The following is a 57,671-nucleotide window of genomic DNA, read 5'->3' as shown; positions in this document are numbered from 1 at the left end:
TGTTATATAAACGATGGAGACAAGAGACAAGATCGTCCCTCCAACCATCATGACCTCAGCCAGATTAATCAGAATTCCACTGACAAGCAAAAGGCTTCCAGCGACCATGGCGAGCATACCCCAATTGACATACCGTTCACTCAGCATACCTGCCATCAGCGGAGTTCCGGGTCTGCCTGCCTGCTTGCCATATTTGTGGGTCCACCATAGAAAAGGCACGATTTTGGAGGCATAGCCAAGTATGGTGAGAGACACCCACCCCCCGAGATACACCCATCCAGACAATAGAACAACACGTGGATGGAGCAACAGTTCAGTCCCTTGCGAGGAATAGATCAATAGGGCAACAGCATATACAGCAAACGCACGACTTACATACACAGACCAGCGGATACCCGGACCTGGGTTACTTTTGTGCCGTTTCTCCTGAATTTGCTCCAAGTGATACACATAGAAGAGAAGGGCGGCGGTTAGAAGTAAGAGCGCAAGCCAGAGCAATCCTCCCTTGAACCCAGTCAGAAATGCGACAACGCCTGTGATTACAGCTGCATTCCACAGAACCAGGACCACTTTCTGTAATCGAATGGAATAATCATGGGACAGGTAGAACATCGGAAGCATTTTGTAACTGAAGCCGGTAATTAACATGCCAAACCAGCCGAGTGTTCCCATCCAGATATGTGCGCCGAATAAGCGTTCATGCAGACCATTCCAATCACCAAAGGCAAAATTCAGGCCCATCAGCATACCGTACAGCCCGGTAAGAACCAGATAAAGACAGGAACAAGCTGCACTAATCGTCACCGGATTCCACTGTGAGGCACGGAAGAGGGTAACGGCCATATTCCATCCGAACAATAGAATGCCCGAAAGGGCGAGTGTAGCAGAACCGGCAATCCAGATGACATCTGCACAAATGAAGCCGTATAACATCCCCACGATTCCGATACTGAACAAGAAATAATGACAATAACCGAGAAACAGACTGTAGATATTGGATTGCAAAATAACATGTATCAACTGATAAACGGCACCCATAGCCAGCATGGTTGCCCACCCGAGTACAAACAGATGAGCATGAAACCAGCCTTCGGGTCCTCTGAGTTCATCACCAAGCCAGCCTGTCAGCGAGAGCAGGGAGAATGCATGATACATTACAAATCCAAAGATGCCTGTGATGATAAAAAGAAACGGCAACCTGGACATGGCTTTTGCCTCCTTACCCTTTTTCAATTCTCACTTTGGCCGTACCATCGGCTTGATCCTCAATCGTGAAGGGGCAGCCGAGGTTCTTCAACTCTTCTATCAAAAAGACTGGCACACGGTCATTGTGAATCAGCACAACTTCCCCAGGTTTGCAACGCTCCAGTGCGGCAAGTGTTCGCATCATGGGTTGGGGCGGTTCCAATCCGCGATTGTCCAGTATCACGGTGGGCGCCTGTAGGGATTCAAAGTTTTCAATCGCAACAGCTTGCTCCTCTGGATGGCCTTTGCATGAAGCTGATTCTTCGTCTGAACCGGGCTCAGAATCGACTTCCGATCCAGATAAAACTATTGAAGATAATGCTTTGTCACCGGTTTTATTTTTTTTGTGCACAAACGTGGTAACCCAGTGATCTGAACCTTTTCGTTCCGATGTGCTGGAGTATCCTTTCAGCTTGAGAATACCGAGCAGGGGCGTTGGTTTGAATGGAGCGTGTAGTACAAATACATCTTCATGCTGAAGGCCTTTGACCGTGTCCATGATCAGCTGAAACGGCTCCAACTTTTTACTCAGATGAGGACGCACATCCAATTCAACAATACGGACATCAGATGGAGACATGTGCGTTCACATCCGATCCTGCACTAGCTACATCCGCCTGTTGTACCAACTGCAGAGATGATTCATACAGGGTGGCCATTCCACCGTACAGCGCATAAAAGAATGACTCCGGCGCATCGAGGGAGAAGGACAGATAGGCTTTGGGGTCCATGCCGAGCACACGCTCAAAAAGTCTTGCACTGTCATAGGCGTAAAAACAGAAATGAGTATATTCGAACACAGGCATTTTTTCGTAAATGGTGATAATCTCTTGCGCATATTCCGCTTGCTCACGCTGTGCCAATTGAATCATGGTTGTGGCGTCTTCTAGCCGTAGCGTGATGCGAAGTGTAGTATCGTCAACGATTTCAACGTGGGCCATAGCGGTTCAGCTCCAATCTATAATTTGCTGATTTTGACTTGGAAGGTTGTAGGACCCTGCTCAATATACTCCCAGTTGAAGCCATCGGGATGTGTGGACTGAAATTGGAATCGAAGTGGCTTAGGATCGTGATCGTTAATGAGCAGCATGGATTCCTGTGGTTGCAACTGATCAAACGTTTCGAAAATAACTTTATGTTTCAAATGCGGTGGATACTCGGTGGCATTAATGGTTGCTGCGTATGTGTTCATGTGTCATTCCTCCAAATAGGGATAGTGTGTGGTGTTGCAATTTGATTATAGAAAACGTGAAGAGGGGTCTGTGTGAGCCTGCTCACACCTTTTTTAATGTCATAGACTCGCCTTATTTAAGTCAGAATCCTGAGTGGAAAGAGTGCTATGGGCAAGCCAAAGCTAACAATATCCTGATACGTATAATGTTAATTGTGCATGCGAAAGAGACCTTAACAACGATTACGGGCGTTAAGGTCTTTGTGCACACACAGTTTAATGTAATAGCGTGGGAGAAAACAGTGTATCTGGGTGCAGGGTGGTCACGCATCCCTTTGTTGCTTCAAAGCATGCAAATCATGAATGATGATCCGGCTGCGATCCACTTCGAGCAAATTCTCTTTTGTAAGCTGGTTTAAAAGCCGATTCGCTGTTTCCCTTGTAGTTCCAATGGAGTTGGCAAACTCCTGGTGTGTCATGGGCAGGTTGATGATAATCTGGTCTCCATGCATTTGTCCGTGCTGCTCTGCGAGCATAAGAAGGAAGGAAAGCACACGATTGCGTACATCCTGACCAGAAAGCACCTGCAATTTATCCTGTAATTCTCTTATTTTGTCACCGAGAACACGCATAATTTTGATCGCAATGGAAGGTGTGCTCAGCATTAATCGTTCGAAAAGTCGGACAGGTATGGCTAGTAGTACGGTAGGGGTAATGGCTTCTGCGGTAGCCGGGTAAGGGTACGCATTAAAAAAGCCGGTGTGTGGAAACATATCTCCTGTTTTGAGGAAAGAGACGATCTGTTCATGCCCGTTCTCATCGGTTTTATAGGCCTTTACAATGCCCGTACGGATGAAAAAGACAGCTTCCTTTTCGCTTCCTTCGCTGAAAATAACTGATTTCTTCTGAATGCTTCTGGAAATGGCGATATCTTCGACTTGCTTTAATTCCTCGGGGCTAAGGTCCTGGAAGATGGGAAACTGTTGTAGAAACTCCGCTGTTGTATCTTTGTTTACCCTACTCATGAGAATCTCTCCTCTCTGTGTTCATATTTCTGAACGACGACATCATTGTATCATAGCGTGATTTTTGAACACATCAGGTGATATAGATCACCGTAAAGCCATATCACTGTTTTTGATTGCTCAACCAGGGTTAATGGAATGATAGAATATGATTGAACAAGAGAGGGGTCGGCCCGGATGTGGACTGCATTCATGTGGGGCGGCATCTCTGCCTCAGCGGTAGTCATTGGCGCACTCGCAGCATTGTTTCTGAAGATTCCCAAACGAGTCATTGGTTGGATTATGGCTTTTGGGACAGGAACATTAATTGGTGCAGCGACCTTTGAACTTCTCGGAGATGCGCTGAATGATGGAGGAATTATACCTACAGCCATTGGATTTACGGCGGGTGCTGTCGTGTACACCCTGTTTGACCTGCTCGTTTCTGCAAAGGGAGGGGCGGGGCGTAAACGATCGGCAAAGTCGGGAGACTCGAATCAAAGCGGGCTTGGAATCTTTGCAGGCACGGTAATGGATGCTATCCCGGAATCCATCATGCTTGGAGCCAGCTTGCTGGCCGGAAACGGTGTCAGTGTGGTTCTGGTAGTATCAATCTTTGTCAGCAACATTCCTGAAGGTCTGTCTAGTACGGTTGGACTACAAGGCAAGTACAGTCGTGGCAAAATCATATTGATGTGGCTGAGTGTACTGTTGATCTCCGCGCTTGCAGCACTGGGCGGATATCTGTTTCTGGAACAGCTTCCAGAGGAGATGGGTGCAGCGATTGGTGCATTTGCAGGTGGTGGAATCATTGCCATGATCTGCTCAACGATGATGCCGGAAGCCTTTGAAGAGGGTGGGCCTGTAGTGGGTTTGATTGCATCCATGGGATTGCTTGTGTCGCTGTTGCTCGATCTGTAGATGAGAGAATAAGCTTTCGATGCAGCTTTCTTTCAGAAAGCTTTAAGGCGCACGCTTCGCTTCCTCAGCTTATTTCTGTTTTCTCCGTTTTTGTGTAAATATGAGTTGAATTTATATAAAAAGAGTATCCGAACAGAGTGGTTTCTGATCGGATACTCTTTTTTTGCCAAAACAGCTTCCTCCGCACCTGCAAGTTTTCGTACCTAATTTATTGAATTCGGGCAGGCGGTTCCATTCTTTCCCTAAGCTGCTCCAGTTGAAGAATAAGGATGCAGTTTCCTGTAACCTGCAGCAGTCCCTGACTTTGCATCATGGCGAGTTTACGACTAAGCGTCTCTGGTGTGATACCAAGCAATAGAGCCATATCTTTTTTGAAAACAGGCAAGCGGATCTCATGTTTTGCATGATTCCGGGTATGGAAGAACAACAGCAGCTTGGCAATCTTCTGTTCCGTTGTCATCGCACTAAGCGAGCTGTTCCATTCATCAGTTTCACGGAGAAGATTGGAAATGGCAAGCAGGAAATGATAAGCAAGCTTTGGATCATGTTCAAGCAACTGGTCGAAGTCATGTTTGTTGATGGAGCAGATGGCCGAAGGCTCCAGAACGTCAGCGTTTGCAGCATGTGGTTTTTGGTGTAACAGGGAATCTTGTCCGAAGAAATCTCCGGGAAACAGAAACCGCATAATATGTTCCTTGCCACTTTCATTGTATTTGGATAACTTCACACATCCCTGATGAACCACGTAAAGCGTATCTGAGCGTTCGCCCTCATGTACGACAACTTCACCTTTGTTATATTCCCGGGTATGCAAAAGGGAGGTCAACAATTCAGCTTCGGATGGATCTAGATGCTGGAACAGAGATACTTTGGAGAAACAGGCATCATTGGCTTCGTGCTCACAAATCATCGTTTCATCACCTCGAAATTGTTCAGAATGTGTACAGCCATCATCTATTGTCATGTCTCAGTGAGACATGGCAGTTCCACCATGATCCGTACCATCTATAGTCACACGGAGAACAGCGGACGCTCCTTTGGCTACATGGTTGAACTGATGGGTTACAATCGCATAATCACCTTCTTCGGTCACGGTAAACTCTACGACAGCGCCACCACTTGCAGGAAGCATAACCGTCTGTATTCCATACTGGATGTTGCGTGGATTTCCATCGGTATACACACGGTCCATAATTGTACCTACAACGTGGAAGGATGAGACTTCATTGGGTCCAGCATTACTGACATAGATCCGCACTGTATCTCCTACTTTGGCTAACAAGGGATGTTCGGTCAATCCATAATCATTGCCGTTAAATACGACATAATCCGGTTCTCCGTTTAAAAAAGCTTCGTAATCATGTTCTTTATACCATTCACTCTGAACAAGGGTATACTCACGATCTACCAAGTGATCAGAAGGGTATCCAGCCTTTGGTTCAACAATAATCATGCCGTACATCCCGTTTGCGATATGGGCAAGCACGGGTTTGGTTCCACAGTGATACATAAATACACCGGGGGAGGAGGTTGGATAGGTGAATGTGCCTTCCTCGCCTGGCATAACATCGATAAATTTGCTGCTGGGAGCGGCATGTACAGCGTGAAAATCCATGGAGTGAGGCAGGCTGGAATCTTTATTTTTTAACGTGAACACCAACGTATCTCCTTCTGTCACTCGTAGGACGGGTCCGGGTACGGTCCCATTAAATGTCCAAGCGTTATAGATCACACCTTTGGAGATTTCGATATCGGTAACTTGAGCCGTCATTTCAATATATACCGTGGTACCTTCTCTGCGAATGATAGGGTCTACCGGAGCTTGGCTAACAGCAGAAGGCGAAACTTCATTGTGGTGAACCGGTTTAACCTGATCGGTAGAACTGCAATGAGACAGTGTGGCCGTGAAGATGGCCAATATAAGAGAGTATTTATATACATTCAGTAAGAATGGCATAGTTGCACAACCTTTACTCAAGTGATGTTTTTCACAATCCAAAAAAAGCAGGTTTTCTTTCATTTCAGTTGTGATTTAGGTATAGATTACGTTATAGAGGCAGGAACGGGTGTGACGAGGCACACACTTGGTTATTTCATATTAGAGTCAATTCCAACAATCTGCCTTCAATTCTTGTGCTGAGGAACGGAGTTTCATATAATTTTAGAGAGATGGATTGGTAAATGTTGAGTATTTTGACGCCGTGTATATCGTAGTTTCAGAAGAAAGGTGGATACGGAATGAAACGTTTCGAAGATGAGAGTGCTTATAAGTACAGCTTCTATTCGGTACTTCGTCGGGGTGATAGGGTTGATGTGAAATGTCCAAAATGCGGTGGACACGCTTCTATTGAAAAACGGAAAGATCAACTGGGATGGAAATGTTTCGATTGTTACGCTCAAGCGCTTGAAGAACCGGTGTATCAATATAAGGCCAAGGGGAATTGTGCTGTATGTGAACGTTGGTTTAACGTGGAAGTCACAGACGGGAAGAAGACTTCTCACCGATCAACGCATGTGGAATGTCCGCATTGTGGTGCTGTTAATCAGGTTGAATTACATGCCAAATCGACATACGGAAGGTGTTTTTCCGAGATTCGTGCAGGGAAAGATCCTGTATTCGGGTTGGAACTATACTTCCTAGATGAGTTCAGAGGAAAAATCATATGGGCTGTGAATCGGGAGCACCTGAATTATCTCATTGCTTATGTTTCCGCAGATCTGCGTGAGAAACCTGGAAATATGCCTTTAAGAACAGCTTCACATAGTATTCCGGCTTATATTAAGGATGCGAAGAACAGGGATATGGTTGTGCGTACACTGACGAAGCTTCAGCATAAGACTGGATGAGACTGAAAGTGAAGATGAAGCATTAAAGCTGCAAGGGAGAGAAGACATGAAACTACGAGTTAAACTTAGTATTTTTGCATTCATTCTGGGTATGTTGATGATTCCGGCTTATTTTATTTTACAGACTTATGGCATATTTCAAAAAGAGACAGTCTTATCTGACTATGCTCTGGCGATTGATGTTAATGGTGAGTCCTATGGGGCTTGGCCGCTTATTAACAGTTTTGCAGCGATGGATAAACAAGAGGATAACCGTCAGCTTTATTACCGGATCGACATGAGTCATCTCCAATACCTGTTTAATCTGGCCTATCGGGAGTATGAAGTGAAGCCCGGTGGGGACAATCCGTATCTGGCTGGTACTGTAGACTATCAAACTACAGATCACAACTATGTGCAGACTGAAAGAAAGTATGAGAACGCTAATGATTTTACAACGGTCTTAAATCTGTATGATCAGGATGGGCAGGTGATCTACACCTACGATAATACCGGCAAAGCGGATCACGAATTGGTGGAGTCGATCATTCATCAGGGAATGAGCCGTAACAGTGGCGGCAGTAGCGAACCTGCCCGCGATCCGTATATCAATATTACGGCGTTATTTCGCGACAAGCTTAACATTGATGTGAAACTGACGGTGGATGAGGAACACAAAGTGGTTACCATTCGAATGAACAAATCGGAGGCGAGATGATGAATGCGTATGGTGTACAGCACGGACCTGCTTATCTGGAAGGATTAATTAGGAAGGAAGAGGACATTAAACCCGATGAAGTAGAGTGGAAAGGCAAACTTCAATCGAGTGACGGACATGATAAATTCCATATTTTTTATTATGGTGACTTGACGGAAGATGATCTGATTACCTGGCATGATTCGACACCGATTCTTGTATATGCGGAGCATACCGTCACGGGTGAACGCTACCTGCTCATTGATGCCGCCAAGCACGGATATGATGCCATGTTATGTGAGACCTATTCGGAAGAAGCCCTACATAACAGACCACTTCGCCCTTATCTGGATGTTGAAGGAGAGGATATCTTTGAGGTAGAGTTGACGGCCTACTACAATGTGCCTTGGGATGATGAGTTTGGCGAAGATGTAGATGAGCATGGTACGTATGAACTGATTACGGGAGAGCGCATGCATTTTGATCAGGTCAAACGTGATGGATATGATGCGTTCGCCATTCGTATTCTGAACCGTAAAGGGGTATGGACTGACATTGTACAGGAAGAACTGGCTTAGATCTGTATACGAATGAACCAAACTGAGATGGGAGATGTCGACAAATGTATATCGTATCCTGTGTAATTAAGCCGGTTCCAGCAGAGGAACTGGATCACTTTGAACAACAGCACGCCATCTCGCTACCTTTGTCATACCGCGCTTGGATTGAACAATACGGTGAAGGCACATACACGGGCTGGATGAATGTTCAGAGACCGGACCCGGAAGTGCTGAAGCCTTTTGTGGAATATGATTTTTGGATACATACGGATGAATCGCCTATAAGTCAGCATCAACTTGCGCAGTGCATCACCATCGGCAGTTCTGTAGATGGAGATTTCCTTGCTGTTCATCCTAAAGTTGAGGGGCTGTTGTGGCTACCGCGTCATAATGAACATATCACCTTATGGACATGCTCGGAGACTGAATTTGGCGTAACGCTGGACCGGATCTATTGTGGGTATTACCATCAGGATAAACCGATAACGCCACTTTATTTTGAACCGTGGAATGAGCTGCGTAAGCACACATTTTATCATTTTACAGGGACGGGACAGGGAAGCTCCATGAAGGAACTGGCCGATACATGCAAAACGGAATTTAAGTGGGACGCTGTGTTGGAGAATGAGTACATGTGCAAGCTGTTTATGGCGTCGATGGGAGGATATGTACGTTTTAACTATGCAAACGGGAGAGAAGTTGCCCTGTTCTATGAAGAAAAAAACGGTGCGGAGGAGGCGAGCGATAACGATATCAGTCTGTTTTTGCAAGCACATCATTGTACGGCATATGAATAGGGCTAGAGTGGAGGAGAACCTATGAGTTGGTTAAAAGAGGACATCGCGGAACAATGGCGTAATGAAGGCAAGCGTTATGCAAGGGATGTCAATGCATTTGTACGGAAAGGCATGGAGGGAGAGCAACCAGATGAATCCGAGCTGAAGGACGATTCCAGAAGCGATATGAGTACTGAAGTATTCCATATGGTGAGACAGGCCAATCTCCACGGTGACTTGGAGGTGCTTCGACGTGAGCTGCCAGCAGCGACGTGGCCATTGAGCGAGGCGTTTCAGGCTTCCATGCAGGCGGTCAATGTTGTAGGTTATCTGAACGAAGAGACATGTGTATGTAATACGGGTATCTTCACGGAGAATGGTCAGATCTATACGATGGATCAGCACGGATGGCAGTTGATCTCTGCATATACTTTTGCAGGTTGCTCATCAGACGGATTGGACTATGCACTTGCAGGACCGGATGGGATTCGTATTATTCGTCAGCCAGATCGCAGGTTCGAAGGACAAGAGATAGCGACATATCGATGGGAAGATATTCAATCCCGGATACAGTCGTCCTTACCGCGGATTGAATCACTTGCGGATTGTGAGCATCCCGAACGGACACTTGAAGGACTTATACCTATGGATGAAGGGAGAGCACTACTCATCCATTCAAGATACGGGATATATCTCGTCACACAAGCTCAGGTGACCTTGCTTCATCCCGATCTGGCAGAGATCGAAGAATATGAGCTAGAGGATACTCAGATAGATATGGGACATGCAGCGGTATCTCAGGATGGTCGATGGATAGCATATGGTAGCCAAGGGAGCAATCATATGGTGATGGACCGCCAGCTGAACAAGACATACTCCCTCTATCCGGAATCAAGCTATCCTCATTATGCGGCATTCACCAGTGATAACCAGACCGTCTGGTTTAACGCATGTCATTTCTATAACGGGGTAACGATACAGGTTCCGCTGGGATCAATCGCAGGTAACGAAACGAAGGAAGATTGGCCGGTCATGGATGAGAATGCACGAGTGTATGCAGCGGTTGAAATAGAGGCAGGCATGGTGCTTGGTGATGCATATGGTTATCTATATTGTGTAAATGGCGAGGGTAAGGAAGTATGGCGTCATTTTGTGGGAAGTACCATCTATTCTCTCACCGTATCGCCGGAACAGTCCAAACTTGCAGTTGGCACGTATGGTGGCATGCTGCATGTGCTCGATCTTCGTTCCAAAGAAATGGACGAGTACGGGATCGGTACAGGCACTCTTCGGGAGCTGGAGCGATATGTGTTGTGGCGTGGAGAAGAACCTCTGCGCTGGTGAGTTAGCATTTTGACCTAGTTAGGGGTGAAGGAATGGAACGTGAAGAGGCAGTAACGTTATTAAAATGTCATTCCTTTTCCTATGATGATCTGAGTCATCCCAAGATGGAAAACGGTTTTATTGGCAGTCTGCGGCCCTTTCGTGGCCATTTGATTGAGGAGAATTTTAATGAGTTGATGGAGATACTGCGGGTTCTGGCACCAGAACTTGCACGGCCTTCACTGGATCGGGAAGTCATAGCATGTCTATGGGGAATTACTCATATGGCACGCGCCTGGGCCGTTGAACCTGAGGGTATGCTTCGCAGAAACAACCTTATCTCGGACGAACAGGTGGCGTTGATGGAACAATGGCTTAATTTGTTATCTTATGCAGTCATGGTTCTGATTGAAGGTGGCGGAGAGGAAGAAGCATTTTGGGAATATCATCAATATCTACAAGAAGAGAAGGGCTGAGATAGGGAGGTGTGGTGAGCGTGGAGCGGAATGTATCATTAAACGTACTTATGGACGAGTTGAATCACTTGTTAGATGAGAGAATACAGGATCACGAGATTCGGCAATTGTTCGAAGAATATCAACATCGGGAAGGTGCATCCGAGGAAAGTCTCGATCTATTCGAAAAGGAGTATGGCGTCCGGCTGCCTGGCGATTTTCGTACCTTTTACCAAGGCAAAGACGGTAGTGGTTACGGGTTGCATGTGCTATACCCAGGTGATGCCGAGAAGGGCCGATGCACCCCCTTTTATCTGATGTCATTGGAAGAGATTCGAGAGACCAAACAATACTTCTGTGAAGTAGATGAGAAGCTGGAAGAGTATTATTCTGCCGAAGAGATCAGTCAGTTGGACCCGGAGATCAAGCCATACCTGTTCCATAAACCATGGATTCCTTTTGCAACGATCGCGGGAGGTTCACTGTATCTGATGCTCGATTTCGATCCAACGGTGGAAGGCACGTATGGGCAGATTATTATGTACGTGCACGATCCAGACTTTGTTTATTATTTAACACCTACATTCACGGATCTCCTCAGCATGTCGAACCGTAATCTGAAGATGATGGATGAGATCACATATTAAATCCTGAACGATTAGATAATTCCTTAATAATAAAGAAGCTGCCGAAGCAGCTTCTTTATCTGATCTGAACCTGAACTTTGGATACGTCTCATGATTACCACTGAAAGAAACGATGTCCGTGAAATCCGCCGCCTGGAGGTCCTCCGTGTCCACTTGGACCACCCGGACCGCCAGGTCCACCTCCGTGAGGTCCACCGGGATAGCCACCTCCTGGGAAATGACCAGGGTGTCCACCGGGGTAACCACCGCCGGGATATCCACCATGCCACCAAGGACCACCGATCGGATATGGCAGTGGAACAGGAACGATGGGCGGGTATGGATAGGGATAAGGGTACGGGTACGGTGGCGGTGGTGGATAATAAGGGTAAGGATAACCCGCAGGTTGCGGGGATGATACTGAACCTGGGCCGTATGCCATGTAACAAGCCTCCAATAACTGGATTGATGATATCAGCCTATGCCACAGTGGTTTCAGATGATACAGCAGATTAAAGATTAATGAATATAGTGCCATGAGGGGTGAACATATGGTAGCCGTAGCTTTTCACACGGATCCAAAAGGAACTGCCTATGAACTGCTGATTGACGAATTGATCGAGAAGACAGACCGGTTTATTCTGGTTGATAGACAAAGGTACGAAGAGAACGAGATACCGGAAGTGTTTCGTGTATTAGAGAGATTGAAACCCTATCTTGTGGAACGTGCTACGATGGAAGAGATGATGCTGAAAAGCGGAGCCTATTATTCAGAAGGCACCTATTATACATATCGCTGTACGCCGGAATCGGGTCAAGTGCTCAAAGAAGAAGCTAATCGTTTTCATGATTGGTGTTACCCGGCATTGCCGGACGATCTTTGTTTTATAACAGAAGACGGAAATGATTATTTTTTCTCTGTTGCCCATGAACATATGTACGGCATGAGGATTACATACAAAGAAGCGAGTGAACTTATGGAGCGGATTCCGGGGTTGTTCTTTGAATTGGACCGTCATAAGGAAATTGATCATCTTCTGGACGATGCGATCAGGCATCAGACCGATAAGCTGGATATCAGCTTACACGGTTTAAGTGAGCTTCCCGAACGAATTCGGGAGTTGAAGCACTTGAAGGAGCTGACGATTTTTGAGCAGAATCTGTACTCGCTCCCTGCAAGTCTGTTCGAACTGACTTCATTGGAAAGATTGGTCATTACAACGCTGGATCTGGAGCGTCTTCCGGCAGAGATCGGGAAACTGAAGCAACTTCAAGAGTTAAGAATTTATTGTGGCAGCCCTTTTGAATCTGTACCTGGTTGGAGGCCCAGACCACAATCTGAATTGGGACTAAATTGCATCCCGCCTGAGATTGGTGAATTAAGTGAACTGAAGTATCTGGAGATAGTATATTCTGGTATACGTGAACTCCCTCCGGAGCTGGAAAAACTGAAGAATCTGCTTGCTTTACTGGTGACGAATGCACTAATTGACGGAACCCCGGATGTTGTCACAAGAATGCACTGGCTGGAGTATGTAGACTTAATGAATATTCCATTTGGAACCCATTGGGAAGAAGTCTGGGAAATGAAAAAGAACATGTAGCCAATGAGCCCTGCTCGGGATGTCCGAGTCAGGGATATTTATTATGGGATGAAAACTTGGCGGAAATGGGCTCACGTATCTGGGCGCTGGGCATAAGCTGGCATATAGGTTATGACCTAAACCGAGAGCGAAGGGCAGGCGTTTTATTTTGGCAACCTCATACATGGATTACACTTTACCAACCACCGAATTTACTTACGATTTGAGCAATAACCCGTTATTCAAGAAGGATGAGAACAACTATATTAACTCTCTTTCCATCAAGCAGTTAAACACACTGGGCAATGCTTCTTTACTGGATATTTTCCTCAACACGGGCAATGTGGTTGAACCACATACGCATCAGAATGCAACGGAGTTGGTATACTGCATCAGCGGTGCGGCAGTTGTTTCCCTCATTAATCCGTTTACCAACGAGCTTCTTCATTTCCCGATTACTCCGGGGCAGGTGGCTAACGTTCCTCAAGGCTGGTGGCACTATGAAGTGGCTACTGCAGATCATACACACTTACTGGCAGTTTTTGATGCTCCTGTTCCTGAGGCGATATTTGGCTCAGACACCTTACGTCTTACACCTGCAAAACTTTTGGCTTATACGTACTGTCTGGATGAGAAAAAAGTTCAAGAAGCGCTGGCTCCGATCCAAAAAACAGTGATTATTGGTCCGCCGGCAGATTGCCAGCCTTCAACTGCTCCCGCCTCTAACAGTGCTCCAAATGTGAATCATCAGCCTTACGTAATGCCTAATGTACAACCCAATGTACAGCCAAATATGCAACCATACACACAATCCAATGTACAACCAAACATGCAACCCAACAACCAACCAAACATGCAACCTTACGTGAACCGTCTTCCGTACTGGGGGACTTGGGTTGATCCACGTATTATTCATGAGCCGGGCTGTCCGTATTATAGAGAGCTTCCTGTGAATACGAATAATCAAGAGGAAAGATGAACTTTAGTAGACAAGGTTTATCTTAATACACATAGGTAACTCAGTTGAATTAGGTGTAGCAAAAGAAGCGTCCGCAAAGGAACGCTTCTTTTTTGGATCAAAGGTGTCTTCAAACCTGCTGAAAGCCGATAGATACCTGAACGTGTCCGAAGCATGGAGTGCTAACGAATCGTAGGCGTCTTAATCAAGGATTTGAGGCGTGCTCAGAAATCTAAAGAATCTGAGACACGTTATATCAGAATAAACAGCCGTATGAAGTGTTTTTATCGGGGATTTTGGGAAATAAAGTGTCTGAGGTTCCTTACAATTTTAAATGAGGACCTAGAGGCCAAATAAGATGTCCTGAGTTCCTAAGAAAATGGTCTACCCTTCCCCAGAGTCTGCAGGATGGTACTTCAAGAATTTTTAGGCGCTGACATCCATCATCGATAGATTGCCTGAGGTTGAAGAGTACCTATATAATTTACGATGTGTAATTTCGTCCCAAGCCAAGCTCCGTTAATAATTGACGATAAGCAATCGAAGTACGGTCAGCGGGAATATGGGCTTCGGCATGCAGATCAAGGGGCAGATCCTCCGGTTTCTGTGACTCGACCATCTCGCGGTCTTCTTCAAATACCTGCAAGTTGAACTTGATTGTGTCTTCAATCGGAGCGTCTTTGTCAAAGTTGCGTGTGATTGGACAGAATAGACGTGTATAACGGGCAGAGATCGGCGAAGCACAATTCAGAATATTCAGCTTGTCGTCTCCTGGGAAATGTACCGTAAGAGAGGCCGCAAAAGGTGGGAACACTCGAAACTCGCGCAACCATTGGAAACCTTCAGGTGCAACAAGATCTTGCCCTTTGCCATAGTTACTCACCGTACTCCAATACTCGGCCAGTAACTCATTACCTTCGCGTTTCACTTTGTATTGGGGGACTTCTGTGTTGTTTCGGTCACCAAACGTTTCGGTATGCACATAGGCAAAATGGGATACATCCAGGAAACCCTCCATTTGTCGTCCAGAGGAACCAGCAATGTCAAAGTTGGGTGGCAAAATATTGATATAATCCGGATCATCCCAACCAGGGAAGGAGGGGATCTGTTCTTCCATTCCTGCCAGTGTAGTCCATATTAAGCCATAACGTTCAACTGCCGGGTACACGATAAGTTTGAGCTTAGGCGAGATCTTGGAACTTGGGTGCGCAGGTACGGCGGTACATTTGCCTTCGCAATTATATCGAAAACCGTGATAAGGGCAGACAATCTCGCCATTTTCTACCCAGCCTTTGCTAAGTGGAGCCCCGCGGTGAAAACAAAGATCCTTGGCTACCACAACCTGATCATTACTGCGATAGAGAACCAGCTTCACATCGAGTAATTGAGCAGCAAGTGGTTTGTCTGTTACTTCGGTTGCTTGGGCTATCGGATACCAATATTGGGATAAAACATGCCAGTCTTCAGCGGTGAACGTACAGCCTCTAGGCAATTCGGACGTCACATTACGGTTTGCATTGGAAGTTATCATAGGAAACACTCCTTGCCGATATGAATAAACGATTCTCTTTTTGTGTTAGAAAAGTTAACTTGATTAGCCGTATGTTACTACTCCTTTGGTCAAAGTATCAATATATCCAACCTACTTTTGGTTGAAATCACAAACAGATCAGTAAAAAACGTACATAGATACGGAAAAACGCGGATTTTTCTTACGTTAGATGTTAATTTTATAGAATGAGGACAGACATTCAGTATGTTATTTCTTTCCATTACTGATTATCAACTCCATGGAGGTTGTCCTGCCATCAGAATCTCAGTGTGAATATTCGTTAGTTGAGCAACCATTCTTGTGGGCATAAAAAGATTTTCGTAAAGAATGTCACAGATTCCGGCCGTCGTTTGTCTTCAGTATGTAAACCAAATGACGGAGGCGAATGAGAAATGAATTTAAGAACGAACTACAGAGCAGTGAGTCCAGGCGCTTTTAAAGCGATGATGGCAATGGAGCAATATATATCCGGGCAATTTGAAAATAAAGTATTGTATGAGTTGTTAAAAATCCGAGTGTCCCAGATCAATGGCTGCGCCTTTTGTCTCGATATGCATGCCAAAGATCTGATGAAACTGGGAGATTATGCGGATCATATTTTATTGCTGAGTGTGTGGCGTGAAGTGGCTTTCTTCACGGATCAAGAACGTGTTATGCTGGAGCTGGCTGAAGCGGTGACCCGAATCTCGGAACACGGTGTACCACTTGCGTTGTACGATAAGGTTCGTGAACATTTCAGTGAATCCGAACTGGTGGATCTGATCCTGGCCATTAACACGATTAACAACTGGAACCGGATTGCGATCACAACTGGGATGTATCCGGGTTGCTTTAACTAAGATACATGCACCATGCCAGAGGGGGCCATTCTTATGAATTCCAATCTCCACGCCAATGAGCCAGATGTGTCTTCTCTGGATGTTGGTGAGTTGTATATTCTTTATAAAAAATATGCATTTTCAATAGCTTACCGCATGCTGGGCAGTGTGGTAGAGGCTGAAGATATTGTACAGGATTGCTTTGCGGGGATTCAGAGCACGTCTGCTCAGGATATTCGTAATCCCAAGTCCTACATCGCCAGATTGGTTGTGAACCGAAGCTTGAATCTGCTAAATTCCGCCCGTAATCAGCGGGAAAGTTATGTTGGTGAGTGGCTGCCAGAGCCGATGGGTGACAGTGAAGAGTCGAACATGCCAGAGGAAACGATGGAGAAAAAAGAGCTGATCTCCTACGCCTATCTGGTCATGTTGGAGCTTCTATCGCCCATGGAACGCGCTGTTTTTGTACTTCGTGAAGCGTTCCGATATGATTATTCCGAAATAGCGGATTGGCTGGGCAAAACGGAGAGTAACTGCCGTCAAATCTTTAGCCGCGCCAGACGGAACTTGCCTGAAAGACTTCCGCCGATCGAGCAGAGTGATGCAGATATGAAAGCCAAAGGTGAATTGCTGAGCCGTTTTACATCGGCTTTCCTTCGTTATGACGTCTCTGCCATGCTGGAGTTACTGGCAGATCAGCCTGTATTTACAGCAGATGGCGGTGGCGTTGTTCATACGGTTATGAGAACAATGAACGTGCACAAAGGTGTGCTTGCACTCCTGACCTCACGGCGAGTCCTTACGCGATTGCGTGAAAGAGAATGGGTACCCATGTGGATCAATGGCGAGCTTCAACTCGCATTGATGAAAGAAGGGCAGTTGTCCGAGGTACTCTGTTTGGAGTTGGACGCTTCTGGAGAGCGGATTGAGGGCGTGTATCTCGTCGTAAATCCGAACAAACTTACATCAATAGACACTTCAACTCTTTGATCCAAACGTAAGGAGTTGATATGTAAACTTAAAAGCGGCACCCTCTGTCACGAGGATTGCCGCTTTTTTTTCATTTACATTTTGTTATTCAGCATCCAATTACTCCGGAGCAAATTGTTGTTGAACATTTTCGATGATTGCTCTGACTTCAGGTGTAAGCTCATCATTGTTCTGATTGAGGAGCAGCAAAATCTTTTCCATAGTGTCCAGAATAACACTCTCTGTATTGGGCTCCCGCTTAGCCAAAGCTTTCTCGTAAGCCTTTTTCACCTCAGGGTCTATGGTGCGAATTTCTTCGTCGTCAGTGAACCAATCATATGCAGGCGTGTTGTCACTTCCGTAAAACAGGTAATCCACAGATATCCACTGCTTCACTGCAGATGTACGATTGGAATTCGGAAAATTGTTCAAAAAGGCTTCTTTCTCCAATGTACGCTGAATTAATTCATTCCAGGAGATGATAATGCCACCATCTGAAGTCGTCATTTGGTTGGACTCGGTAGCCATAATATCAATGTACGCAGCAATATCAGCCTTTACAAAAGGCTTGAACTTTTGATATATCTCATAATTGATGATGGGGTAATACAAGCCTTCACTGGTTTCCAGTTTGAACCCGAGATCAGATGCTTCCTGCAGAAGCTTCTTCACTGCCGGATCTTTAATTTCTTTGAGCAGACGACTATATGTAAGCTTCTGTTCGTAACCAAGTTGTTCATGGGCTTGAGATATGGCCTGTTGAAATTGTTCCGTATACATTTGGTGATCCACATCAGCCAGCTTTACGTTCTGCATGTTCTCCAATTGCAGCGTCATTAGTGTGGCCTGCCAAGGGCTGGCTTTATCGATATGATTCATCAGGTATTTACGTGCTTTAATCAGACTTTCTGTGGACTTCACTGCTTCTGTTCGATAGGTTTGGAATTGATGATACACCGCTTTGGAAGCGGGGACAGGTGCAGCCAGTGTTGTTGAGGTCGTCAGTGTTGAGCCAATGGCAGTACAGCCAAGAGCCATAGCCAGGAAACCAAGTTTAACAGGTTGCTTCCATCTCATTTGTATACCTCCCCATTAATGAAGAAAAGCCATTTGAATTTTCTTATAACCGCATTTCACCGTATTTTATATGTATGATCCGTATGTTGAATATGTAAGTTCTGTCTTTGATTAAACCAGTTTCTGGTAAGCGAATCAAGTGTCTTCAGTAGGAAAAAGATTACATAATTAAAGAACAGCCCCTTAAACCCGAAAGGGTTAAAGAGACTGTTGTAGGTATTCGGACTTTATTTTCTAATTAATGAAGTGGTTTATTGCTATTAGGCATCTGAGGTGCTCCGGTTGCTGGAATGTATGCCTGAAGCATCTGCTGTGTATCACTTGGAGTGAGTTGAGGTACTTGGTAATAGGCGTTTTTATTCTGGAACATGAAAATTTCATAGGCCATCTCGATAAAATGCTGGATCTGAGAAGCGATGACTCGGCGAACCGTTCCATTTGTGATCTCGCTACAGGACATGCCGAGCAGACTCGCATGTGATTTGATCAGTCCCAGCATATGACCGCTGATTCCGGCATCCTTTACATCGGCCAAGCTCTGGTTTGGTTTTTTCGGTGCTGATGGCTTAAGGCCATATACCGGTGGTACCATGTTGGGGATCATATAGGTAGCTGTCTCTTGATGAGGCTTCTGTCCGGATGCAAAACACTCTGCTGTCAGATTGTACTGGGATAATATGAAGTTGTATTGCCGGTCCAGAATGCCAATCAGTTCCTGGCTCTGTACAAATGTACGAAAGATCATGTATTGATCCAGCACGTTAATGGTGGAGGACAGAATCTCGTGCACGTCGAACATCTCATGGCCGCCATGATTCATGTTAGGGGTGACATTTGGATTAGCATTCAATGTGGGTTGTGCTACATTCTGAGGGTTCATGGAATTTGGATTCATTGTAAATTTGATTCTCCTTTGGTAAATGGTATGATTCTATATAAGTTGAACGAAAGAATATTTACACTTGCCACTCCGATGACAGAACAACCTTCCGATCGCTGTTATCCCCAGATTTTTAATTCAATTTTACAAAGGTGAAAATCCGGTGATAAATGCGAACGCTTCGCTTCTTCAGGTTCTTTCTGTCCTCTGCGTTCTCGTGCCAATGTATAGTTCAACTTCTATAGTATGCTTGGAAAGTAGTAAACTTATGTAATGTGTTAGGAGTATACGCACAAATAGGAATAGGCATGGTGGTGGTTAAAGATGGAAGAGACCGATTGGGGTGTAGCAAAGGATTTGTTCGTCAAACATTACGGGAGCGCTATACAGATGCATCGAGAAGGCGTGTATGCCGACTATAAGCGCTGGGACGTACCCCAAGAGCTAGAGGAACAATGGATAGGGGAGCGAATTCAACAATTAAGTTCCGAGCTGTCTATCATGAATTGGGATGAGGTGGATGAACTTGCGTTGATTGCCAAACATCGGACAGAACCATCAATTATTATGGCAATTACAGCATTTGCTTCAAGACAATTGAAGAGTGCGGACAGTATGGTTCGTCTCGTGTACGCTGAACGTCTGATTGAGTTGATTAAACGGTATGAATCTTCTCTGCCGATGGACAAGATACGGGAAACCTATCAATTGACGATGGACTTGCTGGTTGATGTGGCGACTAAACCGTTGGTGCTTGATCCAGGCCATGAATTACAGCAGTATGGATTAAAGGATAAACGTGGATTGAATTTACGTGTTGAAAAGAATAAGGAAGAAATCATCCAATATTTTCGAAATTAATTGAATTTTATCAAGTGAGGTCAGAATCATTGAGAAAACTGAATTATATTCGCATATTTATTTTCCTTAGTGTGGTCACTGCAGTAACACTTGGCTTGTACTATGTAGCCGCAGATTGGCTGGATCAGCGTTATTTCCGCTTCCTGATCTGGAATCTGTTCTTGGGCTGGATTCCTTTTGTGTTCTCTTATGCAGCCTATCTTTTAAGTGATGTGAAATGGAAAGGTGCCGTATGGCTTGCAGTCGCAAGTGGGCTGCTGTGGTTGTTATTTTTCCCGAACTCTTCTTATATTGTTACGGATTTGGTTCATCTGACAGCGAGAAGTTCCCGGTATTATGGTGGGAACGGAGTGGACTACACATATTGGTACGACTTGAGTGTTGTATTAATGTTTGTCTGGACTGGACTCCTGCTTGGCTTCCTGTCAATGTATCAGCTTCAGGAAGTGATCTATCACCGAATTGGACGCTGGGCATCCTGGATCTTTGTACTGGCTGGCTGTGCTTTGGGGAGTTACGGGGTCTTGCTTGGACGTGTATATCGACTGAATAGCTGGGATGCACTGACGAATCGCGAGACGTTGATTGAACTGATGCACGAAAGTGTAAGCCGTCCGTCTCTGGCGTTTTGCCTGTTTTTTGGCACGTTTATCACTACAATCTATGCCACATTGTATTATCTGATCAATACGAGGGCTCCCCGTGAAATGAAGAAGAGTGCAGGAAGTCCCGAGTCGGACCTAAAAGCGTTACGCTAACATTTGTTTTCTTAAACCCGAACTTATTAGATCTAATCTTAAGGTACATTGCTTGAAGGGCTGTTCCAAGTCATACACATGGCTATCGGAACAGCCCTTTAACATTGGATCGAGCGCAGGATGTTCTGAAGAAAAATATCTCTACTTATCAGAGATTAGCTCAAGGATTGTTTTCACAACCAGTTCAGGTTCATCGTGAATAATCATATGCCCACTGCGGGTGGCCACAATGAGCTGACTATCCTTCGATATATTCAACATGTTCCGTTGCCCCGATTGCCATATGGATTCGAGCTTCTGCCCAATGTCAACCGAAATCCCTGCACTAGCATAGTCTTGAGGACGTCCGCGTGCAATGATACGTACAGGGATTGATCCAAGACGTTGGCCACGAATGGCATCTTCTGTTGAATGGGCGTGGAGGGCTTCTTCTTCTTTGGCGTGAAAATAGGAAGGGGTAGCAATCACATTAACAAAGGTATCCCGATCTTGCTTGGCAACCAGACCATCAAGCATAAAGTCTGGAAATAATCTGAAAGCGCCAGATACCTTCAGTAAAGATAACAAGGAGGCAGGCGGGTTTCCCTGAAACTGAGCCTGTTCCAACAGAGCCTTTGTATTCCGTTCATCATCCTCGGGTCTCGCATCAATGAGGACAAGGCTCTGAACCTCACTTGTATACGTCTGTGCGAAGAGTCTGGCATACATACCCCCAAGGGAATGACCTACCATAATGTAAGGGCCGCGGATATTCTCCTTCTCCAGAGCTGCATGTAAATCTTTGACGATATTGGCACCTGTACGTTCTGTAGGTGCAGATTCACTCCAGGCATATCCTGCGCGATCATACGTGACCACCGTTGCATGTTGGGCAAGTTCCACAGGAATGTCTCTCCACGACAAACTGGTTTCACCACTTCCAGCCTCCATGAGTATGGTCGGTGAACCATTGCCTTGTTTATGAATGTGTAGTTGGTAACCGCCGACTTGAACGAGTGTACCTAGAGGTGGAAAGTCCTTTTTGGCCTGCGACGAAGCAAACCACTCATAGACGAAAGCGGCACCTATCAGTAGTAGCATTGTGCAGAATAACCTTATTATGAAGGTGAAAACTCTGAATTTCTTGCGTGTTGAGGCTGGGGTAGTTGTATGCATGATCTTATGAATTCCTCTCCTACAGCTGTTTTTATATTTTAGTACAATGTATTAAAAAGATTATAGCACAGTGTATTACAAAAAGAGAAGTTTGTTGTATAATGTTGTCATGCCAAAAATCGTAGATCATGAAGCTCAAAGGAAAATCGTTGCTGATGCAGCAATCCAGGTCATTCAAGTGCATGGACTGGAGCATGCTACAGTTCGGAATATAGCGAAGGAAGCGGGACTATCTGTAGGTTCCATGCGTCATTATTTCGCCACACAGGCTGAATTGTTCACCTTTTGTATGAACCTTTTTGCAGAACGGGTACAGAGAAGGGTGGAGGCGTTACAGATGAGTGGATCTTTACTGCAGGATATGAAGAATCTGCTCTTGCAATTTCTCCCGTTAGATGAAGACAGAATGATGGAAATGGAGGTCTGGTTTTCGTTTACAGCCAAATTATTGGTGTACCCCGAATTAAAAAAGTTAAGTGATCAGATGCATCAGGGGATGTATCGGTCGGTTCAATGGGTAATACAGGAGTTGCAGAAGCAGGGGATGACACATCCTGAACTGGATGCTGAGATGGAGATAGAGAAGTTATACGCTCTTGTGGATGGACTCGCCATTCATATGTTAATGCAGCCAGATAGACTTACAGCAAAACGAGTGGAACAAGTGATTGAACAGCATTTGAGCATGCTTTGTCAAACTTAATCTTACGTTGTCTGAAGAAGGGTTATTTCCTTTTATAAGGGAGTAATCCTTCTTTTTATGAAAATTTGGCAGGTATGCAGGATATGACGAAGAATTAAGAATGAGAATGTAATGAATACATAGACAAGTAGGTGAACAACAAAATGTTGAATGCAGTAGAGCTGACAACAAAAGTAGAAGAAGTCATGGAACGCGTGAATTTTTCGGGTGTTGTATTACTCCAGCAAGCCGGGAAAACCCTTTTGAATATGAAACGTGGTTATGCGAATCGTAGTGAAGAGCTTGCTAATCAGGTGGACACACGCTTTGGAATTGCATCAGGATGTAAGATCTTCACGGCAGTGAGTATATGCCAACTAATTGAAGCGGGTAAATTGTCTACTGATTCCAAGCTGAACGATGTGTTGGATGTGGAGTTTCCACTGTGGGACGAAGGGATTACCATCCAGCAGTTGTTAACTCACACGTCAGGCATTCCGGATTATTTCGATGAAGATGTGATGGAAGACTTTTCAGCATTGTGGAAAGACAGACCGGTTTATGCGATGCGGCGATTAAGTGACTTTCTGCCCATGTTTCAGCATATGCCAATGAAGTTTGCTCCGGGTGAACGTTTTCACTACAACAATGCGGGTTTCATTGTGCTTGGGCTTATCGTGGAACAGCATTCAGGAAGGTCGTTTACAGATTATGTGAAAGAGCACATTTTCAAACGGTGTGGCATGAAGGACTCGGGTTATTTCTTAACAGATCAGCTTCCGCGTAACACAGCCTTAGGGTATATCGATCATGAAGATGGCTCCTGGAACACCAATATGTTCTCCATTCCTGTCAAAGGTGGATCAGATGGTGGGGCCTATGTTACGGCACCGGATATGATTCAATTCTGGGATGCTTTGCTGGGTCACCAATTGTTGAATGCAGAGACAACACGGCAGTTATTAACTCCACACGCTCATCAAGAGGATGAAGAGTACTATGGGCAGGGTATCTGGATTGACCGCAAGGGGGAAGAAATTTTCAAATTTCATGTCATGGGCTTTGAACCAGGGGTGTCGTTCATGTCTTCCGTGTATCCGGACTATGATCTACAACTGGTTGTGATCTCTAATCAAGAGTCTGGTCCGTATCCAATAACGATTGCCATCGAAGAAGCTTTGGCATGACAAATAAACCCTCAACCAATGGTCAGGTTATGGCCACAAGGTTGGGGATTCATTGGTCAAACAGGATAAAAGGACTGCTTGCGCGTTTATAACATTTTCCATAGCTCAGGGGCGATTAACCGAGGGAAAACATCCAGCGGAGGTTTCTCTTTCTTTCGTTTGTCATTGGTTAACACCGTAACAAGTTCGAGCTCTGGGACAATATATACATACTGACCACCAAATCCTCGCGCGTAATAATAATGGAGATTGGGTTTGTCGTCTACAGAAGCAATATCTTCAGCGGCAGACTTTTCATTTGGATAAACATCCACCCACCAATGCCAAGCATAACTTCCGTGATTTGGTGGAGTGACCGTAATGAAAGGCTGCGTAGAACGGGATACGAGATCACTTGAAATGAGAGACTCACCCTCCCACATACCTTGCTGTAGAAACAGCTGACCGAATTTCAGCAGATCTACGGGTAACATCTTAAGACCGAATCCGCCAGTATGTACACCTTGAGGGTCGCTTTCCCATTCATAATCCTTAATTCCCAGCGGACCAAAAAGATAACGTTCTGCGAACTCGGCTACGTTCATACCTGCATTTTGCATCAGGATAGCGGATAGGATCTGTGATACTCCTGAATTGTATTCCATGTATGTACTCGGTTCATGACTTAGGCGCTGTTCCAACGCAAAATTCACCCAATGATCGGTGCGAGTCATGCGAGGGAATGAATTCTGCCCGCCGAACTCGTCCCAGTTGAATCCGGCTGTCATGGTAAGCAGTTGTTCCAGCGTGATCGAAGGTTTACGAGGATCAGGATCAGATGTCAACTGTGGGAAAAAGGTGGAGATTGGGGCTGATGCCTCTGGCAACAAGCCTTTATCCATTGCTATACAGATGAGTGCGGATAGCACACTCTTGGTACATGAATTGATTTTTGCAATATCAGTCGCAGCCTCTTGGTTGCGGTAGTGTTCGAACATGTTCTCACCGCTTACGCTGACGAGGCAGCTTCGCAGATCCAGCGGTGGAATGATATGATCTAACTTGGATGACAGTGATGAAGGATTCATAGTGTCCTTTCTGTACGGTTGATTTGTTATAGGATTTTGTAGAAATAGGTGTCCATTATCTTAGCATACTCCCGAGGTAGGGCTCAACCAGCGCTACATTATTATGTCAAAGCAAGCATGTAAAATGCGATTTTCGATGTAAGCAACTTAAAACGGTTCAGAATGGATACGAGAAAGGATCAAGCCTGAGATTCCTATGGAGTCAGGCTTTTATCTCCTCAATTTAGAATCTAAAAGTCCCTCAAACGATCAAATACGTCATATAATCCTGCGTGTGCTGCCTAGATGTGGTTCAATAATGAAACGTTTCGAATTTATATTTATAAATGATCCATAATATAATCAATATTTGTAAGCGTTCTATTTTCCTGTTTACGGAAATGGGAAATTTATGATAACATATACACGAAACGTTTCGAATCCATTTGAAGGGAGACAATTATGAAAAAAGTAAAAAATATCAGCTTTATTTTAACTTTTTGTCTGTTAGTTAATCTAGCTTTAACTCCTATGGCTTCAGCAGGTGATTCAAGCCATTTAATTGGATTTCGTGCAGAATTGAAAGCGATTGCATATAAAACCTATACGTTTTTTGAGGACTATACGGATCAGAACACTGGCTTGACTTACGATGAAGTACGGCATACTGAAAACGGGATAGAAGAAGCTAAACGTACCTCGCCCACGAACATCGCAATGTATATGATGAGCACCGTTTCAGCGCAACAATTGGGCATTATTTCAAAGAAAGAAGCTGTACAACGCCTGCAAACGACTATACATTCCCTCGAAAAGTTAGAAAAGTGGAACGGCCTATTTTATAACTGGTATAACACGGATGACGGATCAGTGAAGAAAGATTGGGGCCAATTTATTTCCCAAGTCGATAATGGCTGGTTATCCGCTGGTTTAATTGTTGTTGGGCAAGCCTATGAAGAACTTCATGGGGAAACAAGCAAGCTGGTTAAAAATATGAATTATACTCCGCTATATGATCCTGAAGTCGGCCAATTCCGCGGAGGTTATGATGTGGCTAAAGGCGCGCTGACGGACCACCATTATGGAATGTTTTATACGGAACCACGTGTAGGCAGCTATATTGCCATTGGGAAAGGTGATGTTCCCCAAGATCATTGGTGGAAGATGTATCGCACATTACCTCAAGAATGGGATTGGCAAGCTCAGATTCCTCAAGGCAAATCCGTTAAGTACGATGGAGTGGATGTGTTTGAAGGAAGTTATGTATACAAGGATAAAAAGTTTGTGCCAAGCTGGGGAGGCAGTATGTTTGAAGCTCTTATGCCCGGTATGGTCATAAAGGAAAAAGACCTGGGTACTCAAGCTTTGGGATTGAACAACCAGCGTCATGTCGAATTGCAGATCGAATATGCCAAAGAAAAAGGGTATGCCGCATGGGGCTTTTCACCTTCTGCAACTCCCACAGGATACAGTGAGTTTGCAGCAACGCCGTTGGGTACCTCAGGTTATAAAGACGGAGCAACGGTAACAGCACACGCAACATTCCTTGCCCTGGATTATGCCCCTGAAGCTGTTCGAAAAAACATTAAAGCTTTAAAGAACTTCAAAATGTTTGGCAAATATGGGTTCTATGACTCAGTCAATGTCGAAACGGGAGAACTTGCAAAAGCTTATCTGGCACTGGATCAAGGGATGATTATGGTGTCGATCGCCAACTATCTTCAAGATGGCGTTATACGCGATTATTTTCACAGTGATGTGATAGGGCAGACGCCAGAAGAATTATTGAAAAAAGAAGTGTTTTCGATCCAATAAAGGGCTTCTTTAGATTAGAGCAAGTTCACTAACGAAATGGGACGAAGATAAAAAGAGGGGCGGAACGAAGCAGGGTGTCAGCATGCTTCGTTCCGTTTTTGCGTTTACCCTTGATAATGAAGTCGCAGATGGATTAGATTATGGAATTTACGTTACAGGTGGCGAGGCCGCAGGTGCGGCTGCGGCAATTCTGACGGAGAAAGGCTCACACCAAACATGCTAGTGAGTATATGGAAATAGATCACAGAGTAGTTATGCCCACCAGCTCCATAAATTGTGAGAGAGCACTTGTCATGTACGAGTCACGTCGTCTTATAAACACCGTGGGCACTTTTCCATACGATTCTGGTAATGGATGACAGCTAATTTTCCCCTGCTGTATGCGTGATTCAACCATAGACACGGGTAAAACAGTGACTCCTAGCCCGTGCTCGACACATTTAAGGACACCCTCTAGTGTGCCGTATTCCATGACCTTCATAGAAGCATAACCATTATCCTCTAGCCATCGCTGCCAACGTCCCAAATAGATGCAATGGGCGAAAGACGAAAGCAGTGGTTCATGTAAAATCGATTCTAATTGAAAGGGCTCGGGAGAGAAACTCGTAATCAAAACTAGAGATTCTTCAAAGACAGGGTATTCAACAATCTCCGGATGAAGAATTGGTCCATCCACAAATGCACCGTCTACCTTATATTCGAGAATGGTACTTACTTGATCTACGGTAGGTGCCATATATAAGCTTAATTCTACTTGTGGAAATTTCTTGTGATATTGTGTGAAGATCAATGGCAATCGTGTAGAAGCAGTTGACTCCATAGCTCCAATTCGCAAGGTCCCCCGCGGGGCAGATGAAAGCTTAACTGCCTCAATCGCTTCCTCGAAATCATAAAGCAACTTGTTTACATGCGGCAACAGCTCACGTCCTGCAGGAGTTAAGGATACCTTCTTATGATATCGATATAACAGAGGAACGCCCAATTCTTGCTCAAGACGTTGTATTCGTGCAGTAACGTTGGATTGTACATAATTCAATTTCTCAGCAGCCTTGGTGATGCTTTGTTCAATGGCTACTGCCTTAAACACTTCCAAAGACCTAATATCCAAAACAGCCCTCTCCTTTTGCATCACATATTATGATGATCTATATACTTTTATTTAATTTTACGTGATGCATCATAGGATGTAAACTTAATGAATCAGAGGGATTAACACCATTGCCAATGGGTTGATGATCTCGTTATCGGATAATGAGGGGGGGATCTCATGATTTCAAAGATCAATATACAAGATAAATTTATGCGAATCCATGATTATTTTAATCCCAGAATAAGTGGAGAGTTGAATGATTCTTACGTAAAAATGGTGAAGATAAAGGGAGAATTCATTTGGCATCACCATGATCATGAGGACGAAATGTTCTTTGTATGGAAAGGGAGACTACTCATCCGTTTGAGAGACGGTGAAATAGCTGTTAACGAAGGAGAGTTTGTGATTATACCTAAAGGTATTGAACATCAGCCAATTGCTGAAGATGAGGTCCATTTATTATTAATCGAACCAAAAACTACACTAAATACAGGAAATATAGTGAATGAACGAACCGTTTCAATCCCTCAACACATTTGATGAATCGCCGCTTATCCATGAATTATTTATGCTTATTTTTGAATCAATAGTCTAAAGCCTTAAAGCCTCAATAAAAAGGAGTGTTTAATATGAGTTACCAACCTATTAATTTTAATGAGAAATTATCTAAGTTCAATGAACATTGGTCTCCGAAAGTTATTGGTGAAATGAATGACTATCAGTTTAAATTGGTTAAAATCGAAGGGGATTTTGTATGGCACGATCATCAAGATACCGATGAGGTGTTTATCGTGATCAAAGGGGAGATGTTTGTCTATTTCCGCGATGGCCAAGTAAAGATTTCCGAAGGAGAGATGTTCATTGTACCGAGAGGAGTCGAACACAAAACGTTTGCATACCAGGAATGTCATATCATGATGGTAGAGCCCAGGGGAGTAGTAAATACTGGGGAAACCGAGTCGGAATTAACAGCAGTCAATGATATTTGGATATAATGAAGTTGATGAAACAACACAAACATACTGGCAGGATACAATAATATTGTTCCATTGAAAGTCGCTCAGATAGCGGCTTTTTTTATTTTATCCCTACCCGTAGCTCCTTTATATTGAGGAACATGTATTATCCAAAATAGAAAAGTGCTTATTAGAATGACAAGCCAATCCACGATCAAAGAATATCCAATAAATAATCCGATCAGGACACCTCTAAAAAAGAATTCTTCAAATATACCACCTATCGCCGTTAAAGCTATACCACTTGGTCGGATCATTATTTTTTTAATCATATCTGACCCCTCAGTTTTAGGGAGTTCTGTTCTTGTTCTGGTGAATGTAATTAGAACAATCGTAGTAACAAAAAAACTAAAAATAAGACCAATGATGATTGCGGATAACATACTAATCTCGTTTGGCATGAATAAGGAAGCTATAAATGGTAATATTCCTCCCCACTTAAAAAAACCAATAAAAATAAATCCAATAAATAGAAAAGCTGATTGCGTTAGTAATGCGATCAACAGTATTTTATACTGTTCCTTTGCATGGTTCTCAGACATAATGAAAACTCCTTCTATCATATTTTTTTCATTATAGATTGTGACGTAGTGTCCCCCCGCAACAGCTTTTTTTATCAGAATATTGTTCAGTTACTAATCAGGAATTGAATGGAGAGGTCAAGAGATCCGAATCAAAGCAGAAGGTCTCGTTTCTTTTTCAGAAAGCATGCGGAGAGAGGAGGACATTCTGAATTTGTTTCGTCAGTTTGATCTGTTCGTAACAAAGTAACTTCGCCAATGGAGTCAAGGTCCTCAGGTTGTTTTGTGGAGAGCATTGACGTAGCAAATGTTTGCATTCCTGCTTGTGATCACAATATGTATCTTTTGCAGCGTGAAGAGAGGTTCGTAATTCACATATTTACAGCCTTGCTCCTTCTGCAACCATCTTCATCAGGGCTGAACGGAAAGTACCGCAGTAGCGCGGTTTTACACATCCTAAACATGACAATGCAGAAGCTACATATTTACTGTGTCATCTTAGTTTCACTATACTTCGAACTGTAAGCGTTACCAAAAAGGGATCAGCAAGAACGCAAAGCAGCAACATCATCGTATCTAATGAAAAAGACATAGAAAGGAGTGGGAGAGTGAAGGAGAGTCACACTGTAATATCCGTAAGTCCTTCATTGAAGAAGAACTCCCTTGGCAAAAGAATTTGGAAAAACTGGGAGCTGTATCTGTTCATGCTTCCCGCGTTGTTGTATTTCCTTGTTTTTCATTATGGTCCGATGTACGGCATTCAGATTGCTTTTAAGAATTTCGTACCTTCGAAAGGAATTACAGGCAGCGAATGGGTTGGGTTTGACCATTTTGAACGGTTCTTCAATTCTTATTTTTTCTGGGATCTGCTCTGGAACACATTCAGTATCAGCTTCTATGAACTTGCCATCGGATTTCCCCTGCCTATCATTCTGGCGTTGGCCTTTAATGAAGTCCGCAACGGCCCGTTCAAGAAATCGGTCCAGACGGTGACCTATGCACCCCATTTCATTTCTGTAGTTGTCATGGCAGGTATGATCATTACCTTTTTATCACCTTCCAGCGGAATGATTGTCCGGTTCATCGAACTCATTGGTCTTGAACCAGCACAATTTCTGACTGATCCCGCATGGTTTAAGACGGTGTATGTATTCTCCGGCGTCTGGCAGAGCACCGGGTGGGGAACCATTATTTATCTCGCGGCTCTGTCTGGGGTAGATCCCCAGCTCCATGAAGCGGCCATTATGGATGGAGCAAGCCGAATGAAACGGGTGCTGCATATCAATCTGCCGACGATATTACCCACAATTACGATCATGCTGATCTTAAATATGGGTAATATACTGGGCCTTGGCTTCGAGAAGATTCTGCTGTTGCAGAATTCACTCAATATGGAAGCTTCCGATGTAATATCCACCTATGTATACCGCGCCGGTCTGGTGAACGCCCAATATAGCTTCTCAACGGCTGTGGGATTATTCAACTCGGTAGTCAACGTTATTTTGCTTGTTACGGTTAACCAGATCGCCAAACGCACCAGTGAGAACAGCCTCTGGTAGAAAGGAGTTGAAGTCTTTGGTTACTGCGATGAAAGAATCCAGGGGGGACAAGCTTTTTCTGATCAGCACTTATATTTATTTAGGTCTTTCACTGCTGGTTGTGCTCTATCCGCTCATCTATATTCTCAGCGCTTCAATTAGTTCACCGCAGGACGTCAATTCGGGAGCAATGTGGTTGTTTCCGAAGAATGTAACACTGGACGGCTACAAGCTTGTATTTGAGAACCCGAAGATTTGGAGTGGTTACTGGAACACAATTATTTACACGGTGGTGGGGACTCTGCTTAATCTCGCCGTCACTCTGCCGGCCTCGTATGCGCTCAGCAGATCTGATTTTGTCGGGCGCCAGTTGTTCATGGGCCTCATACTGTTCACGATGTTCTTCAGCGGCGGAATTGTACCGACGTATCTGCTGGTCAAGAACCTTGGACTCATGAACAGCATGTGGGCATTGATTCTGCCGGTGGCAGCTTCGGTCTGGAATATCGTCGTGGCCCGCACCTTTTTTCAGACGACCATCCCAAAAGAACTTCAGGAAGCAGCGCACATTGACGGCTGTACAAATCTAAAGCTGTTCATTCGCATTGTTCTACCGCTGTCGGCACCAATTGTAGCCGTTATGGCCCTGTTCTATGGGGTGAGCCACTGGAACAGCTACTTTCCGTCCCTGATCTATTTAAATGATGAAGCGAAGTATCCGCTGCAGATGGTTCTGCGTCAGATCCTTGTCCTTCAGGAAATGACGGCCGAAACCACGGGCTCATCAATCAACGGCGAGGTGGCGACCGCCATGAATAATAAGGCAGAAACGGCATCGCTGATTAAATATGGAGTCATTGTGGTCTCCACACTGCCCATCGTGGCAATCTATCCGTTCCTGCAACGTTACTTTGTCCAAGGGGTCATGATAGGCTCTGTTAAAGGCTAAACAGTTAAAATGTGATGATAACAAGGGAGGAATTATGAATGCCGACCACACGCAAACCATGGAAGCTTCTGTTATCTTCGGCTTTGGTTCTTACATTACTGGCAGGCTGCAGTAATTCAAACGAAGGTGAAGCAAACAACAATCTCGGAAAAGTCGCTGTGAACAATGAAGGTTTCCCGATTGTTAATGAACCCGTTACTCTGTCGCTTATGGCACCAGATGTAGGGATTCAGAACTGGGAGAACATGGCGGTGCTTCAGCAGATGCAGGAGAAGACCGGTATTACGCTGGAATACAAGAATGCACCGAAGGACAGCTTCGAAACCAAGAAAAATCTGGTGCTCGCCAGTGGGGATTACCCGGATATCCTCTATGCTGCCGGTTTGACAACTGCAGAGCAGATGAATTATGGAGAGCAGGGTATCCTCATTCCACTGGAGGATCTGATCGAAGAGTATGCTCCGAATTTCAAGGCGCTACTAGAGGAGAATCCGGATGTCCGCAAATCAATCACTGCACCGGACGGGCATATCTATTCCTTGCCGGTAGTAGAACTTAGCCAGCACTGGTACCGTAATCCGATGTGGTATAACGGGGACTTCCTGAAGGCACTAAATATCGACAAACTGCCCGAAACGACAGAGGAATTGTATACCTATCTGAAACGTGTGAAAGAGGAAGATCCCAACGGCAATGGCATAGCCGATGAAATTCCACTTTCTTCGGTGACAACACCTGCTGCGAACCTCCGCGATATCCGTACATGGCTGCTTGGTGCCTTCGGTATTTATGAAGAAGAAATTTATGTGGACGATGCGGACAAGGTGCATTATACACCGCTTGAAGAAGGCTACAAGGAATATTTAACCTATATGAACCGCCTGTGGTCTGAAGACCTGCTGGATCATGAGAGCTTTTCACAAACAGCGGAGCAAAAGAAGGCCAAAGCACAGAATAATCAAATTGCCCTCTTTTCGGACTGGCATGCCTACATGAGCAAAGGTGGAGAGCCTTCGACGGCAGATCCGATGTTTGCACCTGTCCACAGTGAATCCGTTGCTGCTCCAGCGATTGCAAAGAACAGGGGGATTACAAGCGGCGCTTTTGCTATCACGCAGAGTAATCCTGCGCCGGAAGCCTCTATACGCTGGGTGGATTATCTTTATTCCTATGAAGGTGCCATGTTCTTTAATAAAGGTCCAGAGGGCATTCTCTGGGAATACACCGATAAAGAGAACCGGGTCAAACAGTACTTACCGGTACCAGACGGCAAGGAAATGGAAGATTATCGGGCAACGCTGACACCTAACTACGGCATTCCCGCTCCAACCCTGTCCATGGATGATATTAATAAGGGGCTGAAGACAGACTTTGACCTCTGGGTAGAGCAGGAGACCAAGCAGAAGCTTCTCGATAAAGGCGCACGGATTCCGTTTCCAACGCTGTTTCTTACCGTGGAAGAGCAGACCGAAATCAGTAGCCTGAATTCTGATTTGAAGACATATGTGAATCAGATGGAGGCGAAATTCATCACTGGAGCCGAGCCACTTACGGGCTGGGACAATTATGTGGCGACCGTCAAAAAAATGGGCGGAGAGCGTATGGTTGAGATCAACCAGGCTGCCTATGATCGCTGGAAATCCAACTAACCAGGTCCATGCGCAGAAATTTGCTGTAAAAAATGAGATATAAGCATAAAACGTGTTCCTGAACATTAAATGCAGGAGGATTAGACATGCAAATCACGAGACATCCGAATAATCCCATTGTCGTCCCGGGCAACTATGAATGGCGCAAGGTTACGGTTTTTAACCCTGCAGTTATCATCGATAACGGCAAATTTTATATGATTGAGCGCACCGCTGGTTCCCTAACTCCATGCAAAAATTACTTGGGTCTGCTAGAGAGTGAAGACGGCGTGAACTTTACTCACGTGAAGGATGAGCCAATTGTGACGCCAGACATGCTGGGATTCCCTTATGGTAGTGTACAGGACCCACGGATTGTCAAAATTGACGGGACCTTCTATCTGAACTACGCCCTTCGCCCCTGTGCCATGAGTTATTACCCTACCGGGGCAGGCGTCCCCCTTCGCTCTATTCCGGAATATCCGGACGGGTGGGGGGACGAGGAGGGACATTGGCTAACCCGGTCCTCCATTTTGAAATCAGATAATCTGCTGGATTGGGAGTATGTGGCGGACACGACACCTCTTGATATTAATGACCGGGACAACATTCTGTTCCCCGAGAAAATAGGCGGCAAATTCGTACTGCTGCGCCGCCCCGAGGAATATGTGGGAGAAGCCTACGGTACGGATAAGGCGGCCATGTGGATTACCTACTCCGAGGATCTCGTGAACTGGGAAGAGCCCAAGCTGCTCGCTACCGCCCAGAACCTCTCCTGGGAATCGCGGAAGATTGGTGGCTCTACGCCCCCGATACGTACGGACAAGGGCTGGCTGGTGCTTTATCATGGCGTCGATGAGGACATTGTCTACCGTGTGGGGGCCATGCTGCTGGATTTGGAGCATCCGGAGAAAATCATTGCCCGGACGCATCATTTTATTATGGAGCCAGAGACGTATTATGAGAAATTTGGGTTCCAGATCCCCAATGTCATCTTCCCGACCGGAAATGTGGTCAAAGATGGGCTGCTCTATATCTATTACGGGGTAACAGATACGGCGATTGCCCTAGCAACAGTTCCTCTGGATGAGCTGGTAGAGCATATCCTCCAGGAAGGGCAACAGCAAAATAAATTATAAATGAAGCTGTATCTTCAAATATAAGAATTCAAATATAAGAATGTAGTACAGGAAGGGCGGAAGCTCCGCTTCGCCAACTTAAACAGGTCTTTTAGTATTCATCCCTCTCAAGGCATGTTCCTTTCTATACTGCCCTGGTGTCAGACCGATTTCTTTTTTGAACTTGCGGATGAAATTTGGCGCATCCATATAACCGACCTGTTCGATAATTTCTTTGAGCGGTGCGCTAGTATTCTCCAGCAGTCGCATGACTTCATCTACACGACGTTGCCAGATATATTGTGAGAAATTGCTTCCGGTCTTCTCTTTGAAGCTCCGGCTTAAATATGAAGTTGAAATGGCAAACTTAAGCGCCACATTTTCTAGACTGAGTGTGTAGTCTGCAAACTGCTGATCCACGTAAGCCAGAATGTCATCCATTAATGTAGACTCGCTTGTCTTCGTATTCAGCTCCACTTGCGCGCAAATGTCAGCGGCCAGACAGATCAAACGGCTCTCGAGTTCTTCAAGTGTTTCGAAGGAGGTCAATTCCGGCATATTGGCGAACACTTCTTTCATCCCAAGTTCGGAGGCGGTGCGTAGAAAAGCGTTCAGCAGATCGAAACAGATGCAGCGTAGTAGATGAACTTGCAACGGCTCATTTTTGATCGTATGAATGGTATCGGAAATCATTTGGACGGCTACTGATTCGTTGCCCTGCTTTAGACTCTGCTCCAGTTTCAGCATGGATTTGCGTGGAATCCAGAAGCTCTCGGCAGCAGAAGGGTTCAGCTCTGCAAGCTGCTCGAAATAAGTGACCTGACCGCTGCGCCGGATGATCCGGTGCTCCAGAGCTGCAGCGGCTTCAATGAAGGATTGGTTAAGACGGGCTAAGTCTCTGTAGGCCATGCCGACACCGATACTTAGAGATAGCTGAGAGTGCTCGCGGATTAACGTTTGAATGGCTTCAATGACCTGCTCCAATTGGCTTTGAATCGGCTTGTCCGCATGACCGGGAAGTGAAATAATCAGGGCAAACTGGTCCTTGACCGAGAATTCTACACCAAAGATCTGAGCTCCGGTACAGGGAAGACATACATTGCTGAGTATTTCCTGCAACAGATGGCGTTCCTGCCAGGACTTGCCGCCGGGTACAGTATCATCCCAGGACAAAATAGCCGAGAAATAGAGCCCTTGTCCTTGAGGATGCCTGAATCCTGCGCTAAGGATCATTTGTTCGATCTCCGGATCATCCGGCTTGCCGTGCTTGAGTAACAGCAGCATGCACTGATTGCGGACAAAGGGCTCCTGAAAATCAATTTTCAGACTGTAATTGTGGAGGGTCTGGCGTATCCATTCCCATTCATTGCGGAGCTTGGGAGCATCATCGCCGCTGCCTTTCATCTTGTCCATCAAATCCCTGATCGGATGGTACTGCCGTTTGGCTAACAGCAGCGCAGCAGCTATGCCGGTAATGACGGTAATACAGAAGACGATTAGGACGAGGGTCTGGACATGGGCGACACGGCTGAAGAACTGGAAGCTTGGCATCGTGGTCACATAGGTCCAGCCATTTTCTTCAGATTGAACAGAAACAACGGAGTATTGTTCTCCATCCATCTTCAAATTATGAATACCGGGCTCAAGTGTAGCCAAATTCTCAATTTCGTCCTGGGGAAGGCTTATGCCATGGCTATTCGCGGTCAACACCTCTCCGGAGGGACTGAAAATATAACTGCTTCCTGAAAAATCACTCAAAATCGAATCCATGACCCCGGTAAGGTTGGATTCTTTCATTAAATAAACAACGGTCCCATATGGAAACGGGTCATTAGGTTTAACGGGCACAAGCATGACGAGCATCGACTCCACTCGGGAATTAACCTTCACGTTCTCAGCGGGACGGACCAGGGGCTGCCTAGTTTCATTCAAGTCCCGCCGCAACTCTTCCGGATTCCAATGCTCGAACTGATAGAGGCTATCAAAGGTGACGTCAAGATTAGCCAGACCGCGGTACGAATAGATGTTGGCATCGTTATGGAAATAGAGAAGCAGATCCTCTGCAATGCTGCTGCTAGCTTTGTAATTGGCCAGCGCCTGAATCGCCTCCAAACTGTAATAGGGATGCTGTACCATATAAGGGGTCAGGTGTTTGTCATAGGCGATTCTCCCCGCTATTTCCTGAAGCTCATTCATACGGTTATCTATAGTGCTCTTCACCTGGTTAAGCTGATTGACATTTGATTGTTCAATCTCTACACGCAATCCTTTGACAGCGTTTTCATATACAAAAATAGTTACACCTGTCAGAGGGATAAGAAATATGAGAATGTAAGAAAAGGCATATTTCAGCAGAAGCCTTGATTTGAAATGATTCCAGCTGAGCCTGAATCTGTTGAGCAAGGATGGCTTGAGTGCCGAATTTGCCATGAAGCAGTCCCTCCAGTGTTAGGATATTCGGATTAAACTTTTGAATTAGAAATCAGTGTTCTCTTCTGGATTACTCTTGTGCTAGTATAAACATTATAACATTATAATCTTTAGAATAAAGTAGATCATCAGGCTTATTTTCAACTAATTAGAAGTAAAGATTTCATATCATGAATCATTTTTTGAATTTTGCCTGTAAACCGGGGTTGAAAAAGGAGATGGGATGAGTGGGCACAGAGAATGTGCTGCGCAATTTGCAGCTTGTTGACGGGCGAATTATGGATATCGCCATTCAGGACGGGATCATCACCGCCATTACACCGCCAGGACAGGCTGAAGGAGAAAATGAGCTGGATTGTTCAGGGTTATATGTGTCCAGTGGGTGGATTGATATGCATGTGCATGCCGTCCAGGAGCTTGATCCCTATGGCGATGATATCGACGAAATTGGTGTGAAGCAGGGGGTAACAACGCTTGTAGATGCCGGAAGCTGCGGTGCAGATCGAATTGGAGCTTTTTATACCGCAAGACTACAGGCTGCTACACAAGTATTTGCTCTGTTGAACATTTCAAGCATCGGGCTCGAACGGACGGATGAACTGTCGCAGCTGGAATGGATTGACCGGGCCAAGGTACTGGAGGCAGCAGCGGCTTATCCTGATTTCATTGTTGGTCTGAAAGCCCGCATCAGCCAAAGTGTGGTCAAAGACAGCGGCATACATCCACTCAAGTTGGCACGCACACTCTCGGAAGAAACGAAACTTCCGCTCATGGTTCACATCGGTTCTGCTCCGCCCGCGATCTCTGATGTGCTGGAGCTACTACAGTCGGGTGATGTAATCACCCATTATCTTAACGGCAAGTCCAACAATCTGTTTCATGCAGACGGCACACCGCTGCAAGAACTGCTGGATGCAGCTGCTCGGGGAGTTCATCTGGATGTGGGGCATGGCACAGCGAGCTTCTCCTTCCGGATTGCAGAACAGGCCAAGGTTGCAGGCATTGCGCTGAATACAATCAGTACGGACATTTACCGAGGCAACCGTATGAATGGTCCGGTATACAGTATGTCGAATGTACTGACGAAATTTCTGTACCTCGGCTACAGTCTGGAAGAGGTGATCCGTGCGGTTACAAGAAGTCCAGCGGAGTGGCTCAGTAAGCCGGAGCTCGGGCAGATTAGGGTGGGACAGCAGGCGAACCTGACTTTGTTTTCTCTGGAAGCAGGCGAAAAGCAACTTAAGGACTCGGAAGGAGATGTCCGGGTCACGCAATACTATATTGAGGCTAAAGGAGTTTATGCTAATGGGTCACTCATTACAGGCTAAATATGGATTGAAGCGTGTTATTAATGCCAGTGGAAGAATGAGCATCCTTGGCGTTTCCGCACCAACGGATTCAGTCATGGATGCGATGAAACAGGGCGGACAGCAGTACGTGGAAATTGCGGATCTTGTGAACAAATCCGGAGAATATATTGCACAGCTACTTGGTTCGGAAAGCGCGGTTGTGGTGAACTCCGCATCCAGTGGTATTGCACTGTCAGTGGCAGCCATTGTGACTGCCGGAGATCCACGTCTCAGCCTTCGTCTGCACCAGGAGCCGATATTGAAAAATGAAATTATTATGCTAAAAGGCCATAATGTGCAATATGGAGCGCCGATTGAAACCATGATATTCCTTGGCGGCGGCCGGGTAGTGGAAGTTGGATACGCCAATGAAGGCCGCAAGGAGCATATCGATCAGGCAATCGGCGAACACACTGCAGCCATTTTTTATGTTAAATCCCATCACGCTGTCCAGAAGAACATGATTTCTGTGGAAGAGGCCTGGGAGGTTGCACAGCGAAGAGGGGTGCCGCTGATTGTTGATGCGGCAGCGGAAGAGGATCTGCACAAATATATCCAACTTTCGGATCTGGCCATTTACAGCGGGTCGAAAGCTATTGAAGGCCCTACTTCTGGCATTGTCGCCGGCAAAAGGAAATACGTGGAGTGGCTTAAGGTACAGCTACAGGGGATTGGCCGCAGCATGAAGATTGGCAAAGAGACCATTTTTGGGTTACTTCAAGCGCTAGAGGAATACCAGGACAAAGCCGATAATAGTGAACGAGAGAAGCAGACGCTGGAGGCTCTTCAGGCACTGGATAGACTTCCTGGTGTTTCGGTCCGCATCGTGCAGGATGAAGCCGGCAGATCGATTTTCCGGGGGCGCGTCCAGATTGATTCCTCTCTTGCCGGGGTGGATGCGAAGAAAATGAATGACCAGCTACGTGAAGGTGTAATTGCGGTATATACCCGAGACTATGGCGTCAAGCAGGGTTATTTCGATATTGATCCAAGGTCGCTGCAAGGAGATGATTTGCAGGTCATCGTCAGCAGAATACATGAAATCGTGGGAGGCAAACCAGAATGAGTCATATTCAGCAGTGTCTGTATAAGAACAGGGCCGCAATTAATGTACTGGCCGGGAGTATCGGGAACGCCAAGGATGTGTACGAGGCTGCGGAAGGATATGTACTTATTGGTGTGCTCTCCAAAAATTATGCTACGTCGGAAGAAGCTGTAGTTGCCATGACTGAATATGGTCAGGCTATTCAAGATGCCGTATCTATCGGACTTGGGGCCGGAGACAGCCGTCAGGCTGCAGTTGTGGCGGAGATTGTCGCCAGCTATCCGGGAAGCCATATCAATCAGGTATTCCCGGCAGTCGGGGCAACCCGTGCCAATCTGGGACCTAAAGATAGTTGGATTAACTGCCTGGTATCTCCGTGCGGTCAGCCAGGTTATGTAAATATATCGACTGGCCCCATCAGTTCAGTAACGACTCCGCAGGCCATTGTTCCGGTTCATGCCGCCATTGCATTGGTTCGTGATATGGGAGGGAACGCGCTCAAATATTATCCGATGCAGGGGTTGAAGCTGGAAGAGGAGTACCGTGCTGTTGCCAAGGCTTGTGGAGAAGCGGGATTTGCTCTGGAGCCTACAGGCGGAATCGATCTGGACAACTTTGGACCCATTCTAGAGATTGCACTACAGGCAGGCGTACCTCAGGTTATACCACATGTCTATTCTTCAATTATTGAGTCGCAGACCGGGAGTACAAACGTACAGGATGTCCGCAGACTGCTCGAAACAATGAAATCGCTGGTAGACCTATATGCCTAGGGTTGCTGCATTTGGTGAAGTGATGATGCGGCTGCAGGTTCCGGGCTACGAAACACTGGTCCAGAGCAGCAGGCTGGATTATTCGTTTTCCGGCAGCGGGGTGAATGTAACGGCAGCACTAGCCAGATACGGCCATAACGGTGCTCTTATTACGACTTTGCCGGAAACTCCGGTGGGCGAAGCGGCTATTGCTTATCTGCGCAAGCTGGGGGTAGATACCTCTCTTATTAGCCAGGGCGGTAGACACCTTGGGATGTACTTTCTGGAGAATGGCTTTGGAGCCCGCCCTGGCAGAGTTACTTACACAGACCGGCTGGGCAGCAGTTTCAATACCGCGGAGGCAGACAATTATGATATGAAAGATCTTGCCTCCCGAGTCGATGTTCTTCATTTATGTGGCATTACGCTGGCTATGAATGATGGCGTGCGCAAGCAGATGAAACGGCTTGCTGAGGAAGTGAGGAGTGCTGGGGGCAAGGTTGTTTTTGATTGTAATTACCGTCCTGCGTTATGGGGGACAGATGGTTATGTCAAGGCCCGCCCGCATTATGAGGAACTGCTGGGGCTGGCAGATCTGGTGTTAATGAATGAGAAGGATGCAAAGTGTATTCTTGGCATCGGAACCGGAGAATATGATAGAATAACACAGATGAAGCAAGCGATTCCTGAAGTTGCAAAACGCTTCGGAATCGGAACGGTAGCAGGAACCCACCGTGTGATTAACGCGGACCATACGCATTCCTTGACAGGATATATCTATCATCAAGGTACGTTCGTATTTTCCCGAAAGCTGATATTCCCAGTGTATGACCGGATCGGTGCAGGGGATGTATTTGCTAGCACCATCATCCATGGGGAATTGCAGCAATACCCACACGAGTATACGGTTAATATGGCAGTGGCGGCAGCGATGCTGGCCCATACCACTCAAGGCGATACAGCGCTTTTTACCGAGAATGAGGTGCTCCGCGCGCTGTCGGACCATCCCTCAGATGTTGAAAGGTAGTGAACAGTGAGTGTCTCTGAAGCGCAAGCAAGGTCCTTTATATCAGCAAATCCAAAAAATTCTCAAAGATCGGATTCTACATGGAGTATATCCTCTTGGAAGCATCATCCCCTCTGAACCACAGCTGGAGAAAGAATTTGGCGTCAGTAAAATGACAGTCCGCGGTGCGGTCCAAGAGCTGTCGCAGGAAGGTTACGTGCTGAAGAAAAGCGGTGTTGGCACAATTGTGTTGCGCAATACCTCTCATCAGAAGCTCTCAAAGGGCAAACGGTTTACGGAGCTGCTCGTAGAAGAGGGCCATAAGCTGGAAAAGAAAGTTCTGAATTCCCGTTTACTCACCAATGATACCGGAACGGAGGAATATGGTCGCTACGGGCCGTATTACCAGCGGATTGAAAGGCTCTACATTCTTAACGGACAACCTTATATTCATCTGATACACTTCTTGGCAGCAGCTGCATTACCCGGCGGAGGCATGGAAGAAATGAATGGAGACATCCAATCGCTGTATGACTCATTGGAGGAGAACAACATTTTGCTGGAGAACTTCAAAGACCGTTTCTTTGTAGAGCCGGCAGCTCATGAGGTATGCCAACTACTGAAGATCCCCCCGGGGACGCATGTGCTTAAGCGCCTCCGTAACTCCTTCGACGGAGAAGGCAGATTAATTGAGCACAGTATCGGCTGTTATAACACGGAACTTCATCATTATCTGGTTAGTTACGACACTTGAGGTCGGCGGTGCAGAAAAGGGTCCTGCCATTTTCATAACAGGACCCTTTTTACGTAAACTAAAAATCCCTCAAACGATCAAATACCTCATATAATTCCTCGTGATTAACCTTAACCCAATCATCTTGACTCAGTTCCAAATGCTGCTGTAATTGATCCAGCAACTCCGTTAGAACAACATAAATCTCTTCCCGCTCAACAGTTTCAATAAAGCCGGTCTTGGCATCCATCTTGTTGAAGGTCTGTGTGTAGTTCTCAACCATGGAGACGAGCTGTTTGTGCAGAGCTTCCTGATTGTTAAAATCTTGACTTAACTGACGGATTTCCTTCAAGCACTGCTTGTACAATTGAGCTGCTTTTTTGGCGTGAACTGCCTTAATGTGGTCCCGCCCATCCCAATCCCGAAACGGATTGTTCAGGTTCTCCGCAAGCCATTCGGGTTTGCGTGCTTTGGTGATTTCCATATCAAGTCCGGTAGCAGCGAATTTTTTATATCTTGTTTTGATCGATTTGGCTGCATCAGCAGGCAGGCTGGTTAGCCACAGCGTAGTCAATTTCGGAAGTTGTTCTGGATCAGGGAATTGTCCACCATTGAAGCCGAATAGGTCATATGTAGTGAAGGTTTGCAAATTTGCCAAATGCTGAATTGATTCTATATGGGATACATTGCCGGGTTTACCCCACAATCGCAACTCTGAAAGCTCAGGATAATACTGCACAAGTGGGTCCAGATTGAGCTCCGTGATATCTCTGATATACAGACCTTCAAGCCGTGAGATTCCCCTAACCTGTGGCAGGCCCGATGGAACATTGAGAGTGATGCATTTACCGTCTTCATAAGCCACGATACGCAGATCAGGAGACAACTCCCCTGTGAAATTCAGACTTTTCATCTTTGTGTTCAAAATTAACTCCTTCAACCCGCTGACATCCACAATAAGTCTGGTCAGGTGACTGTTGCTGATATCGAGCATCGTTTGACCATGATGTAAGATATGAAGTTCATTAATGAACGGGTTTTCCTCTATAAATGGAAAGATCGATTCCGTATATCCATCCATTTCAATATGTGTCAGACAAGGAAGCTTTGCGAGTTCGGCTACATCTTCAGAAGATTTAGGGCTGAAATCGCGGAGTGTACTCGTACTGCGCCGCATTACACGATCGCCAACCATCACTTCTTTGTCATCATTCGCAGCTTGTTTGAACTGCGCTCTTCGGATCGCATCGATACCTTCCCATTCACGCTGGAGATATAGACTTTCTCCGATCGGCCAGCCTCCCCCATACGTATTTGTTTCCTCGGTGTAGACAGGAGGGATATTGCCTGCAAGCACATACTGTGAAGGGACATTAGCATTTACAAAACTATGAGCAAGTCGATCATGCCAGAAATAGAAGTTACAGATCAGCGGTTTCATCTGATGAAGCTGCATCTCATTAGGCAGTTGATCACCAGTCCAATCCAACTGAAGGACGGAGGCAAGCGTGTCGGAAGTTTTACCCTCCGTTTCATTCAGTCCAGTTACCTGGCAGGCTGTATATTGTTGTAATTTTTCGACATACACGCAGTACACATCTCCAACATTGGGGATCATCTTATGCTCCTTTCGTTCTGCACCAATCGATGCTAAGCTTACTTGTAAACCAAGTATTCTGCAGAACACATAATAGATGAATTATATCAAAGTCATTCAGAGACTACCATTTTGGATAGAGCCGAATAGGCTTGAATACTTTTATAAAAAGGAACGATGTCTATGGATACAAGTATGAGCCGTAACAAAAAACTGGGGGAGTTTTTGAAATCACGGAGAAGCCGCATTCAACCGGAACAGGTTGGATTGTCAGGATCTTATGGACAGCGAAGAACACCCGGTCTACGGCGGGAAGAAGTAGCGGTATTGGCTGGTGTCAGTGCAACGTATTACACGTGGCTCGAACAGGGTAGGGAGTTGGCGGCTTCACGAGAAGTGATGCAGAGTATAGCGAATGCGCTCCGTTTAACCCTGGAAGAGAAGAGTCATCTGTTTGACTTATGGGACCCTAAAACGGAACATGAATTCCTTGCTTCGTATTCACAACTGGAGCCAGGGTGGCAGAGTATTATTGGCCAGTTGACTCATCCTTCCTTTATTACCAATGAACGTTCTGAGGTACTTGCCTGGAATGAAGCTGCAGATACGAACCTTTTCAACTTCTCATCGATGAATGTGAACGAGCGTCTAATGATGCGGATTTTATTTCTGGATCCAGCGCTCAGGGAGCGTATGCACAACTGGGAGGAATTCGCGCGGCACTCGGTAGCCGTATTCCGTACGTATTATGACAAGTATCCGAGTGACCCCGAATTCAGCAGAATCGTGAAACAATTGAGTGAAGAAAGTGTAGACTTCCGAACGATCTGGAACCTGCACCAAGTTGAATTAAAACAAGTCAATCGTGTCCTGCTTGAAACGACGGATCGGGCAGATGGCGTTTTGCATGCATACGATATCTTTTCCATGAATAATCTGAACAGCCAATCAGGCATTCATTGTTGTATTTACGTTCCTGTTGCCATATAGAAGGTTAATCAAACTAGTAATTTTTTTACTAGCATAAACAGAGTGTGGTTGGGGTCTCGGGAGTGAAATAGAATGAACTCAAGTTCATACGTATCTAGTTAACGTTTCTATTTCAAGATGAAAAGAGGGAGCCTCATGCTCAAAACAAGAACACTGGGAAATGATAAATTACGAATATCTGCGCTCGGCCTGGGTGTGATGATGATGCCGGATAATGACGAATCGGTACATACCATTCAGGGTGCGCTAGATGTAGGAGTCACCATGTTTGATACGGCGGATCTGTATGGAGAGTATGAAAAACAGCGATTTGGAGGGAATGAAAAACTGCTTGGACGCGCGCTTCAAGGTCGAAGATCCAAGGCAATCGTTGCCACCAAATTTGGTATAACACACACGCAGGGCCCCAAGGGAGATCCAGCCTACATCAAAAAATCAGTAGATGCGAGTCTCTACAACCTGGGAATGGATTATATCGATCTGTATTATCAACATCGTCCTGATCCGAATACACCTATTGAAGAGACGGTAGGCACGCTTGCCGATCTGGTTCAACAGGGGAAGATTCGATATATCGGTTTGTCCGAAGCGCCAGTAGAGATCATTCGGCGTGCACATGCTGTTCATCCGATTACAGCGTTGCAGACCGAATATTCATTATGGAGTCGAGAGCTTGAGGATGAGATTATGTCTGTCCTGCATGAATTGAACATTGGCTTGGTTCCATACAGCCCATTGGGACGGGGATTCCTGACAGGTCAGATCCGTTCCATAGACGATCTGCCGGAGGATGATTATCGTCGCCACTATCCGCGTTTCCAAGGTGAGAACTTTCAGAAAAATTTGGAGGTTGTTGGATTGATCCAAGAGATGGCTAAGCAAAAAGGATGCACGGTCTCTCAACTTGCTCTGGCCTGGTTGCTTGGAAAGGGGGAACATATCGTTCCGATCCCGGGGACTCGCAACTTGGAAAGAGTTCACGAGAACTTAGGAGCGCTACAGGTTTCGCTTACGGATGATGAGATGAACCAGATAGATCGCATATCACCCCAAGGCATTGCAGCCGGAGGCAGATTCCCTGGTCAAGTCTAGTTTGTTTATACATGATTCTAAGAAACCTAAAGTTCAGGATTAAAAACAATATATAACATGTTTCAACGGTATTATCTTTCTATTCTCCGGCATACAGTACAACAATGAGATGTATGCCCAAGGAGGAGAAATGATCGTATGATGAATCCGATTTTACAAGCCCCGAATGTTCCGCTGGCAGCCGATTCCAATGCGGTTGTGAATTATCAGAGGGATTCACGCAACTATGTAACCCAGTTGTTTGGAGAACAGCTGCCGACCATTGCGAATGGTTTCTTCAACGTGTACTTAAGCAAAGGAATCATTGTGCAGCCGCACTGGCACACCAATGTTACGGAGATGGTTGTGGTCATCACCGGTGAAGTTACAGCGTCAGTCTTCAATCCGTTTACGCGTGAACGATTGACATATCGTCTGAAACCAGGTCAGGTTGTGGTATTTCCGAAAGGCTGGTTTCACTGGTTTGTCGCTGAGACAGATGATGTATATGTATTAACTATTTTTGATCAACCAACGCCTGATATTGTGTTTGGAGCGGATTTCTTGGCAGCTACACCGCCGGAGGTGGCTCACCGCGCGTACTGTTTGGATGAAGAGGCATATGCGAGAGCTGTTGCGTCCATTAAAAATGATGCCATTCTGGGCCCTCCAATAGGGTGTGATACGCAGGTTTCTGATCAATCGACTTCACCTTCCAAGACGTCTGTGCCATCGTCCAATAAGCTGAAATCTTAATTCAAGATCCTTATTCATTATCAAAGTACACAGCCTGTAACTGGAGAATAACAGTTGCAGGCTTTTTGATGTGTAGATGTAATGATCGTATGATAAAAATTCAAAATGCCTGAGTCAGTGTATTACGATCTCTGTTAGTATAGTATGAACATCCAAAAAAAACGGAGGACTCATGAATGAACATGTCAGAAATGAATACGCTTGAAACTGCAATGAGTTATGCACCTATTTTGATGTTTGACAGAGCCGAACCCTTTTATCCTGATTTTGTTGGCATTTCTGTGTTGCATCAATCTGGGCCTTCACCATCGTTCAGAAGGGACATTAAGTTTCCGACCGAGGCAGTACAATATGTAATTGAATATGCAATCTGGTGGGATTATGAGATTGGACATCTGTATGAAATGGAGCATGTATGGGTTTATGTGGGTCATGACGGAGAGGTAGTAGACTGTGAAGCCAGCTTTCATGGGAAAGTGCTGCGTGGATTGTTGAAGGAACGGGTCAATGTGGTTGGACATCATGTATGTCTGTACTCGCAGCCTGGCAAACATGCTTTCTCACCACTTCCGGTTGTATTTGAGTTATTGCCAAACCTGTATAGTGCAGCAGGTGCCGAAGCTGGATGTGATGGGCTACTTGTGAATGAGTTGTTTCAAGATTATTTTGAAACGAACGAACAGATCGATGCTCAGGTGGGGCGTTATCTGCAGACCAAAGCGTTTGTACCTACCATGGAGTTCGAAGAATATTTACTAAAACCGGAGATGTTCATGACGTGGGATAATCTGTTTGATATTATTCCGCACAGGATTAAGGACCGCTTGATGGAACTGGAGCAGTTATATAACACATAAGTAATTAGTTTTAAACGGGTTTTATGTTAATTTAAAGTGTGTTTTTTCGCTTCAAAACCAAACTTTGTTAATTCGGGTTTGGTTTTTTTTATGGGAAAATGGACTCAGTATGAGTAAGGATTTATTAGACTTAAGTCTTGAAATGTTGAGTATGTGCAGCAAAATACATAATTTTTACGCATGGAAAATGATATTTGTTAGACGTAAGAACTATACAACTTCTTATGTAAATATAAGAAAATCATATCACATGAAATTTTGTATGGAGATGTATTTTCAAATCAATGCAGAATGTAGATTATACATATATATGTAAGTGGAAAAAGAAATTTAATAGGTAAAAAGTATAAATTATATTAAAAAGAAGTTTCTTTATATCTGAAATAAAAATTCATAATAGTGCAAATTTATAGAAATAAAAATTTCCTATTCAGTTTTAATATATTTATGTCGAAATAGATCGTAAGTTGTCTGGAGCGCGACCTAGAGAAGGGTTTACTAAGCGTTATATACATAACTGGACACTACGATGCCTAGGAGGAGATTACATGAAGTGGTTTGGAAACTTGAAAACAGCAACAAAGATTATCTCAGCATTTTTAATTGTGTCGATAATCCTCGCGTCGCTTGGCGTCTACTCGGTAGTAACATTGAGAAGTACAAATGAACGAATGCAAGAGATGTATAACAACAATCTGATCTCAGTTAGGGAACTGTCCTCAGCTCAGGTTGATTATCAGAGATTGCGAGTTAACGTGCGAGATTTGAATTATGAAACGGTAGCAGCAGAACAGACCAGAGTTACGGAAAATATAGCTACAATTCGTCAATCCATGGAGGAGCGACTTGCTACGTATCGTCCTCTTGCTACTACCCCGGAAGAAGCGGAATTGCTTCGTAAGTTATATACCCAATATACCAGCTATATGAAACTTTATGATCAAGGCGTCACTATGGCGGTATCAGATGATGATGCAGCTTTCATTACATTCCTGAAATCAACATTGAAACCTCCGGGTGATGAGGTTGTAAAAACACTCGCAGACCTGGTGGATCTCAATGTAACATTGGCAGATCAGGCTAACATGAAGTCTGAAGAAGCCTACACAACTTCCTTTGCAGTAACGATTGTTATGGTCGTTGCATCCGTACTCTTCAGTGTCCTCATTGGATACATCATCTCTCGCTCCATTTCGAAGCCACTCATGGCCATGCTGGGTCTAGCTACGGAAGTTGCCAACGGAAATCTGACCCTTAAATCAGACATCTCTAGCAAAGACGAAGTGGGTCAACTGGCTGCGGCATTGAATCGTATGGTCGACAACCTGAAAGAGTTAATCAACAATATCGTGATGAACTCTCAAAGTGTTGCCGCTTCTTCGGAACAGATCTCAGCTAGCACACAGGAAATTGCAAGCACCAGCACAAGCCAATCCAGTGAGGCAGGAAACATCTCCGAATTGTTCAAGGAGCTTTCGCTTGCCATTAACTCTGTCGCTGCAAGTGCGGAAGAAGCTGCTGAGTTGTCCAACGATACCGTGAAGACTGCACGTGAAGGTGGACTTGTTGTACAGACTTCATTGGAAGGTATGCAAGCTGTTAATACAAAAATGACCAAGCTTGAAGATGATTCTCGTAAAATTGGTGACATCATCGAAGTGATTGACGATATCGCTGAGCAGACCAATCTGCTCGCGCTGAATGCTGCTATTGAAGCGGCACGTGCGGGAGAACAAGGACGAGGATTCGCCGTAGTCGCAGATGAAGTCCGGAAGCTTGCAGAACGAAGTGGTGAGGCGACCAAAGAAATTACAGCCATCATCAAAGCGATGCAGGAAAACACGAGACAGAGTGTACAGGCAGTAGCAGCCAGTGTTGAGCAGTCTTCCATGACTGGACAGGCGTTTGATCAGATCATTGATATGGTCAATAACTCTTCTCAGAAAGTAAACGAAATTGCAGCTGCATGTGAGGAAGAGGCAGCTCAAGCGGCGGAGGTAATGAGTTCTGTTGAATCCATCTCGGCTTCCAGTGAGGAATCCGCGGCTGCGTCAGAAGAGACTGCAGCAACCTGTCAGTCTTTGGCACACCTGGCGGAAGAGCTGGCGATTTCGGCAGCTGCCTTCAAAACCCAATAAAACACATTGAATTGAGGGTGAATTGATGTCTTCACTTCAGAAGGAACAATATATTGAGCTGTCTGTAGGTGCAGAGACCTGCGCCATTCGAATCGAAGAAATTCACGAAATTATTAAAATGCTCAGCATTACAGATATCCCATTCAGTCGCCCAGAGATCAAAGGGGTAGTTAATCTGCGTGGCAAGGTTGTATGTGTGATGAGTCTGCGTAACCTGCTGGGTATGCCGGATGAACCGGACACCAGAGCGACGCGTATTATCGTAGTTCGACATCAGGAGGAATATATTGGCTTGATCGTGGATCGCGTGAACAAGGTAACCACATATTCGGAAATACATCCGCCAACCGGCGGATATGGTCGTAACCGTGAAGGTTTATTCCATGGTGTGGGTCAACAGGAAGACAAGCTTGTGGGCATTTTGAAACTGGACGAAATATTGGGCGGTTAGGGAGGTATATACGAATGATGGATTTGTCTGCCTACCGTGACATCTTTATCGAAGAACTGAATGATCAATTGGAACGTATGGATCAGTCTTTATTGGCATTGGAGCTTTCGCCTTCTGTAGAACTGGTTCAGACGCTGTTTCGGGCAGCCCATACCATCAAGGGATCGGCATCCACAATGGATTTCCGTGAATTAAGCGACCTCACGCATGAAGTGGAGTATGCTCTTGAATGGGTCCGGGAGAAAAAACCGGAGATGACTTCGGAGCTAATTGATACGTTGTTTCGCTCTTTGGACGCCATGAAGGTGCTTCGTGATCAGTACATTCGTGGGGAAGCTTATGCAGACTTTCGAGCAGTAGTACGAGAAATAAAAGATTTAATTCAAACCCCGGCAGTAGTTGGGCAACTTAAAATACCTCAATTGCAACCAGCAGAATCGATTGTGGCACAGGTGGCTATAGTGTCAGGCAAGCAGTTATTGTCCATTCATATCGTGCTGGAGCAGAAGTGCATGATGAAAGCGGCCAGATATCATATTTTACGACAACGCATTGAGGAGATCTGTGGTACGGTTGTCGCTAGTTCGATCATGGAGAGTCAACCGGGCGCGCAGAATGAAGATGATCATTATGGTCAGTTCATCATCATCGTAGCAACGTCAAAGGACACACAACAGCTTAAGGCAGAGCTGTCTTCAGACTCGGATATTCATATGCTGGAGATTGATCCATATCTGCTGGAATCCAATGAGGTTGCAGCGACGTCTGCACCAATTGAATTAATCTCTGAAACAGAGCAAACGAAACAAAGCTTGCCTACCGTGAATACAACTGGCCCGGATGAGAAAGTGAAAGCTGCTCAACCTACGGTTCGTGTGAGTGTTGAACGTCTGGACCATTTGATGAATTTGGTCGGTGAACTGTTAATTGATCAGACATCCCTTGCAGATCTTAGTGGATCGGGTGCGCGTAAGGAGTCTTCACCACTAATCCGGAGTATTAGTGGTGTATCCGATCATATGGGCAGGGTGATCAAGGAACTCCAAGAAGGTGTAATGAAGACACGGATGTTACCTATTGATCAACTATTCAGTCGCTTCCCGAGATTGGTTCGTGACCTATCACAGAAGCTGGGTAAGGATCTGGAACTGGTTATTCAAGGTGGAGAGACTGAGCTTGACCGGATGATTATTGAAGAACTGAGTGACCCGCTGATCCATCTCATCCGCAACAGTGCAGATCATGGCATTGAAAGTGCAGAGGTTCGGGCGGAGAACGGTAAGCCGTCCAAAGGACGTATTACCTTAACTTCGTTTCATGAAGAAAATCATGTTGTCATTCGTTATTCGGATGATGGCAAAGGCATCGATGGTGAGAAGATCAAAGCTTCCGCTTTGGGTAAAGGTATCATTAGTGAGGAACAGGCTGCACGCCTAACAACACAGGAAGCTGTCCATCTCATATTTGAGCCTGGTTTCTCCACGGCTTCTTCTGTCAGTGAAGTATCAGGACGCGGCGTTGGAATGGACATCGTGCGTAGTCAGATCGGGCGACTCAACGGTATCATTGATATTGATACGGAGGTTGGTGTGGGTACCACGTTTACGATTCGTCTACCACTCACACTGGCGATTATTAAAGGTCTGTTAGTCAAAGTATCGGGCCGTGTGCTGATCTTGCCGATGTATAATGTTGCTGAGATTGTTCGAATTTCACCTGAAGATATTCAGATGATTCAGGGGCAACAAGCGATTCTGAATCATGGACGAATTGTACCTTTTCACCGACTGTGCGACAGGCTCAACTATCCACGAACAGACCGCAAATCCAAAACCATTCCACTGGTGATCGTGCGTTCCGTTGACAAAATTGCAGCATACGCAGTAGATGAGATTATAGGAAATCAGGAAGTCGTTATTAAGACGCTAGGTACGTATCTGGGATCGATGAACCATCTATCTGGAGCAACGATCCTCGGTAATGGTAAGGTTGCCCTTATATTGGACGCGTCCTATCTGGTGAGTCTTTAATCGTTAGATAAACAACAAACATTATACAGGCCAAAGAGCCTCATCATCCATAACTGGACGGTGGGGCTCTTTGTTGTACCTTTTTGACATTGAGGACACTCAGGCTTTGAAAATGAGATCCATAAACCGGTTGGCAGCCAGAGAGATTGGCATATTGCGTTTGGTCATAATCCCCACATGGGAAGGGGGGAGCGGGACATCAAGCTGAATTTCGAAGAGAGAACCTTCCTCAAGCTCTTTGGATATAAATTCACGTGTGACATAGGAAATCCCCAGTCCTCGACGCGCAAACTCAATCAACAGATCAACGCTACCAACCTCAATCTCAGGTTTCAACGTGTAATTATAGCTGTTAAACAACTCGGTAATAGCCATCCGAACCCGGCTGTTCCGGGAGAAGAGGATCAGTTGATGCTCCAGAAGCATCTCAAGTGTCATGACTTTACCCTTCAACTGAGCATAACGTTCTCCAGCTACAAAACAGTCCTTCAACTGAATACTTTCCCTGACTTCTAGCTGTGGATCAACAATGGGCATCCGAACAACACCAAGATCAATCTTGCCTTCTTTCAGAAAGGTGATGACTTCCGGCGTAGTTCCATGACTCAGATGCAGCTTGATGTTAGGGTACAAGGTGTGGAATTCCTCTAGATACGCCAGCATGTAATGCTTGAACAGGGAGTCACTGCCACCAATCCGGAGTTCACCATTGTCGAGATTCTTCAGTGCGGCCATTTTTTCTTCCGCAAGTGAGATCAGAATCTGGGATTGTTCAATATAGGAGTATAGACTGGCACCTTCCTGTGTCAACGCTACACCCTTAGAATTTCGATAAAACAAGGTAAGACCAAAGCTCTCTTCCAATTGCTTAATGGCATGACTGACGCTGGGTTGAGTGATATACAGTGCTTTTGCAGCCTGTGTCAAACTGCCCGTTTTGGCGGCCCAATAAAAGACTTTATATAGTTCGTAATTTGTTGTCATAGATGTGGTCTATAGCTCCTGTGAAATATATTAATTACTTGTATAGCTATAAAACGTATTATAGTGTAACTACAACAAAGAAACCAGAGTTACTTGGAAGGAGAACGGTGAGATGGAACCAACTACCATTGTTTTATTTGGTGCTACTGGCGATTTAGCCAAAAGAAAAATATATCCTGCCTTATATAACTTATATCTTGAGCAGAAGCTTCCGGAAACCTTCTCATTGATTGGTCTGGGGCGTAGAGAATGGTCTGATGAATTCTTTCAGGCACAAGTGGAAAAATCATTAAATGAATTTTCCAGACGCCAGGCTGATCCTGAAGTTGTGAAGTCATTTGTGAAAGCTTTTCGCTACAGTGTATTGAATATAAGCCATAAGGAAGATTATATAAAGCTGTTGGGATTAGTTGAACAAAGAGAAGCTGAGCTTGGCATTCCGTCCAATCGCTTGTTTTATCTCTCGGTTGGTCCGGAATTCTTCGAACCGATTGCCGAGAACATTCAACAAAGTGGGCTGGGTTCCACAGAGGGCTGGAAGCGTCTCGTCATCGAGAAGCCATTTGGTCACGATCTGCAATCCGCCCGAGACCTTAATCGCAAATTAAGCGAATCGTTCACGGAGGAAGAGATTTATCGAATTGACCACTATTTGGGCAAACCGATGGTACAGCGTCTGGAAACGTTGCATCAAAGTAACCCGATCATGAAGGCGTTATGGAACAACCGTTACATCTCCAATGTGCAAATTACGGCTAATGAGACTGTAGGTGTCGAAGAACGTGCATCCTATTATGATCATGTAGGTGCAGTGCGAGACATGTTCCAGAATCATATGTTGCAATTGCTTATGATGATGGCGATTCAGCTTCCATATAACAGTACTTCCGAAAAAGTTGGATTGAAGAAAAAGCACATTATGGAATCGATCCAGCCGTTACAAAAGCAAACTGTGGGTGCAAACATCATCCGTGGACAGTATGCAGCAGGTAACATTCAAGGTAAACCGGTAAATGCTTATACTGCTGAACCGGGTGTAGCCGAGAATACGATGAATGACACATTCATTGCTGCCAAATTGCAAATTGATGATTTCTTCTGGCGTGGTGTTCCGTTTTACATTCGTACGGGTAAAAGAATGAAGGAGAAGTCAACACGTATCGTGATTGAATTCAAAGAACCTTCTGGACAGACAAATGTGCTGAAAAACAAGGGTTCCAAACCAAACCTGCTCGTCATTGAGATGAGTCCGGATCAGAGCATGACATTGCAACTGAATGCAAGTGATCCTGAGAATAAAGGTGAATTCAAACCGGTTCATATTGATCTTTCTCCGGACAAAGGTGACCTCGCGGAAGCTTACGAGAATCTGATTCGTGATGCTTTGCTGGGTGACCCAACATTCTTTGCCCACTGGGATGAAGTAGAATTGTCATGGGCATGGGTGCAGCCAATTCTGGATGCATTCCAGGAAAATCTGTTGCCACTTCACCTGTATCCTGCGGGTAGCTATGGACCGGTTGAATCAGATGTTATGCTTGAAGAAGAAGGTCACCACTGGTGGTTTGATGAGCCGGCGGATCAGGAGTCTGTAGTTACAAATAGCATACCCTTGGCGGTTAATGCGAATCTCTAAACCAAAATAAAAAATATATCTGGAGGTAATTTAATCATGAAATTTTTTATCGATACAGCTAACGTGGAAGATATCCAAAAAGCATACAAAATCGGCGTATTGTCTGGCGTAACAACAAACCCATCTTTGGTAGCCAAAGAAGGCGTAAAATTCGAAGATCGTATTGAAGAAATCTTGCGTTTGGTACCTGAAGTGGAGTCCGTTTCTGCGGAAGTGACACCAGATGCCCTTACTGCTGAAGAAATGATCGCGCAAGCAGAAGAATTGATCAAAATTAACAACAGTGACAAAAACATTACGATCAAATTGCCAATGACACTTGCAGGACTTGAAGCTTGCCGTTACTTGACCAAAAAAGGCGTGAAAACCAACGTAACGTTGATCTTCACTGTGAACCAGGCGCTTCTGGCTGCTCGTGCTGGTGCAACATATGTATCTCCATTCCTGGGACGTCTTGATGATATCTCCGAAGATGGCGTACAACTGGTTACCAAAATTGCTGAATTGTTCCGTACACATAACCTGGATGCACAGATTATTGCGGCTTCTGTAAGACATCCGGATCACGTTACACGTGTAGCGATGGCGGGAGCACATATCGCTACTGTTCCATTCTCCGTCATTGAACAGATCTCCAAACACCCGCTGACAGATCAAGGTATGGACAAATTTGCAGCTGACTGGAAAAAAACAGTACAATAATCACTGAACATTTATTCGTTTCAACTTACAATAAATACGTGTTCAAAAAGGTCGGTTTTCAGTATCGAGAAGATGGAATGAAGCTAGAAATGGAGTAGCGGAGCGTAGGAAACTACGTGAGCAACGGACATTTCGGCTGAATCCCATATTCGATGCTGATGATGCCTTTAGGCATTCTTCGTAATCAAAAGCGGACTTTTTGAACACCCTCTATAAAACTATATAAATCATGGAGCATTGGGAGGACATAATGAGTAAACAACAGATTGGTGTTATTGGATTGGCAGTAATGGGTAAAAACCTGGCTTTGAATATTGAAAGCAAAGGTTTCTCGGTATCGGTATTTAATCGTTCCCCAGAGAAAACGAACGATCTTCTGAAAGAAGCAGAAGGTAAAAACCTGACAGGTGCGTTCACCATTGAAGAATTCGTGGAATCCTTGGAGTCTCCGCGTAAAATTCTGATCATGGTGCAAGCAGGTAAAGCAACAGATGCAACGATCGAGCAACTGCTTCCTCATCTGGATCAAGGCGACATTATTATCGATGGAGGTAATGCTTACTTCCCTGACACACAACGTCGCAGTAAAGAACTGGAAGAAAAAGGTTTCCGCTTCATCGGAGCAGGTGTATCCGGTGGTGAAGAAGGCGCACTGAAAGGCCCGGCAATCATGCCAGGCGGTCAGGAAAGTGCTTATCAGTTGGTAGAACCGATCCTGACAGCGATCTCCGCTAAAGTTGGCGATGACGCTTGCAGCACATATATCGGACCAGACGGTGCCGGACACTATGTGAAAATGGTGCATAACGGTATCGAGTACGGAGATATGCAGTTGATTGGTGAAGCTTATCACTTGCTCAAATCCGTATTGAACGTTTCCGTTGAAGAGTTGCATGAGATCTTCACGGAGTGGAATCAAGGGGAGCTGGACAGCTACCTGATCGAAATCACAGCAGATATCTTCTCCAAATATGATCCTGAAACGGGTAAACCAATGGTTGACGTTATTCTGGACGCGGCTGGACAAAAAGGAACAGGTAAATGGACAAGCCAAAGCGCGCTGGATCTCGGCGTACCATTGTCCATGATCACGGAATCCGTATTCTCCCGTTTCCTGTCTGCCATGAAGGACGAGCGTGTAGCAGCTAGCAAAATCCTGAATGGACCAGCAACTGAAGCATTCTCTGGCGACAAAAAAGCGTTCATCGAGAACGTTCGTAAAGCCCTCTTTGCAAGTAAAATCGTTTCCTACGCTCAAGGATTTGCACAAATGCGTGCAGCTTCCGATGAGTATGGTTGGGATCTGAAATATGGCAACATTGCCATGATCTTCCGTGGCGGCTGCATCATCCGTTCGCAGTTCCTGCAAAACATCAAGGAAGCTTATGATAAGGACGCAGCTCTGAAAAACTTGCTCTTGGATCCTTACTTCCAAAACATCGTTGAGTCTTATCAAGGTGCATGGCGTGAAGTTATAGCGGCTGCTGTAAAACAAGGTATTCCGGTACCAGGCTTCTCCAGCGCTCTTTCTTACTACGACAGCTACCGTACAGAGCGTTTGCCAGCAAACTTGCTGCAAGCCCAACGTGACTACTTCGGTGCTCACACATTCAAACGTGTGGACAAAGAAGGTTCATTCCACTTCCAGTGGATGGACACAAACGAGTAATTTTAATTCAGAAAATATAGCATTCCTGCAGTTGTCCTTGAATTTAGCTATTCAGGGCGGCTGCGGGAATGCTTTTTCTCGTTAATGGTTCGAATTTGAATATCATCAAATTGTAATAAAATGTACGAATCTGGGTTTGGCAAACAGATGATCTGACCCTTCAACTACGTTATACTTGTTCAGACGGACCGTTGTCCGTGATGAAAATTCAGAATACAACTTATTGACGTGGAGGTTAGACCGGGCATGTTTGTATTAGCAGGTATATTGTTTTTGGTCGTATACGGTTTATTAGTGTTCTACATAGGCTGGAGCGGTTGGAGTTGGATGAAACCAGTTGTGTCCGCCAGATTTCGATGGTTGTATATTATAGCGCTTGTATTCCTTGCCGTTTCCTTCATTTTGGCACGATTATTTGGAAGCATCTCGTTCCTCAGTATCATCGGTTCTTACTGGCTGGCAATCTTCTCGTTATTATTACTGATCCTGCCCGTCGTTCACCTCACGTTGTGGTTGCTGAGATTAACCCGTATTCCTAGACATCACACACAGAAATGGGCTGGGGTCGTTACGTTGGTGCTGTTAGTGTCCACAATGGGTTACGGAATTTTCAACGCCTACAGCCCTGTAGTGAGAACATATAATATCCAGATTGATAAAAAAGTAGAAG

Annotated in this window: 58 protein-coding genes (2 of these 58 only partly in view); 40 read left to right on the top strand and 18 right to left on the bottom strand. The window is 45.2% G+C overall.

The features are described from left to right. The 5 genes from QNO02_RS18400 to QNO02_RS18380 all read right to left on the bottom strand — a co-directional run. Nucleotides 1-1,206: the 5' portion of a hypothetical protein gene (locus tag QNO02_RS18400; protein ID WP_289389615.1), read on the bottom strand. Its footprint begins 27 nt before the window's first position; 1,206 of the gene's 1,233 nt are visible here — the first part of the coding sequence; it begins with the start codon at nt 1,204-1,206; the stop codon falls past the left edge of the window. Nucleotides 1,207-1,219: 13 nt separating this feature from the next. Further along, complete coding sequence (locus QNO02_RS18395; protein WP_289389613.1) at nt 1,220-1,825, bottom strand: DUF2249 domain-containing protein; 606 nt, start codon at nt 1,823-1,825, stop codon at nt 1,220-1,222. Beyond that, entirely contained in the window at nt 1,812-2,186 is a 375-nt protein-coding gene (locus QNO02_RS18390) for a hypothetical protein (RefSeq protein WP_289389612.1), read from the bottom strand. Before QNO02_RS18390 ends, QNO02_RS18395 begins: the two co-directional genes overlap by 14 nt. Before the next feature lie 17 nt (nt 2,187-2,203). Then, nucleotides 2,204-2,437, bottom strand: a complete 234-nt coding sequence (locus tag QNO02_RS18385) for a DUF2249 domain-containing protein (RefSeq protein WP_036613358.1) — start codon at nt 2,435-2,437, stop codon at nt 2,204-2,206. Nucleotides 2,438-2,739: 302 nt separating this feature from the next. Then, nucleotides 2,740-3,441, bottom strand: coding sequence for a Crp/Fnr family transcriptional regulator (locus QNO02_RS18380; protein WP_133385287.1), 702 nt, complete (start codon nt 3,439-3,441; stop codon nt 2,740-2,742). Between the two features lie 177 nt (nt 3,442-3,618). Here QNO02_RS18380 and QNO02_RS18375 point away from each other — a divergent pair, with 177 nt between their 5' ends. Beyond that, nucleotides 3,619-4,341 (top strand): ZIP family metal transporter, encoded by a 723-nt coding sequence (locus QNO02_RS18375; protein WP_133385286.1) that lies wholly within the window; start codon nt 3,619-3,621, stop codon nt 4,339-4,341. 208 nt (nt 4,342-4,549) lie between these two features. Here QNO02_RS18375 and QNO02_RS18370 read toward each other — a convergent pair whose 3' ends face one another. After that, nucleotides 4,550-5,251 carry a Crp/Fnr family transcriptional regulator gene (locus QNO02_RS18370; RefSeq protein WP_289389611.1) on the bottom strand — a complete coding sequence of 234 codons (702 nt, stop codon included), beginning with the start codon at nt 5,249-5,251 and terminating at the stop codon, nt 4,550-4,552. A gap of 57 nt (nt 5,252-5,308) precedes the next feature. Beyond that, complete coding sequence (locus QNO02_RS18365) at nt 5,309-6,298, bottom strand: multicopper oxidase domain-containing protein (protein WP_289389610.1); 990 nt, start codon at nt 6,296-6,298, stop codon at nt 5,309-5,311. Between the two features lie 281 nt (nt 6,299-6,579). On the opposite strand from QNO02_RS18365, the gene QNO02_RS18360 reads away from it, so the two are divergent. From QNO02_RS18360 to QNO02_RS18330, 7 genes are read left to right on the top strand one after another with little or no spacing between them, the layout of a single operon-like run. Then, the gene (locus tag QNO02_RS18360) at nt 6,580-7,188 is read left to right on the top strand and encodes a hypothetical protein (protein ID WP_289389609.1); all 609 of its coding nucleotides are present in this window, start codon (nt 6,580-6,582) and stop codon (nt 7,186-7,188) included. A gap of 46 nt (nt 7,189-7,234) precedes the next feature. Continuing rightward, nucleotides 7,235-7,885: a hypothetical protein gene (locus tag QNO02_RS18355; protein WP_289389608.1), complete on the top strand. Its 651-nt coding sequence runs from the start codon at nt 7,235-7,237 to the stop codon at nt 7,883-7,885. Then, entirely contained in the window at nt 7,882-8,442 is a 561-nt protein-coding gene (locus tag QNO02_RS18350; RefSeq protein WP_289389607.1) for a hypothetical protein, read from the top strand. Before QNO02_RS18355 ends, QNO02_RS18350 begins: the two co-directional genes overlap by 4 nt. A gap of 44 nt (nt 8,443-8,486) precedes the next feature. Next, nucleotides 8,487-9,221 (top strand): SMI1/KNR4 family protein, encoded by a 735-nt coding sequence (locus QNO02_RS18345; protein ID WP_289389606.1) that lies wholly within the window; start codon nt 8,487-8,489, stop codon nt 9,219-9,221. Nucleotides 9,222-9,242: 21 nt separating this feature from the next. Next, nucleotides 9,243-10,544 (top strand): hypothetical protein, encoded by a 1,302-nt coding sequence (locus tag QNO02_RS18340; protein WP_289389605.1) that lies wholly within the window; start codon nt 9,243-9,245, stop codon nt 10,542-10,544. 32 nt (nt 10,545-10,576) lie between these two features. Further along, nucleotides 10,577-10,999, top strand: coding sequence for a hypothetical protein (locus tag QNO02_RS18335; RefSeq protein WP_289389603.1), 423 nt, complete (start codon nt 10,577-10,579; stop codon nt 10,997-10,999). 20 nt (nt 11,000-11,019) lie between these two features. Beyond that, on the top strand, nt 11,020-11,625 hold the full coding sequence (locus QNO02_RS18330) for an SMI1/KNR4 family protein (RefSeq protein WP_289389602.1): 606 nt from the start codon (nt 11,020-11,022) through the stop codon (nt 11,623-11,625). 94 nt (nt 11,626-11,719) lie between these two features. Here QNO02_RS18330 and QNO02_RS18325 read toward each other — a convergent pair whose 3' ends face one another. Then, nucleotides 11,720-12,046 (bottom strand): hypothetical protein, encoded by a 327-nt coding sequence (locus QNO02_RS18325; RefSeq protein ID WP_289389601.1) that lies wholly within the window; start codon nt 12,044-12,046, stop codon nt 11,720-11,722. Nucleotides 12,047-12,155: 109 nt separating this feature from the next. On the opposite strand from QNO02_RS18325, the gene QNO02_RS18320 reads away from it, so the two are divergent. Together QNO02_RS18320 and QNO02_RS18315 are read left to right on the top strand one after the other, a co-directional pair. Further along, complete coding sequence (locus tag QNO02_RS18320; RefSeq protein WP_289389600.1) at nt 12,156-13,208, top strand: leucine-rich repeat domain-containing protein; 1,053 nt, start codon at nt 12,156-12,158, stop codon at nt 13,206-13,208. A gap of 148 nt (nt 13,209-13,356) precedes the next feature. After that, a complete protein-coding gene (locus QNO02_RS18315; protein ID WP_289389599.1) occupies nt 13,357-14,166 on the top strand; it encodes a cupin domain-containing protein in 810 nt (269 codons plus the stop codon). Nucleotides 14,167-14,629: 463 nt separating this feature from the next. Here QNO02_RS18315 and QNO02_RS18310 read toward each other — a convergent pair whose 3' ends face one another. Then, a complete protein-coding gene (locus QNO02_RS18310; protein WP_289389598.1) occupies nt 14,630-15,676 on the bottom strand; it encodes a Rieske 2Fe-2S domain-containing protein in 1,047 nt (348 codons plus the stop codon). A 413-nt stretch (nt 15,677-16,089) separates the two neighbouring features. On the opposite strand from QNO02_RS18310, the gene QNO02_RS18305 reads away from it, so the two are divergent. Further along, on the top strand, nt 16,090-16,536 hold the full coding sequence (locus QNO02_RS18305; protein ID WP_249912302.1) for a carboxymuconolactone decarboxylase family protein: 447 nt from the start codon (nt 16,090-16,092) through the stop codon (nt 16,534-16,536). Nucleotides 16,537-16,569: 33 nt separating this feature from the next. Continuing rightward, complete coding sequence (locus QNO02_RS18300; protein WP_289389597.1) at nt 16,570-17,505, top strand: sigma-70 family RNA polymerase sigma factor; 936 nt, start codon at nt 16,570-16,572, stop codon at nt 17,503-17,505. A gap of 99 nt (nt 17,506-17,604) precedes the next feature. Here QNO02_RS18300 and QNO02_RS18295 read toward each other — a convergent pair whose 3' ends face one another. Together QNO02_RS18295 and QNO02_RS18290 are read right to left on the bottom strand one after the other, a co-directional pair. Next, nucleotides 17,605-18,561, bottom strand: a complete 957-nt coding sequence (locus QNO02_RS18295; protein ID WP_289389596.1) for a hypothetical protein — start codon at nt 18,559-18,561, stop codon at nt 17,605-17,607. 238 nt (nt 18,562-18,799) lie between these two features. After that, nucleotides 18,800-19,441: a spore coat protein gene (locus tag QNO02_RS18290; RefSeq protein ID WP_502921889.1), complete on the bottom strand. Its 642-nt coding sequence runs from the start codon at nt 19,439-19,441 to the stop codon at nt 18,800-18,802. A gap of 324 nt (nt 19,442-19,765) precedes the next feature. Between QNO02_RS18290 and QNO02_RS18285 the strand changes: the two genes are divergently transcribed. Both QNO02_RS18285 and QNO02_RS18280 read left to right on the top strand, forming a co-directional pair. After that, nucleotides 19,766-20,302 (top strand): hypothetical protein, encoded by a 537-nt coding sequence (locus tag QNO02_RS18285; RefSeq protein WP_289389594.1) that lies wholly within the window; start codon nt 19,766-19,768, stop codon nt 20,300-20,302. Between the two features lie 29 nt (nt 20,303-20,331). Beyond that, nucleotides 20,332-21,060 (top strand): DUF1361 domain-containing protein, encoded by a 729-nt coding sequence (locus QNO02_RS18280; RefSeq protein WP_289389593.1) that lies wholly within the window; start codon nt 20,332-20,334, stop codon nt 21,058-21,060. Between the two features lie 141 nt (nt 21,061-21,201). On the opposite strand, the gene QNO02_RS18275 is transcribed toward QNO02_RS18280, so the two are convergent. Beyond that, nucleotides 21,202-22,140, bottom strand: a complete 939-nt coding sequence (locus QNO02_RS18275) for an alpha/beta fold hydrolase (protein ID WP_289389592.1) — start codon at nt 22,138-22,140, stop codon at nt 21,202-21,204. Between the two features lie 184 nt (nt 22,141-22,324). On the opposite strand from QNO02_RS18275, the gene QNO02_RS18270 reads away from it, so the two are divergent. After that, the gene (locus QNO02_RS18270; RefSeq protein WP_289392816.1) at nt 22,325-22,918 is read left to right on the top strand and encodes a TetR/AcrR family transcriptional regulator; all 594 of its coding nucleotides are present in this window, start codon (nt 22,325-22,327) and stop codon (nt 22,916-22,918) included. A 143-nt stretch (nt 22,919-23,061) separates the two neighbouring features. Further along, entirely contained in the window at nt 23,062-24,084 is a 1,023-nt protein-coding gene (locus QNO02_RS18265) for a serine hydrolase domain-containing protein (RefSeq protein WP_289389591.1), read from the top strand. A gap of 86 nt (nt 24,085-24,170) precedes the next feature. Here QNO02_RS18265 and QNO02_RS18260 read toward each other — a convergent pair whose 3' ends face one another. After that, the gene (locus QNO02_RS18260) at nt 24,171-25,151 is read right to left on the bottom strand and encodes a serine hydrolase domain-containing protein (protein WP_289389590.1); all 981 of its coding nucleotides are present in this window, start codon (nt 25,149-25,151) and stop codon (nt 24,171-24,173) included. Between the two features lie 441 nt (nt 25,152-25,592). On the opposite strand from QNO02_RS18260, the gene QNO02_RS18255 reads away from it, so the two are divergent. After that, the gene (locus QNO02_RS18255; protein WP_289389588.1) at nt 25,593-26,945 is read left to right on the top strand and encodes a glucoamylase family protein; all 1,353 of its coding nucleotides are present in this window, start codon (nt 25,593-25,595) and stop codon (nt 26,943-26,945) included. Between the two features lie 82 nt (nt 26,946-27,027). After that, the gene (locus tag QNO02_RS18250; protein ID WP_289389587.1) at nt 27,028-27,168 is read left to right on the top strand and encodes a hypothetical protein; all 141 of its coding nucleotides are present in this window, start codon (nt 27,028-27,030) and stop codon (nt 27,166-27,168) included. Nucleotides 27,169-27,186: 18 nt separating this feature from the next. On the opposite strand, the gene QNO02_RS18245 is transcribed toward QNO02_RS18250, so the two are convergent. Next, nucleotides 27,187-28,053: a LysR family transcriptional regulator gene (locus QNO02_RS18245; protein WP_249912313.1), complete on the bottom strand. Its 867-nt coding sequence runs from the start codon at nt 28,051-28,053 to the stop codon at nt 27,187-27,189. A 159-nt stretch (nt 28,054-28,212) separates the two neighbouring features. On the opposite strand from QNO02_RS18245, the gene QNO02_RS18240 reads away from it, so the two are divergent. After that, nucleotides 28,213-28,575, top strand: a complete 363-nt coding sequence (locus QNO02_RS18240; RefSeq protein ID WP_249912314.1) for a cupin domain-containing protein — start codon at nt 28,213-28,215, stop codon at nt 28,573-28,575. A gap of 89 nt (nt 28,576-28,664) precedes the next feature. Further along, the gene (locus QNO02_RS18235) at nt 28,665-29,030 is read left to right on the top strand and encodes a cupin domain-containing protein (RefSeq protein ID WP_249912315.1); all 366 of its coding nucleotides are present in this window, start codon (nt 28,665-28,667) and stop codon (nt 29,028-29,030) included. Nucleotides 29,031-29,095: 65 nt separating this feature from the next. Here QNO02_RS18235 and QNO02_RS18230 read toward each other — a convergent pair whose 3' ends face one another. After that, entirely contained in the window at nt 29,096-29,593 is a 498-nt protein-coding gene (locus QNO02_RS18230; protein WP_249912316.1) for a CPBP family intramembrane glutamic endopeptidase, read from the bottom strand. Between the two features lie 608 nt (nt 29,594-30,201). Between QNO02_RS18230 and QNO02_RS18225 the strand changes: the two genes are divergently transcribed. The 4 genes from QNO02_RS18225 (at nt 30,202) to QNO02_RS18210 (ending at nt 34,826) form a co-directional block, all read left to right on the top strand. Then, entirely contained in the window at nt 30,202-31,131 is a 930-nt protein-coding gene (locus tag QNO02_RS18225) for an ABC transporter permease (protein WP_434060084.1), read from the top strand. Nucleotides 31,132-31,147: 16 nt separating this feature from the next. Further along, the gene (locus QNO02_RS18220) at nt 31,148-32,059 is read left to right on the top strand and encodes a carbohydrate ABC transporter permease (RefSeq protein ID WP_124116320.1); all 912 of its coding nucleotides are present in this window, start codon (nt 31,148-31,150) and stop codon (nt 32,057-32,059) included. 38 nt (nt 32,060-32,097) lie between these two features. Further along, the gene (locus QNO02_RS18215) at nt 32,098-33,708 is read left to right on the top strand and encodes an extracellular solute-binding protein (RefSeq protein WP_289389586.1); all 1,611 of its coding nucleotides are present in this window, start codon (nt 32,098-32,100) and stop codon (nt 33,706-33,708) included. Between the two features lie 86 nt (nt 33,709-33,794). After that, the gene (locus tag QNO02_RS18210) at nt 33,795-34,826 is read left to right on the top strand and encodes a glycoside hydrolase family 130 protein (RefSeq protein ID WP_249912319.1); all 1,032 of its coding nucleotides are present in this window, start codon (nt 33,795-33,797) and stop codon (nt 34,824-34,826) included. A gap of 78 nt (nt 34,827-34,904) precedes the next feature. Here the strand turns inward: QNO02_RS18210 and QNO02_RS18205 are convergent, their stop codons facing one another. Continuing rightward, on the bottom strand, nt 34,905-37,235 hold the full coding sequence (locus QNO02_RS18205; protein WP_289389585.1) for a helix-turn-helix domain-containing protein: 2,331 nt from the start codon (nt 37,233-37,235) through the stop codon (nt 34,905-34,907). 278 nt (nt 37,236-37,513) lie between these two features. Here QNO02_RS18205 and QNO02_RS18200 point away from each other — a divergent pair, with 278 nt between their 5' ends. Genes QNO02_RS18200 through QNO02_RS18180 form a run of 5 tightly spaced genes read left to right on the top strand, consistent with a single transcriptional unit; the run spans nt 37,514 to nt 42,141 of the window. Further along, nucleotides 37,514-38,563, top strand: a complete 1,050-nt coding sequence (locus QNO02_RS18200) for an amidohydrolase/deacetylase family metallohydrolase (RefSeq protein WP_289392815.1) — start codon at nt 37,514-37,516, stop codon at nt 38,561-38,563. Next, nucleotides 38,541-39,650, top strand: coding sequence for a DgaE family pyridoxal phosphate-dependent ammonia lyase (locus QNO02_RS18195; RefSeq protein ID WP_289389584.1), 1,110 nt, complete (start codon nt 38,541-38,543; stop codon nt 39,648-39,650). The genes QNO02_RS18200 and QNO02_RS18195 overlap by 23 nt, the downstream gene beginning before the upstream one ends. Further along, nucleotides 39,647-40,402 (top strand): 2-dehydro-3-deoxy-phosphogluconate aldolase, encoded by a 756-nt coding sequence (gene dagF / locus QNO02_RS18190; RefSeq protein WP_289389583.1) that lies wholly within the window; start codon nt 39,647-39,649, stop codon nt 40,400-40,402. The genes QNO02_RS18195 and dagF overlap by 4 nt, the downstream gene beginning before the upstream one ends. Next, nucleotides 40,395-41,408, top strand: coding sequence for a sugar kinase (locus QNO02_RS18185; RefSeq protein ID WP_289389582.1), 1,014 nt, complete (start codon nt 40,395-40,397; stop codon nt 41,406-41,408). The genes dagF and QNO02_RS18185 overlap by 8 nt, the downstream gene beginning before the upstream one ends. A gap of 10 nt (nt 41,409-41,418) precedes the next feature. Continuing rightward, on the top strand, nt 41,419-42,141 hold the full coding sequence (locus QNO02_RS18180) for a GntR family transcriptional regulator (RefSeq protein ID WP_289389581.1): 723 nt from the start codon (nt 41,419-41,421) through the stop codon (nt 42,139-42,141). Nucleotides 42,142-42,199: 58 nt separating this feature from the next. Here the strand turns inward: QNO02_RS18180 and QNO02_RS18175 are convergent, their stop codons facing one another. Further along, nucleotides 42,200-43,738, bottom strand: coding sequence for a DUF3450 domain-containing protein (locus QNO02_RS18175; RefSeq protein WP_289389580.1), 1,539 nt, complete (start codon nt 43,736-43,738; stop codon nt 42,200-42,202). A gap of 162 nt (nt 43,739-43,900) precedes the next feature. On the opposite strand from QNO02_RS18175, the gene QNO02_RS18170 reads away from it, so the two are divergent. From QNO02_RS18170 to QNO02_RS18140, 7 genes are all read left to right on the top strand, one after another. Continuing rightward, nucleotides 43,901-44,707, top strand: a complete 807-nt coding sequence (locus tag QNO02_RS18170) for a helix-turn-helix transcriptional regulator (RefSeq protein WP_289389579.1) — start codon at nt 43,901-43,903, stop codon at nt 44,705-44,707. Between the two features lie 135 nt (nt 44,708-44,842). Then, complete coding sequence (locus tag QNO02_RS18165; protein WP_289389578.1) at nt 44,843-45,799, top strand: aldo/keto reductase; 957 nt, start codon at nt 44,843-44,845, stop codon at nt 45,797-45,799. Nucleotides 45,800-45,937: 138 nt separating this feature from the next. Beyond that, entirely contained in the window at nt 45,938-46,534 is a 597-nt protein-coding gene (locus QNO02_RS18160; protein ID WP_133385253.1) for a cupin domain-containing protein, read from the top strand. 176 nt (nt 46,535-46,710) lie between these two features. Continuing rightward, on the top strand, nt 46,711-47,391 hold the full coding sequence (locus QNO02_RS18155; protein ID WP_289389577.1) for a hypothetical protein: 681 nt from the start codon (nt 46,711-46,713) through the stop codon (nt 47,389-47,391). Nucleotides 47,392-47,939: 548 nt separating this feature from the next. After that, nucleotides 47,940-49,529: a methyl-accepting chemotaxis protein gene (locus QNO02_RS18150; protein ID WP_289389576.1), complete on the top strand. Its 1,590-nt coding sequence runs from the start codon at nt 47,940-47,942 to the stop codon at nt 49,527-49,529. A gap of 25 nt (nt 49,530-49,554) precedes the next feature. Continuing rightward, nucleotides 49,555-49,980 (top strand): chemotaxis protein CheW, encoded by a 426-nt coding sequence (locus QNO02_RS18145; protein ID WP_017687852.1) that lies wholly within the window; start codon nt 49,555-49,557, stop codon nt 49,978-49,980. A 14-nt stretch (nt 49,981-49,994) separates the two neighbouring features. Continuing rightward, nucleotides 49,995-52,010, top strand: coding sequence for a chemotaxis protein CheA (locus QNO02_RS18140; protein WP_289389575.1), 2,016 nt, complete (start codon nt 49,995-49,997; stop codon nt 52,008-52,010). Nucleotides 52,011-52,109: 99 nt separating this feature from the next. On the opposite strand, the gene QNO02_RS18135 is transcribed toward QNO02_RS18140, so the two are convergent. Beyond that, a complete protein-coding gene (locus tag QNO02_RS18135) occupies nt 52,110-52,994 on the bottom strand; it encodes a LysR family transcriptional regulator (protein ID WP_076328475.1) in 885 nt (294 codons plus the stop codon). Nucleotides 52,995-53,106: 112 nt separating this feature from the next. Here QNO02_RS18135 and zwf point away from each other — a divergent pair, with 112 nt between their 5' ends. From zwf to QNO02_RS18115, 4 genes are all read left to right on the top strand, one after another. Next, nucleotides 53,107-54,630, top strand: a complete 1,524-nt coding sequence (gene zwf / locus QNO02_RS18130) for a glucose-6-phosphate dehydrogenase (RefSeq protein WP_289389574.1) — start codon at nt 53,107-53,109, stop codon at nt 54,628-54,630. A gap of 36 nt (nt 54,631-54,666) precedes the next feature. Continuing rightward, the gene (gene fsa / locus QNO02_RS18125) at nt 54,667-55,332 is read left to right on the top strand and encodes a fructose-6-phosphate aldolase (protein ID WP_062835043.1); all 666 of its coding nucleotides are present in this window, start codon (nt 54,667-54,669) and stop codon (nt 55,330-55,332) included. Nucleotides 55,333-55,582: 250 nt separating this feature from the next. After that, a complete protein-coding gene (gene gnd / locus QNO02_RS18120) occupies nt 55,583-57,001 on the top strand; it encodes an NADP-dependent phosphogluconate dehydrogenase (protein WP_289389573.1) in 1,419 nt (472 codons plus the stop codon). Between the two features lie 246 nt (nt 57,002-57,247). Further along, a protein-coding gene (locus QNO02_RS18115) for a metallophosphoesterase (protein WP_289389572.1) crosses the window boundary here: on the top strand, nt 57,248-57,671 show its beginning. Its footprint extends 680 nt past the window's final position; only the first 424 of its 1,104 coding nucleotides appear in the window; its start codon is at nt 57,248-57,250; its stop codon lies off the right edge, out of view.

The sequence above is a fragment of the Paenibacillus sp. PK1-4R genome (assembly GCF_030369595.1).
GTDB lineage: Bacteria > Bacillota > Bacilli > Paenibacillales > Paenibacillaceae > Paenibacillus.
Note: the sequence above shows the minus strand (reverse complement) of the source record. Positions and strands in the feature narration are given on the sequence as shown.

Coding starts and splice junctions, on each gene's coding strand:
- QNO02_RS18395 (WP_289389613.1), bottom strand. CDS start 1,825: ATGTCTCCATCTGATGTCCGTATTGTTGAATTGGATGTGCGTCCTCAT.
- QNO02_RS18390 (WP_289389612.1), bottom strand. CDS start 2,186: ATGGCCCACGTTGAAATCGTTGACGATACTACACTTCGCATCACGCTA.
- QNO02_RS18385 (WP_036613358.1), bottom strand. CDS start 2,437: ATGAACACATACGCAGCAACCATTAATGCCACCGAGTATCCACCGCAT.
- QNO02_RS18380 (WP_133385287.1), bottom strand. CDS start 3,441: ATGAGTAGGGTAAACAAAGATACAACAGCGGAGTTTCTACAACAGTTT.
- QNO02_RS18375 (WP_133385286.1), top strand. CDS start 3,619: ATGTGGACTGCATTCATGTGGGGCGGCATCTCTGCCTCAGCGGTAGTC.
- QNO02_RS18370 (WP_289389611.1), bottom strand. CDS start 5,251: ATGATTTGTGAGCACGAAGCCAATGATGCCTGTTTCTCCAAAGTATCT.
- QNO02_RS18365 (WP_289389610.1), bottom strand. CDS start 6,298: ATGCCATTCTTACTGAATGTATATAAATACTCTCTTATATTGGCCATC.
- QNO02_RS18360 (WP_289389609.1), top strand. CDS start 6,580: ATGAAACGTTTCGAAGATGAGAGTGCTTATAAGTACAGCTTCTATTCG.
- QNO02_RS18355 (WP_289389608.1), top strand. CDS start 7,235: ATGAAACTACGAGTTAAACTTAGTATTTTTGCATTCATTCTGGGTATG.
- QNO02_RS18350 (WP_289389607.1), top strand. CDS start 7,882: ATGATGAATGCGTATGGTGTACAGCACGGACCTGCTTATCTGGAAGGA.
- QNO02_RS18345 (WP_289389606.1), top strand. CDS start 8,487: ATGTATATCGTATCCTGTGTAATTAAGCCGGTTCCAGCAGAGGAACTG.
- QNO02_RS18340 (WP_289389605.1), top strand. CDS start 9,243: ATGAGTTGGTTAAAAGAGGACATCGCGGAACAATGGCGTAATGAAGGC.
- QNO02_RS18335 (WP_289389603.1), top strand. CDS start 10,577: ATGGAACGTGAAGAGGCAGTAACGTTATTAAAATGTCATTCCTTTTCC.
- QNO02_RS18325 (WP_289389601.1), bottom strand. CDS start 12,046: ATGGCATACGGCCCAGGTTCAGTATCATCCCCGCAACCTGCGGGTTAT.
- QNO02_RS18320 (WP_289389600.1), top strand. CDS start 12,156: ATGGTAGCCGTAGCTTTTCACACGGATCCAAAAGGAACTGCCTATGAA.
- QNO02_RS18310 (WP_289389598.1), bottom strand. CDS start 15,676: ATGATAACTTCCAATGCAAACCGTAATGTGACGTCCGAATTGCCTAGA.
- QNO02_RS18305 (WP_249912302.1), top strand. CDS start 16,090: ATGAATTTAAGAACGAACTACAGAGCAGTGAGTCCAGGCGCTTTTAAA.
- QNO02_RS18300 (WP_289389597.1), top strand. CDS start 16,570: ATGAATTCCAATCTCCACGCCAATGAGCCAGATGTGTCTTCTCTGGAT.
- QNO02_RS18295 (WP_289389596.1), bottom strand. CDS start 18,561: ATGAGATGGAAGCAACCTGTTAAACTTGGTTTCCTGGCTATGGCTCTT.
- QNO02_RS18290 (WP_502921889.1), bottom strand. CDS start 19,441: ATGAACCCTCAGAATGTAGCACAACCCACATTGAATGCTAATCCAAAT.
- QNO02_RS18285 (WP_289389594.1), top strand. CDS start 19,766: ATGGAAGAGACCGATTGGGGTGTAGCAAAGGATTTGTTCGTCAAACAT.
- QNO02_RS18275 (WP_289389592.1), bottom strand. CDS start 22,140: ATGCTACTACTGATAGGTGCCGCTTTCGTCTATGAGTGGTTTGCTTCG.
- QNO02_RS18270 (WP_289392816.1), top strand. CDS start 22,325: ATGCCAAAAATCGTAGATCATGAAGCTCAAAGGAAAATCGTTGCTGAT.
- QNO02_RS18265 (WP_289389591.1), top strand. CDS start 23,062: ATGTTGAATGCAGTAGAGCTGACAACAAAAGTAGAAGAAGTCATGGAA.
- QNO02_RS18260 (WP_289389590.1), bottom strand. CDS start 25,151: ATGAATCCTTCATCACTGTCATCCAAGTTAGATCATATCATTCCACCG.
- QNO02_RS18255 (WP_289389588.1), top strand. CDS start 25,593: ATGAAAAAAGTAAAAAATATCAGCTTTATTTTAACTTTTTGTCTGTTA.
- QNO02_RS18250 (WP_289389587.1), top strand. CDS start 27,028: ATGCTTCGTTCCGTTTTTGCGTTTACCCTTGATAATGAAGTCGCAGAT.
- QNO02_RS18240 (WP_249912314.1), top strand. CDS start 28,213: ATGATTTCAAAGATCAATATACAAGATAAATTTATGCGAATCCATGAT.
- QNO02_RS18235 (WP_249912315.1), top strand. CDS start 28,665: ATGAGTTACCAACCTATTAATTTTAATGAGAAATTATCTAAGTTCAAT.
- QNO02_RS18230 (WP_249912316.1), bottom strand. CDS start 29,593: ATGTCTGAGAACCATGCAAAGGAACAGTATAAAATACTGTTGATCGCA.
- QNO02_RS18215 (WP_289389586.1), top strand. CDS start 32,098: ATGCCGACCACACGCAAACCATGGAAGCTTCTGTTATCTTCGGCTTTG.
- QNO02_RS18210 (WP_249912319.1), top strand. CDS start 33,795: ATGCAAATCACGAGACATCCGAATAATCCCATTGTCGTCCCGGGCAAC.
- QNO02_RS18205 (WP_289389585.1), bottom strand. CDS start 37,235: ATGGCAAATTCGGCACTCAAGCCATCCTTGCTCAACAGATTCAGGCTC.
- QNO02_RS18200 (WP_289392815.1), top strand. CDS start 37,514: ATGGATATCGCCATTCAGGACGGGATCATCACCGCCATTACACCGCCA.
- QNO02_RS18195 (WP_289389584.1), top strand. CDS start 38,541: ATGGGTCACTCATTACAGGCTAAATATGGATTGAAGCGTGTTATTAAT.
- dagF (WP_289389583.1), top strand. CDS start 39,647: ATGAGTCATATTCAGCAGTGTCTGTATAAGAACAGGGCCGCAATTAAT.
- QNO02_RS18185 (WP_289389582.1), top strand. CDS start 40,395: ATGCCTAGGGTTGCTGCATTTGGTGAAGTGATGATGCGGCTGCAGGTT.
- QNO02_RS18175 (WP_289389580.1), bottom strand. CDS start 43,738: ATGATCCCCAATGTTGGAGATGTGTACTGCGTGTATGTCGAAAAATTA.
- QNO02_RS18170 (WP_289389579.1), top strand. CDS start 43,901: ATGGATACAAGTATGAGCCGTAACAAAAAACTGGGGGAGTTTTTGAAA.
- QNO02_RS18165 (WP_289389578.1), top strand. CDS start 44,843: ATGCTCAAAACAAGAACACTGGGAAATGATAAATTACGAATATCTGCG.
- QNO02_RS18160 (WP_133385253.1), top strand. CDS start 45,938: ATGATGAATCCGATTTTACAAGCCCCGAATGTTCCGCTGGCAGCCGAT.
- QNO02_RS18155 (WP_289389577.1), top strand. CDS start 46,711: ATGAACATGTCAGAAATGAATACGCTTGAAACTGCAATGAGTTATGCA.
- QNO02_RS18150 (WP_289389576.1), top strand. CDS start 47,940: ATGAAGTGGTTTGGAAACTTGAAAACAGCAACAAAGATTATCTCAGCA.
- QNO02_RS18145 (WP_017687852.1), top strand. CDS start 49,555: ATGTCTTCACTTCAGAAGGAACAATATATTGAGCTGTCTGTAGGTGCA.
- QNO02_RS18140 (WP_289389575.1), top strand. CDS start 49,995: ATGATGGATTTGTCTGCCTACCGTGACATCTTTATCGAAGAACTGAAT.
- QNO02_RS18135 (WP_076328475.1), bottom strand. CDS start 52,994: ATGACAACAAATTACGAACTATATAAAGTCTTTTATTGGGCCGCCAAA.
- zwf (WP_289389574.1), top strand. CDS start 53,107: ATGGAACCAACTACCATTGTTTTATTTGGTGCTACTGGCGATTTAGCC.
- fsa (WP_062835043.1), top strand. CDS start 54,667: ATGAAATTTTTTATCGATACAGCTAACGTGGAAGATATCCAAAAAGCA.
- gnd (WP_289389573.1), top strand. CDS start 55,583: ATGAGTAAACAACAGATTGGTGTTATTGGATTGGCAGTAATGGGTAAA.